The organism is Kitasatospora sp. NPDC101157 (assembly GCF_044768255.1).
GTDB lineage: Bacteria > Actinomycetota > Actinomycetes > Streptomycetales > Streptomycetaceae > Kitasatospora.
Map to the genome: position 1 here is coordinate 562,434 of NZ_JBIWPL010000002.1, position 57,671 is coordinate 620,104.

Consider the following 57,671-nt stretch of genomic DNA (forward strand, 5'->3'; position numbering starts at 1 on the left):
CCCGGCGGGCCAGGCCCGCGCTGCGGTCCCGCGCGTAGCACCCGCCCGGGCCGGACGGGACCACCCCGTCCGGCCCGGCCTCCGGGACCGTCCGGTTCACCCGCCCCGCGCCGCGCCGCACCGCCCCGCACCGCACCGCCCCTTCCCGGCCCGTACCGACGGCCGCGCCGGCGCCCCGCGCGCCCGTCACCAGTCATCAGCAGCTCGGGCCGACGCCCCGGCAACATCAGGAGCAGCCACTCATGATTCCTCTGTCCTCAGCCCAGCGGCGCCTGTGGTTCCTCAACCGGATCGACCCGGACAGCGGCAGCTACAACGGTCCGAGCGCCTGGCGGGTCCGCGGCCCGCTGGACGTCGCGGCGCTGCGGGCCGCGCTGGCGGACGTGGTGGGGCGCCACGAGGCGCTGCGCACCGTCTTCCCGGAGACCGACGGCGTCCCGTACCAGCAGGTGGTGGGGGCGGGGCAGGTGCGGATCGACCTGGCCGTCCTGCCCTGCGCGGAGCCCGACGTCACCGCGGCCGTCGACCGGGAGGTCCGGCGCGGCTTCGACCTCGCGGTCGACCTGCCGGTGCGGGCCTCGCTCTTCGAGCTGGGGCCGGAGGACCACGTCCTGCTGCTGGTGGTGCACCACATCACCGTGGACGGCTGGTCGCTGGGCCTGCTGCTGCGCGACGTCGCGACGGCGTACGGGGCGCGCCTGGCCGGCCGGGAGCCGGACTGGGAGCCGTTGCCGGTGCAGTACTCCGACTACGCGCTCTGGCAGCACGAGCTGATGGGCTCCGAGGACGACCCGGACAGCCTGGTGTCGCGCCAACTTGCCTTCTGGAGCCAAACCTTGGCCGACCTGCCGGAGGAGCTCCCGCTCCCGGCGGACCGGCCGCGCCCCGCCGAGCCGTCCCACCGGGGCGGGATCGTCGACCTGGCGCTGGACGCAGAGGTGCACGCACGGCTGCTGGCGCTGGCCCGGGAGCGCGGGGCGACCCTGTTCATGCTGCTCCAGGCCGCGTTCGCGGCGACCCTCGCCCGGCTGGGCGCCGGCACCGACATCCCGGTCGGCACGCCGGTGGCGGGCCGCACCGACGAGGCGCTGGACGAGCTGGTCGGCTTCTTCGTGAACACCCTGGTGCTGCGCACCGACGTCTCCGGCGACCCGCGGTTCGACGAGCTGCTGGACCGGGTCCGGGACGCGGACCTCGCCGCCTTCGACCACCAGGACGTCTCCCTGGACCGGCTGGTGGAGCTGGTCAACCCGGTGCGCTCGCCCGCCCGCAACCCGCTCTTCCAGGTGATGCTCGTCCTCCAGGACGTATCCGAGAACACCCTCGGCCTGGCCGGCACCGCCACCGAACAGCACCTCTTCTCCTTCGACTTCGCCAAGTTCGACCTGAGCGTCGTCATCGCCGAGCACCATACCCCGGAGGGTGCACCGGCCGGTTTCACCGGCTCCCTGGAGTACGCGGCCGACCTCTTCGACCGGGCCACCGGGGAGCGGATCGTGCACGCCCTGCGCAGCGTGCTGGTGGCCGCGGCGGCCGACCCGCAGGTCCGGGTCTCGGGCGTGGAGCTGCTCTCCGCAGCGGACCGCCGGGCGATCGAAGGGTGGAACGACACCGGCCGCGAGGTCTCGACGGACACGCTGGCCGCGCTGTTCGAGGCCCAGGTGGAGCGCTCGCCGGAGGCCGTCGCGGTGGTCTTCGAGGACGAGGAGTTGTCGTACCGGGAGCTCAACGCCCGGGCGAACCGGCTGGCCCGCCACCTGGTGGCGCACGGCGCCGGCCCGGAGCGGCTGGTGGCGCTCGCACTGCCCCGCTCCGTCGAACTGCTGACGGCCGTCCTCGCGGTGGGGAAGGCGGGCGCGGCGTACCTGCCGGTCGACCCCGACTACCCGGCGGACCGGATCTCCTTCATGCTGCGGGACGCCGCGCCGGTGCTGCTGGTCACCGACTCCCCGGTGCTGGCCGGCCTGCCCGCGCTGCCCGACGCCCCGGTGATCCGGCTGGACGCGGCGGCCCCCGAGCTGGCCGCCCTGGCCTCCCACGACCTGGCGGACGGTGACCGGCTCGCCCCGGTGGATCCGCGGCACGCCGCGTACGTGATCTACACCTCCGGCTCCACCGGCCGCCCCAAGGGCGTCGTGGTCCCCCACACCGGCCTCGCCGCCTTGGCCGGCTCGCACATCGAGCACCTCGCGGTGGACGGCGACAGCCGGGTGCTGCAGTTCGCCACGATGAGCTTCGACACCGCGGTCTCCGAACTGGTCACCGCCCTGCCCGCGGGCGCGGCCCTGGTCATGGCCCCGCGCGACGCGATCCAGCCCGGGGAGCGGCTGGCCACCCTGCTGGCCCGCGAGCGGATCACCCACGTCACCCTGCCCCCGGCGGCGCTCGCCCAGCAGCCGGCCGTCGGCGGACTTCCGGACGGCACGACGCTGATCGTGGCGGGCGACGCCGTCCGGCCGGACGTGGTCGAACGCTGGTCGGCCGGCCGCCGGATGATCAACGCGTACGGGCCGACCGAGGCGACGGTCTGCACCAACCTCAGCGCTCCGCTGACCGGCGCCGAGAAGCCCCCGATCGGCGGGCCGCTGTGGAACACCCGGGCGTACGTGCTGGACGCCCACCTCAATCAGGTGCCGGTCGGCGTCGCGGGGGAGCTGTACCTGGCCGGGCCGGGCCTGGCCCGCGGCTACCTGGGCCGGCCGGGCCTGACCGCGGAGCGCTTCGTGGCCTGCCCGTTCGCCCCCGGCGAGCGCATGTACCGCACCGGCGACGTGGTGCGCTGGCGGGCCGACGGGCAGCTGGAGTTCGTCGGCCGGGCCGACCACCAGGTCAAGCTGCGCGGCTTCCGGATCGAGCCCGGCGAGATCGAGGCGGTGCTGGGCCGCCATCCGTCGGTGGCCCAGTCCGTGGTGGTGCTGCGCGAGGACCGGCCGGGCGACAAGCGGCTGGTGGCCTACGTGGCCATCGCCGAGGGCGCGCAGGCGGACGGCCGGGAGCTGCGGCGCCACGTCGGGGAGAGCCTGCCGGAGTTCATGGTCCCCGCCGTGGTGGTGGTGCTGGACGCGCTGCCGCTGACCCCCAACCGCAAGGTCGACCGCAAGGCCCTCCCGGCCCCCGACTACACCGGCTCGGCCACCGGCTCGGCCACCGGCCGGGCGCCGCGCACGGCGCGCGAGGAGATCCTCTGCGGCCTGTTCGCCGAGGTGCTCGGGGCCGGGTCGGTCGGCGTCGACGACAGCTTCTTCGACCTCGGCGGCCACTCCCTGCTCGCCGTCCAGCTCATCAGCCGCGTCCGCACCGCCCTCGGGGCCGACCTGGCCATCCGCGACCTGTTCGACGCGCCCACCGTGGCGGGCGTCGCCGAGGCCCTCACGGACGGTGCGACGGCCCGGGCGCCGCTGGCACCGATGCCACGCGACGGCGACATCCCGCTGTCCTTCGCCCAGCTGCGGCTCTGGTTCCTGGCGCAGGTCGACCGGGCCGGCGAGGCCTACAACAGTCCGCTGGCGCTGCGCCTGCGCGGCCGGGCGGACGTCCCCGCCCTGACGGCCGCGCTGGCGGACGTGGTGGAGCGGCACGAGGCGCTGCGCACGGTGTTCCCGTCCGTGAACGGCGCGCCGTACCAGCAGGTGCTCGACCCGGACGCGCCGCAGCTGCGACTCGCCCACCGGCTGTGCGAGTCCGCGGAGGCGCTGCGCTCGGCCGTCGAGGCGGAGGCCGGGTACGTCTTCGACCTGGAGTCCGAACCGCCGCTGCGCGCCACGCTGTTCTCCGCGTCCGACGAGGAACACGTGCTGCTGCTGACGCTGCACCACATCGCCGTGGACGGCTGGTCGGCCGGCCCGCTGCTGCGCGACCTCGCCGAGGCCTACGGGGCGCGCCGCGCCGGCCGCGCGCCCGAGTGGCGGCCGCTGCCGGTGCAGTACGCCGACTACGCCCTCTGGCAGCGCCGGCTGCTCGGATCCGAGGAGGACCCGGACAGCCTGGTCTCCCGCCAACTCGACCACTGGCGGAAGGAGTTGGCCGGTGTTCCGGAGGAGCTGGCGCTGCCGGCCGACCGCCCCCGCCCGACCGAGCCCTCCTACCGCGGCGGTCTGGTCGACCTGGACCTCGACCCGCACCTGCACCGGGAGTTGCTGGCTCTCGCCCAGGAGCGCGGCGTGACCCTGTTCATGCTGCTGCAGGCCGCCTTCGCGGTGACCCTCGCCCGCCTCGGCGGAGCCACCGACCTCCCGATCGGCACACCGGTGGCCGGCCGCACCGACGAGGCGCTGGACGACCTGGTCGGCTTCTTCGTCAACACCCTGGTGCTGCGCACCGACCTCTCCGGCGACCCGCGCTTCACCGAGTTGCTGGAGCGGATCCGCGACGTCGACCTCGCGGCCTTCGAGCACCAGGAGATCCCGCTGGACCGGCTGGTGGAGCTGGTCAACCCGGTCCGCTCGCCCGCCCGCAACCCGCTCTTCCAGGTCACGCTGGCCCTCCAGGGCGGAGGCCAGGGAAGCCCCGAACTGCCCGGCTTCGAAGCCCAGTTCGAGGACCTCGGCTGGCACTCCGCCAAGTTCGACCTGGCCCTCGTGGTGGTCGACCGGCGCGCCGCGGACGGCGCGGCCGACGGGCTCGGCTGCTCGCTGGAGTACGCCGCCGACCTCTTCGACCGGGAGACCGCCGAGCGGCTGCTCGGCTGCGTCGCCCGAGTGCTGGCCGCCGCCGCGGACGACCCCGGGGTGCGGGTCTCGGCGGTGGACCTGCTCTCCGCCGAGGACCGCGGCGCGATCGAGGCGTGGAGTGCCACCCTCCGTCCGGTGCCCCGGGACGCCCTGGCCGAGGGCGAGCCGGCGACCGGCCGGGCGTACGTGCTGGACGCCTGGCTGAACCCGGTACCGGTCGGGGTCGCGGGCGAGCTCTACCTCGCCCGGCCCGCCACGGCGCCGGACGCCGACCGGCTCACGGTCAGCCCGTTCGTCCCGGGAGCGCTGCTACGCCGCACCGGCTCGCTCGCCCGCTGGCGGGCCGACGGCGAGCTGGAGCCGGTCGAGCGCGCACCCCAGCAGGCCGGGCCCGAGGACGGACCCGCCGCACCCCTGGGCGCGCTGCCGCGCACCGCCCGCGAGGAGATCCTCTGCGGCCTGTTCGCCGAGGTGCTCGGCGCGGCTTCGGTCGGCCGCGACGACAACTTCTTCGCCCTGGGCGGCCACTCGCTGGTCGCCGTCCAGCTGATCAGCCGGGTCCGTGCCGTGCTCGGCGCCGAACTGGGCATCCGTGCCCTGTTCCGGGCGCCGACCCCGCGCGGGGTCGCCCAGCTCCTGGACGCGCAGCGCAGCGCCGCGCGGCCCCCGGTGCGCCCGCTGGCCAGGGGCGGGTCCGTCCCGCTCTCCTTCGCGCAGCGGCGGCTCTGGTACGTCTCCCAGGTCGACCGGGCCGGCGCGGCCTACAACAGCCCACTGGCGCTGCGGCTGCGCGGGAGCGTGGACGTCGCCGCGCTGCGGGCCGCGCTGGCGGACGTGGTGGGGCGGCACGAGGCGCTGCGCACCGTCTTCCCGGCGGTCGACGGCGAGCCCCACCAGCACGTGGTGGACCGGGTGCGGGCCGGCACCGGACTGCTCACCGTGGCGCGCTGCACCCGCTCAGGGCTGCGCCGGGCGGTGGCGGAGGCCGCCGAGTACGTCTTCGACCTGGAGCAGGAGACCCCGCTGCGGGCCTCGCTGCTCTCGGTCTCCGACGAGGACCACGTCCTGGTGCTGACCCTGCACCACATCGCCTCCGACGGCTGGTCGCTGGGCCTGCTGCTGCGCGACGTGTCGACGGCGTACGGGGCGCGCCGGGCGGGCCGCACGCCGGACTGGCAGCCGCTGCCGGTGCAGTACGGCGACTACGCGCTGTGGCAGCGCGCGCTGATGGGCTCGGAGGACGACCCGGAGAGCCTGGTGTCGAGCCAGCTCGCCTACTGGCGGGAGGCGCTGGCCGACCTCCCGGAGGAGCTGGAGCTGCCCGTGGACCGGCCGCGCCCGGCCGAGCCGTCGTACCGGGGCGGGGTCGTCGGCCTGGAGGTGGCGGCCGAGGTGCACGACCGGTTGGTGGCGGTCGCCCGCGAGCGCGGCGTGACCCTGTTCATGCTGCTGCAGGCCGCGTTCGCGGTCACCCTCGCCCGGCTCGGTGCCGGCGCCGACATCCCGATCGGCACCTCGCTCGCCGGCCGCTCCGACGAGGCGCTGGACGATCTGGTCGGCGTCTTCGTGAACACCCTGGTGCTGCGTACCGACGTCTCCGGCGACCCGGCCTTCGGTGAGCTGCTGGACCGGGTCCGGGAAGCGGACCTCGCGGCCTACGAGCACCAGGACATCGCCCTGGACCGGCTGGTGGAGCTGGTGAACCCGGTCCGCTCGCCCGCCCGCAACCCGCTCTTCCAGGTGCTGCTCCAGTTCCAGAACAACGCCGAGGGAACGCTCGAATTCCCGGGCGTCGAGGCGGAGTTCGAGAACATCGGGTGGAACGCCTCCAAATTCGACCTGGCCCTGGTCGTCGCCGAACGGCGGGACGACCGGGACGCCCCGGGCGGCCTGGGCTGCTCGCTGGAGTACGCGGCCGACCTCTTCGACCGGAGCACCGCCGAGCGGCTGCTCGGCTGCGTCGCCCAGGTGCTGGCCTCGGTGGCCGCCGACCCGGAGGTCCGGGTCTCGGGCGTGGAGCTGCTCTCCGCAGCGGACCGGCGCGAGCTCGCGGCCTGGAACGAGACCGACCACCCGGTGGTGACGGACACGCTGGCCGCGCTGTTCGAGGCCCAGGTGGAGCGCTCGCCGGAGGCCGTCGCGGTGGTCTTCGAGGACGAGGAGCTGTCGTACCGGGAGCTCAACGCCCGGGCGAACCGGCTGGCCCGCCACCTGGTGGCGCACGGCGCCGGCCCGGAGCGGCTGGTGGCGCTCGCACTGCCCCGCTCCGTCGAGCAGCTGACCGCCCTGCTCGCCGTCGCCAAGTCCGGCGCCGCCTACCTGCCGATCGACACCGAGTACCCGCAGGAACGCAAGGCCTACGTCCTCCAGGACGCGGCCCCCGTGCTCGTCCTGACCGACGCCGTCGGCGCCGAGGCCCTGCCCGCGCCGGCCGACACGCCCGTGATCCGGCTGGACGAGGCGGCCGCCGAACTGGCCGGCCTGACCGGGCACGACCTGACGGACGGTGACCGGCTCGCCCCGGTGGACCCGCGCCAGGCCGCGTACGTGATCTACACCTCCGGCTCCACCGGCCGCCCCAAGGGCGTCGTGGTCACTCACACCGGGATCGCCAACCTGGCCGGGACGCAGGCGGACCGGTTCGGCGTCGAGCCCGGCGGCCGGGTGCTGCAGTTCGCCTCGCCGAGCTTCGACGCGGCCGTCTCCGAACTGGTCACCGCCCTGCTCACCGGCGCCACCCTGGTGCTCGCCGCGCAGGCCGACCTGACACCGGGCGAACCACTGGCCCGGCTGCTGGCCCGTCAGAAGGTCAGCCTGGTCACCCTGCCGCCGGCCGCGCTCGCCCAGCAGCCGGAGGCCGACGGGCTCGCCGACGCCAGCCTGGTGGTGGCCGGCGAGGCCGCCTCCGGCGAGGTGCTCGGCCGCTGGACGCTCGGCGGCCGACGGGTGGTCAACGCGTACGGGCCGACCGAGGCGACGGTCTGCGCGACCATGAGCCTGCCGCTCACCGGAGCCGGGAAGCCGCCGATCGGCGGACCGGCCTGGAACACCCGGGTCCACGTGCTGGACCAGTACCTCAACCAGGTGCCGGTCGGCGTGCCGGGTGAGCTCTACCTGAGCGGCCCCGGTCTGGCCCGCGGCTACCTGGGCCGCCCCGGCCTGACCGCCGAGCGGTTCACGGCCAGCCCGTTCACCCCCGGCGGCCGGATGTACCGCACCGGCGACGTGGTGCGCTGGCGGGCCGACGGCCAGCTGGAGTTCGTCGGCCGCGCCGACCACCAGGTCAAGCTGCGCGGCTTCCGGATCGAGCCCGGCGAGATCGAGGCCGCCCTCGGCCGTCACCCCTCCGTGGCCCAGGCCGTGGTGGTGCTGCGCGAGGACCGCCCGGGCGACAAGCGGCTGGTGGCCTACGTCACCACCGCCGAGGACACCGACGCGGACGCCGCCGAGCTGCGCCGGTCCGTCGCCGAGAGCCTGCCCGAGTACATGGTCCCCGCCGCCGTCGTGCTGCTCGACGCGCTGCCGCTGACGCCCAACGGCAAGGTGGACCGCAAGGCGCTGCCCGCACCGGAGTCCGCCGGTGCGCCCACCGGCCGCGGTCCGCGCACCGCCCGCGAGGAGATCCTCTGCGGCCTGTTCGCCGAGGTGCTCGGCGTGGAGTCGGTCGGTGTCGACGACAACTTCTTCGACCTCGGCGGCCACTCCCTGCTCGCGGCCCGGCTGATCAGCCGGATCCGGTCCGCCCTGAAGGCCGACATGACCATCCGCGACATGTTCGCCACCCCGACCGTCGCGGGCGTCGGCCGGGCGCTCAGCGAGGTCGACGCCGCGCGGCCCGTCCTGGCCCCGGTCCCGCGCGAGGGGGGCGTCCCGCTCTCGTTCGCCCAGCAGCGCCTCTGGTTCCTCAACGCGTACGAGGAGACCGGCAGCGTCTACAACAGCCCGGTCGCCCTGCGGGTGCGCGCCCGGGTCGACGTCCCCGCGCTGCGGGCCGCACTCGCCGACCTGGTCGAGCGGCACGAGTCCCTGCGCACGGTCTACCCGTCCGTGGACGGCACGCCGTACCAGCGGGTGCTGGAGACGGCCGAGGCCGCACCCGAACTGCGCCACCGCGCGTGCGGATCCGAGGAGGAGCTGCGCGCGGCGGTCGAGGCGGAGGCCGGACACGTCTTCGACCTGGAGGCCGAACTTCCGCTGCGGATGTCGCTGTTCTCGCTGTCGGACGAGGAGCACGCACTCGTCCTCGCCATGCACCACATCGCCGTCGACGGCGAGTCGGTGGGCCCGCTGCTCCGGGACCTCTCCGATGCCTACGAGGCGCGCCGCGCCGGACAGGAGCCGGGCTGGCAGCCGCTGCCGGTGCAGTACGCCGACTACGCCCTCTGGCAGCGCGCGCTGATGGGCTCGGAGGACGACCCGGAGAGCGTGGTCTCGCGCCAGCTCGCCTTCTGGCGGGAGGCACTGGCCGGCCTCCCGGAGGAACTGGCGCTGCCCACCGACCGTCCGCGTCCGGCCGAGCCCTCCTACCGGGCCGGGGTGGCGGGCCTGGACCTGGACGCCGAGGCGCACCGCCGGCTGCTGGCCGTCGCCCGCGAGCACGGCGTCACCCTGTTCATGCTGCTCCAGGCCGCACTGGCGGTCACCCTCTCCCGCCTCGGCGCCGGAACGGACGTCCCGATCGGCACCCCGGTGGCGGGCCGGACCGACGGCGCGCTGGACGACCTGGTCGGCTTCTTCGTCAACACCCTGGTGCTGCGCACCGACGTCTCCGGCGACCCGGCCTTCGGCGACCTGCTGGACCGCGTCCGCGAGGCGGACCTGGCGGCCTACGAGCACCAGGACATCCCGTTCGAGCGCGTGGTTGAACTCGTCAACCCGGTCCGCCGGACCGGCCGCCACCCACTGTTCCAGACCATGTTGTCGCTCCAGGGCGCGGGGGAGGGCGGCCCCGGCCCGCTGACGCGGCTCGGCGCCGAGCCCCTCGCCTCCGGCGCCCCCGGCGCGAAGTTCGACCTGTCCCTCGACCTGACCGAACGCTTCTCCAACGGCGCGCCGTCCGGCATCGGCTGCGCGGTGGAGTTCGCCGCCGACCTCTTCGACCAGGAGTCCGCGCAGGACCTGCTGCACCGCTACGTCCGGGTGCTGGAACAGGTGAGCCGCGATACGGAACTGACGGTCGGCCGGATCGACGTCCTGGCCGACCGGGAGCGCGAGGCGCTCCTGGACGCCTGGAACCGGAACCCGGCCGAAGCGCCGCACCGGAGCGCCGTCGAGGTCTTCGAGGCGCAGGCCGCGCGCACCCCGCAGGAGACCGCTGTCGTCCTCGGCGGCACCGCGCTGACCTTCCGGGAGCTGAACACCCGGGCGAACCGCCTGGCCCGGGAACTGCTGGCCCGCGGCATCCGCCCGGAGGACCGGGTGGCGGTGCTGCTGCCGCGCTCCACCGAGTCGGTCGTCGCCCTGCTGGCGATCCTCAAGGCCGGAGCCGTCTACGTCCCCCTGGACGCGGCGGCGCCGTCGGAACGGATCGCCGGGATGCTCGCCGACTGCGCGCCCGTCCTGGTGCTGTCCTGCTCGGAGGTCACCTCCCCGGACACCCCGGCCGCGGTCCTGCTCCTCGACCGGCACGCCGCGCTGACCGACGCCCACAGCGGCGAGGACCCCACGGACGAGGACCGGCCGGTGTGCCCGACCGGCGCGAACGCGGCGTACGTCCTGTTCACCTCCGGCTCCACCGGGCGCCCCAAGGGCGTCGTGGTCGAGCGGTCCAGTCTGGACAACCTCCTCCACCACTACCGGCGCACCATGTACGCCGACCACCTGGCCGCCACCGGCGCCACCCAGGTGCGGGTGGCCACCACCGCACCGCTGACCTTCGACTCGTCCTGGGTCGCCGTCCTGGCGGTGTTCGCGGGCCACCGGCTGCACCTGCTGGACGACGACCTGCGCCGGGACCCGGCCGCACTGGCCGACCACCTGCGGCGGGCCGGGGTCGACCTGCTGGACACCACGCCCAGCTACGCGACCGAACTGGTGGCCCACGGACTGCTGGCCGAGGACCCGGCCACCGGCCGCCCGGTGCTGCGCACCCTGAACGTCGGCGGAGAGGCCGTCACCGACGCCCTCTGGCAGGACATCCGCTCCCGCCCCGGCGTGGCCGGACTCAACACCTACGGGCCGACCGAGAACACCGTCGACGCCCTGATGGCCTCGTTCGCCGACGCGGACGCACCCGTGCTGGGCGAGGTCGTCACCAACGTGCGGGCGTACGTCCTGGACGGCACGCTGAACCCCGCCCCGGCGGGCGTGGCCGGCGAACTCTACCTGGCCGGCCCGCAGGTCGCCCGCGGCTACCTGGGCCGGCCCGGACTGACAGCGGAACGGTTCACCGCCTGTCCGTTCGCCCCGGGCGAGCGGATGTACCGCACCGGCGACGTGGTGCGCCGGCGCCGCGACGGACACCTGGAGTTCCTCGGCCGGGCCGACGACCAGGTCAAGATCCGCGGCTTCCGGATCGAGCTCGGCGAGGTGGCGGCCGCCCTGAGCCGGCACCCGTCGGTGGGCCGGGCGGTGGCGGTGGTCCGGGAGGACCGGCCGGGCGACAAGCGGCTGGTGGCCTACGTCGTCCCCGCCGAGGGCGCGGACGCCGATGCCGCCGAACTGCGGCGGTTCGCGGCCGAGAGCCTGCCCGAGTACATGGTCCCCGCGGCGGTCCAGCCGCTGGCCGCCCTGCCGCTGACCCGGCAGGGCAAGCTCGACCGCAGGGCGCTGCCGGTCCCGGTGGCCACCGGCGCACCGGCCGGCCGGCCGCCGCGCGACCAGCGGGAGGAACTCCTCTGCGGGCTGTTCGCCGAGGTGCTCGGCGTGGAGTCGGTGGGCATCGACGACAACTTCTTCTCCCTCGGCGGGCACTCCCTGCTCGCCGCGCGGCTGATCAGCCGGATCCGGGTCGGCCTGCGGGCCGACTACACCATGCGCGACCTGTTCACCGCCCCGACCGTGGCCGGCACGGCCGAGCGGATCGGCTCCGCCGAGACCGGGGTCGACCCGCTCGCGGTCCTGCTGCCGCTGCGCACCGAGGGCACCGAGCCGCCGCTGTTCTGTATCCACCCGGCCGCCGGGATCAGCTGGGTCTACTCCGGGCTGCTGCGGAGGATCGACGCCCGGCGACCGGTCTACGGCCTCCAGGCGCGCGGCCTGACCGAACCGGGCCACCGCCCGGCGGGGATCGAGGAGATCGCCGCCGACTACCTGGCCGAGATCCGGTCCGTCCAGCCGAGCGGCCCCTACCACCTGATGGGCTGGTCCTTCGGCGGAGTGGTGGCGCACGCCATCGCCGTCCGGCTCCAGGCCGAGGGCGAGCGGGTCGAACTGCTGGCCATGCTCGACAGCTACCCGCACGCCCCCGGCGAGCCGGGCGAGCCGGGCGAGCGGGCGGAGCCCGAGGCGCCGGAGACGCTGGCGGCGCTGCTCGACTCCCTCGGACAGCCGGCCGACGGCCCGCTGGACCCGGCGGCCTTCCGACGGGTGCTGCTCGCCGACGGCAGCCCGCTGGCCGGCCTGCCCGCGGCCCAACTGTCCGCGCTGCCGGCCGTCTTCGCGGACTGCTCGTACCTCGGCGACCGGGGCCCGGCCGGGCGGTTCGACGGCTCCGTCCTGCACTTCACCGCCACCGAGGGCCGGTCCGCGGACGCCCCGGTGGCCGAGGACTGGCTCCCGTACCTCACCGGGGCGATCGAGGTCCACGAGATCGCCTGCACCCACGGGGCGATGACCCGCCCCGAACCGATCGCCGCCATCGGCGCGGTCCTCGACGACCGGCTGTCCCGAACCACCGGCAAGGAGTAGCGATGTCCCTGGAAACCGCCCACCGCATCTACGAGTTGATCGACACCGGCGACACGGCCGGACTGGCCGCGCTGTTCACCGAGGACAGCGTGTACCACCGGCCCGGCTACCCGCCCCTGGTCGGCCGGGGCCGCATCGAGCACTTCTACAACCACGAGCGGGTGATCCGCGACGGCCACCACACCCTCGACCGGGTGCTGGTCACCGAGGACGGCCTCGCCGTCCACGGCGGCTTCCGCGGCACCCTGCGCGACGGCAGCCAGGCCGCCCACCGCTTCGCCGAGTTCTTCGAACTCACGGCGGACGGCCTGATCAGCCGGCGCGACACCTTCTTCTTCGTCCCCCTGGTCTGAACCGACCCACTGTCAGAGCCCAGCCACCGTCAGAAGGGCAGTACCAGCCATGACCTCCGTGATCCCCAACCCGACCGCCGTCGACCCCGCCCGCGTCATCGCCGACCCCGGCTACGGCGAGGCCTTCACCGACCACATGGTCACCGCCGACTGGTCGCCCGAGAAGGGCTGGCACAACGTCGGCCTGCGCACCCTGGAGAACCTGACCCTGCACCCGGGCACGCTCGGCCTCCACTACGGCCAGGTGATCTTCGAGGGCCTCAAGGCCCACCGCCTCGCCGACGGCACGGTCCAGGCCTTCCGCCCCCTCGACCACGCCCGCCGCTTCCAGCGCTCCGCCCGCCGGCTCGCCATGCCCGAGCTGCCCGAGGAGCTCTTCGTCGAGGCGATCGACCGCCTGGTCGAGGCCGACGGCGCCATGCTGTCCGACGACCCGACCCACAGCCTCTACCTGCGCCCGCTGATGTTCGCCACCGACGTCACCCTGATGCTGCGGCCCTCGACCACCTTCCGCTTCCTGCTGATGGCCTTCTGCGCGGCCGGCTTCTTCGGCGACGACGTCGAGTCGGTGTCGGCCTGGGTGAGCCGCGACTACGTCCGCGCCTTCCCCGGCGGCACCGGGGACGTCAAGGTCGCCGGGAACTACGCGGGCTCCTTCGCCGCCCAGAAGCTCGCCCAGGACGCCGGCTGCCAGCAGGTGCTCTGGCTGGACGCCACCGAGCGCCGCTACATCGAGGAGATGGGCGGGATGAACCTGTTCTTCGTCCGCGGCACCGGCGAGGGGGCAGAGATCGTCACCCCCCGGCTCACCGGCACCCTGCTGCCCGGCGTGACCCGTGACACCGTCCTGCGGCTGACCGCCGAGCGCGGCTACCGTCCCCGCGAGGAGCGGATCGAGCTGGAGCAGTGGCTCGCCCAGTGCGCGGACGGCACCGTCAGCGAGGTCTTCGCCTGCGGAACGGCGGCGGTGATCACCCCGGTCGGCGCGATCCGCGACGGCGAGCGCACCTGGACCATCGGCACCGGCCGACCCGGCTCCGTCACCCTCGACATGCACCGCGCCCTCGTCGACCACCAGCAGGGGCGCCGGTGAAGCTCGACACCCTGAACCCCGACGACCCGGGCTGGCGGCTCCTGGCCGCCGGCCTCCGGGAGGCCGGCTACCGCACCGGGACCGTCCGCGAACTGCTCGGCGTGGACGAGCCGGTCGAGCGGATCCTCGGAGACTCCGGCCGGTTCTCCTACTTCTACCTGGAGGAACTGGCCGGACACCGGGACGCCGTCGCCGTGCTGGCCCGGCTCTTCCTCTTCGCCGGCGAGGTCGCGGCGGAGGAACTGGACCCGCTGCCACGACCGCTGCTGGACCTGCTGTGGGAACGGGAGCTGATCCGCGCCGACCCCGCCGACCCCTCGGCGGTGCACGCCACGGTCTGCCTGGTCGAGTACCGCGGCCGGTACGTGCTGTCGGACCTGCTCTTCGAGAACCGCTCCACCGGCTTCACCGTCCACGACGACAGCAGCCTCTGCATGCCGCTGCACTCGTCCTCGCTGGAACTGGTGGAGGCCCTGCGCGCCCCCGCGGACGCCCGGTCCTTCCTGGACGTCGGCTGCGGATCCGGCTGTCAGTCCCTGCTCCTCGGTGAGGGGTACGGCCGCCGGACCGGCTTCGACCCCAACCCGCGGGCGGTGGGCTTCGCCCGGCTCAACGCCGCCGTGAACGGCGTCGAGGCCTGCTTCGAGGTGGCCGGCTGGGAGACCTTCAGGGACGCCCCGTACGACCACATCGCCTTCAACGCGCCCGACACCGCAGCGGCGTTCGACTACATCAACGACCTCGGCCAGGGACTGGACACCATGCTGTCCGCGACCGGGCACGCCCAGATCCGGATCGTCTCCGAGGTGACGGCGCAGGAGGGCGACTGGGCGGGCGCGCTGGCCGCCCGCATCCCCGAGATGGGGCGCTGGGAGGTCGACATGCTGATGCACGCCGACTCCCCGTTCGGGCTCGCGCCGGAGGCCGTCCGCTCCGGGAAGCTCCCGTACGGAAGCCTGGTCGTCGACCACCCGTCGAAGACCGAGGAGTTCTGGGCGGGGATCGCCGAGCGGCAGGTCGTCGAGATCGTGGTCTCCACGCTGACGATGCGGCGCCGGCCCTGACGACGCGCCGGCGGCCCCGAACGGGCCGCGGACACTCCGAGATTGGACACTCACCTTGGACCTCGGAAACCCCGACCTCTACACCTCCACCGATCGCTTCGCCCTCTGGGAGGCGCGCCTCGCCGAGGGCGGCGCGGTGTGGAGCGAGCCGGGCAGCTCCCCGGGCGGATTCTGGTCCTTCTTCTCGCACGAGGACTGCAACACCGTGCTCTCCCCGGTCGCACCGTTCACCTCCGAGTACGGCATGATGATCGGCTTCGACAAGGAGCACCCGGACCGCTCCGGCGGCCACATGCTGGTGGTCTCCGAGGGGAGCAAGCACCAGCAACTGCGGCGCCACATCGGACCGTTGATGTCCCGGACGGCGGCCCAGTCGCTCACCTCCTTCATCGAGCAGGAGGTGAGCGAGCTGCTGGAGCGGCTCCGCGAGCGCGGTGGCGGTGACGTCGCCGCCACCTTCGGGCCGTACCTCCCGGCCGCCGTGGTCTGCGAGATCCTCGGCGTCCCGCAGCGGGACCGGGCCGAACTGATCGACCTCACCAACCACGCCTTCGGCGGCGAGGACCAGGTCTTCAACGGCATGACCCCGCGCCAGGCGCACACCGCGATCCTGGTCTACTTCTACGACCTCATCGCCCAGAAGCGGCGCCGCCCCGGCGAGGACCTGGTGAGCGTGCTGCTCGCCGACCGGAGCCTCACCGAGGAGGAAGTGCTGCTCAACTGCGACAACGTCCTCATCGGCGGCAACGAGACCACCCGGCACGCCATCGCCGGCTGCTTCCACGCACTGGCCTCGGCCCCGGACACCCTCGCCCGGCTGACCGGGGACCGGGGCCTGGTCGACACCGCCGTCGAGGAGCTCATCCGCTGGACCTCACCGGCGATGCACGTGCTGCGGGTCGCCACCGAGGACACCGTGGTCGGCGGACAGCCGATCGCCCGGGACACCCCGGTGGTCGCCTGGCTGCCCGCCGCCAACCGCGACCCGAAGGTCTTCGACCGGCCCGGCCTCTTCCTGCCCGACCGCACCCCCAACCGGCACCTCGCCTTCGGCCACGGCGCCCACCACTGCCTGGGCGCGGCCCTCGCCCGGGTCGAACTCGGCGCCCTGCTGCGGGTGCTGGCCGAGCAGGTGCGCGGGGTCGGCCTGGCCAAGGACGTCGAATGGCTGCGCGCCCTGGTCGTCCAGGGCTACCGCGCCCTGCACGTCGAACTCGACTGGCACCGGTGACGCCGCCGCTGCCCCACCCCTCCCACCACCGACGGAAGTATCCCCGGATGCCTCAGGAGATCAGACAACCATGACCGTTCAGCGGCTGCAGGACACCACGGTGGTCCGGCCCCTGCCCCGGCCGGACGCCACCCGCACCATGCTCTGCCTGGGCTTCTGCGGCGGCGGGACCGGCCCGTTCCGACCCTGGCTCGACGTCCTCGGCGAGGACACCGAACTCGCCCTGCTCTGCTACCCGGGCCGGGAGGGCCGCTTCGCCGAGGACTTCGCCCCGGACTGGGACGCCCTCGCCGAGGACGCCACCGACGCCGTCGCCCTCGCCATGGCCGAAGCGCCCGACCGGGCCTTCCAGCTCTTCGGCCACAGCATGGGCGGCTGGATGGCCTTCGATGTCGCCGTCCGGCTCGCCGAGCGCGGCGCGCCGCTGCCCGAGGGCCTGATCGTCTCCGCCTGCAACGCCCCCGACCGCGGCGTCACCGAGCGGGACCGCTTCCCGCGCATCGAGGACACCGAGGGCCGGCTCCTGGAATGGATGCGGACCACCGGGCTGCTGCCGGCCCACGCCGCCGACGACCCCGACCTGCGGGAGATGGCCGTCGAACTGATGCGCGCCGACATCACCGTCCGTGACTCCTACCGGCCCCGGCCCGGCGTCACCACCACCGTGCCCGTGCACCTGCTCCACGGCGAGGACGACGAGGTCATCGAACCGTCCGTGGCCGAGGAGTGGGCCCGCTGCGCCACCGGCGGACTCACCGTGACCGCCCTGCCCGGCACCCACTTCTACACCCGGACGGTGTGGGCGGAACTGCCCCGCCACTTCGGCACCGGCACTGACGAGGAGGAGCACGCATGACCATCGACTGGATCGGGGAACCCGGAGCACCGCACACCGCCGTGATCGACGGCCTGCCCGACGCCGGAGCCGCCGCGCGGTGGCTCCGGGCCCACCGCGGCGAACTGCGCGCGGCGCTCGACCGGCACGGCGCGCTCCACCTGCGCGGCCTGCCCGTCCGGGACGTCGCCGACTTCACCCGGGTCCGCGACGCGCTGTTCGCCGAACGCGCCGCCTACCAGGAGAAGGCCACCCCGCGCAGCGACTTCGGCGACGACGTGTTCTCCTCCACCGACCTGCCGCCCGCGCAGGCCATCCGGATGCACAACGAGAACAGCTACACGCTGACCTTCCCCGGGCTGCTGCTGTTCGGCTGCCTGGTCGCGCCCGAGGAGGGCGGCGCCACGCCGGTCGCCGACGTCCGGCGCGTCCTGGCGCACCTGCCGGCCGAACTCGTCGAGCGCTACCGTCGGCACGGCTGGCGGCTGACCCGCAGCTACGGCGAACACCTCTCGCTCGGCTGGCGGACCACGTTCGGCACCGACTCGCGCGCCGAGGTGGAGCGCTACTGCGCCGACCACGCCATCGAGGCCGCCTGGGGCGAGGACGGCGTGCTGCGCACCAGCCAGCTGCGCTCGGCGACGATCCACCACCCCCGCACCGGCGAGGAGCTGTGGTTCAACCACCTGGCGTTCTGGAACGAGTGGTCGCTCGACCCCGCCATCCGGGACGTCATGGTCGACGAACTCGGCCCGGACGGCCTGCCGTTCAACACCGCGCTCGGCGACGGCACCCCGCTGACCCCCGAGGAGACGGCCGTCCTGAACGAGGCGTACGAGCGCGCCACCGTCCGCCGCCGGTGGCAGCCCGGCGACCTGCTGCTGGTCGACAACCTCCTCGCGGCGCACGGCCGGGACCCCTTCCGGGGCGACCGCCGGATCGTGGTCGCGATGGGGGAGGCCGTCGCCCTGGCGGACTGCGCGCCCACCCTGCCCGTCACCGGCTGACGCCCGCTCCCCGCCCGCACCCGCTCCCCGCCCGCACCCGTCCTCGCCCGCCCGGCCCCCAGAAGGAGCCCAGCCATGTCCGCAGCACCGACCCTCCGGCCCTCGTCGGCCGCCCCCGGCGAGCCCGTGCCGCCCGTCCGGGACCTCCTGGAGCGCTTCCGGGAGGCCGCCGCCCGCCACCCGGAACGGGACGCCGTCGTGGCGGCCGACGGCACAGTGCTCGGCTTCGGCGCGCTGGCGGGCCGGGTCCGGGAGCTGGCGGCGGTCCTCGGGGGCGCCGGGATCCGGGCCGGCGAGTACGTGGGCGTCGCCGCGGACCGCGGACCGGAGCTGGTGGTCGCCCTGCTGGCGGTATGGCAGGCCGGGGCGGCGTACGTCCCGCTCGACCCGGCCCACCCCCGGGCCCGCCTGGCGGCGGTGACCGAGGACACCGGACTGCGCGTGGTGATCGACCCGGACGCCGGACGGGCGGCCTCCTGGCCGGGCGGTGTCCGAGTGCTCACCCCGGGCACCGCCGGGCCGCTCGGCGCGGGGACCGACGCGAACGACGCGAACGATGCGACCGACGCCCCGCCGCCCGCCGGTGCCCCCGCGTACGTCATCCACACCTCGGGCTCCACCGGCCGCCCCAAGGGCGTGGTAGTGAGCCGGGACGCCGTCGCCCACCTGGTCGCCGCCCTGGAACGCAGCGGCGCCTACCCCGACCGTCCGGCCCGGGTGGCCTGGAACGCCAGCCTCTCCTTCGACGCCTCGGTCCAGCAGTGGGCCCGGATCTGCCGCGGCGACACCCTGCTGCTGCTCACCGAGTCCCTGCGCGCCGACCCGGCCGCCCTCGCCGCCCACCTGCTGCGGCTGCGCGCCACCGACCTCGACGCCACCCCGTCCCACTGGTCGCTGCTGGCCGAACCGGTCTCCGGGGCGGCCGGAGGGCTCCCGGACGGCCTGCGGCTGTTCCTCGGCGGCGAGGCCGTCCCCGCCCCGATGTGGCGCGACCTCGCCGACCTCGGCGCCCGCTCGGTCGTCCGGGCGCTCAACCTGTACGGCCCGACCGAGTGCACCGTCGACGCCACCGCCGGCCCGATCGACGGCACCGAACCGCACATCGGCCGGCCGCTGCCGGGCGTCGGCGCGCACGTCCTCGACGACCGGCTGGACCCGGCCGACGAGGGCGAGCTCTACCTGACCGGCCCCGGCCTCGCCCTCGGCTACCTGCGCCGCCCCGCGCTGACCGCCGAGCGGTTCTGCGCCTCGCCCTTCGGGCCGCCCGGAACCCGGATGTACCGCACCGGCGACCGGGTCCGGCGCCGCGCCGACGGCGCCCTGGACTATCTCGGCCGGGTCGACCAGCAGGTCAAGCTGAACGGCTTCCGGATCGAACTCGGCGAGATCGAGGCCGTGTTGACGGAACACCCGGCCGTCGCCGCGGCGGTCGTCGCCCTGCGCGAGCACCCGGCCGCCGGCCGCAGCCTGGCCGCGTACTGGGTGCCCGCCCCCGAAGCAGGCGCCGACCCCGAGCCGCTGCGCCGCCACCTGGCGGAGCGGCTGCCCGCCCACCTGACCCGGCTGTCGCTGACCGTCCTGGAGACGCTCCCGCTGGGGCCGAGCGGCAAGGTCGACCGGGCCGCGCTGCCCGCGCCCGCCGAGCAGGCTGCCGCCGAGCCGTCGGGCGAGGACGAGGACGCCGCCCCGACGGGCGAGCTGGAGACCCTGATCGCCGTGGCCTGGCAGGACGTCCTCGGCCGCGAACGGGTGCTGGCCACCGACGACTTCTTCGCCCTCGGCGGCCACTCGCTGGTCGCGCTGCGCGTCGTGGCCGACCTCAGGAAACAACGTGGGACGGTCATCCCGACCCGGCTGGTCTACCAGAACCCCCGGCTGCGCGACCTGGCCCGGGCCATCGCCGAGCGAACCGCCGCCTCCTGACCTCCCGGGTCGGTCGGAACGGCCGAGCGGCGCGCCCCCCGCCGGGGACGCGCCGCTCGGCCGTTCGGTCGGCGGATCAGTACTGGGTGCTGACGGTCACCCCGCTGAAGTCCGTGGTGGCGTAGAGGCTGACGTACCGGTAGCCCGCCGTGGTGTTGGTGACGGTGAGGGTCTGGGCGGTGCCCGGGTTGGTGGAGGCGGCGGTGTGGGCCGCCGGGGAGGCCCAGGTGTCGGGGTTGTAGTAGAGGGCCGCGTTGCCGGTGCCCCCGGAGGTGGAGACCTTCAGGGTCGTGGTGCCGGCCGGCAGGTAGAGGTAGAAGTAGTCGAGGTTCCCGGCGGTGCGCGCCTGGTTCGGGCGGGAGCAGTTCTGGCCGAGCGCGTCGGTGCGCGGGTCGGTGCAGGTCGGCAGGGTGGCGCTGCCGCCGGTGGTGACGGTGACCGAGGACGGGGTGCTGGCGGACTTGCCGGCGCTGTCGGTGACGGTCAGGGCGACGGTGTAGGTGCCGGGGGCGGCGTAGGTGTGGGCCGGGTTGCGCTCGTCGGAGCTGCTGCCGTCGCCGAAGGTCCAGTGCCAGGAGGCCAGCGTGGCCTTGGAGTTGGTCTCGACGGACTTGTCGGTCAGGGTGACGGTGGCGCCGTCGACGGACTGGCCGAAGAGCGCGGTCGGACCGTCGGCGTAGCAGGCGCCCGCGGCGCAGGCGGTCAGCCAGCTGTCGAAGTCGGCGTCGTACGAGGTGCCGAGGCCGTTGTAGACCGCGTAGCCGCCCTGGTAGTCGCCGGTGCGGAAGTGGCCGAGCATGTTCTGGACGTCGGCGGGGTGCTTCTCGACCATGTAGCGCACGGCGAGGTAGCCCCACGGGTAGGTGCGCACGGTGTCGGAGTTGTCGTAGGTGTTCTGGAAGATCGTGCTGAGCTTGTAGCGGTGCGCGGCGGCCTCGTCCATCGCCTGGGTGTCGGTGGTGCCGCGGTAGGCGTAGGACTCGTACTCGGCGACGCCCTCGATCCACCAGATGTCCGGGACGGAGATCTCGGTGGAGAAGTTGCCCTTCATGTCGTAGATGTTGTCGAGGTAGTGGGTGTACTCGTGGTTGAGGTTCCACACGTTGGCGGGGAAGCCGTCGTTCCACGACTTCTGGTACATCACCGACACGGGCTTGTTGTTGGGGTCGGTGACGTCCATGACGGTCTGGCCGCCGTTGTCGGTGGAGTTGTTGTAGATCGCCCAGGAGTAGGTGAGGTAGTCGTCCCGGTTGGAGAAGACGGCGAGGGTGATGGTCTTGCCGTACTGGTCCGGGACGGGCCCGTTGTCCTTGACGAGGTTGTGGAAGAAGGTGTCCTCGCCGCGCAGGCTCTCGCAGACGGTCGACAGCTCCTGGGGCGAGAGGCCCTCGGTGCGTATGGTGCGGTTGTCGCAGACCAGGGTGTTCGGCAGGACGGCGGCGGTGAGCTTGCCGGGCAGGTCACAGGTGCCGTAGTAGGAGCACTGCGCGTTGTCGTACCGGTTGGCGTTGTACGCGGTGTAGACGTACAGCTTGCCGACGGCGCCGGAGATCGGGGTGGTGTCCAGCACCTTCTTGACCAGCGGCTTGGCGACGGCCTCGATGCTGCCGCCGTCGCCGGCGGTGCGGGCGAGGTCGTTGCCGGCGTTGACGTCGAGGAAGGCGTTGGCCGTGGTGAGCAGGTCCTTGTGGTTCTGCGCGAAGTTCGCCAGCGTGGTGACCACACCCGGGTCGGCGGTGACGGCGCTGACGTAGTCGGGGTTCCAGTTCGCCCGCCACAGCGGCGCCCACAGCACGGAGTTGACGGCGCTGACCATCTTCGGGAACGCGTTGTACCCGTTGCCGTAGTCGTTCAGGACCTGCTGGTAGACCTTCAGGTAGTGGGCCTGGATGTCGGCGCTGTCGGTGAGGATCAGCACCTCGCTGAGCACGGCGCCGTTGGCGTCGCTGACGTCCTTGCGGTGGGCGGTCGCGAAGAAGGCGTCGAGGCCGGCCTGGACGGCGGAGGTGAGCGTGCCGTCGTACGGGCCGACGGCGCCGGCGTTGTTGGACTGGACGTAGTAGCCGGCCCGCAGGAAGAGCACGAGCTGCAGGAGGTTGGCGGAGTTGTCGCCGGTGTAGTTCGCCGCCTGGGTCTTGAAGGCGTTGGCGACGGCGAGCATCTGCGACTGCTTGAAGACCTTGCCCGCGTCGGTGCCGGTGACGTTGAAGAGCGTCTTGACGCAGTCCGTGGTCGCGCCCTGGACGAAGGAGACCAGGGCGGCGCCGCTGCGGCTGCCGAAGTCGGCGGCCGTGCAACTGGGCGCGGCCGGGGCCTGCGCGGCCTGCGCGCGCCCGGCAGCGGGGGCGGTGGCGTGGGGATCGGGGGCGGTCTGGACGGCCGTCCCGGTCGGCTGGAGCGCCTGGCCGAGCAGCTCCGGCGGGAGCGGCGCGGCCGTGCGCCCCAGGGCTTCGGAGGTGTCGGCGGCGGCGACCTCGGCGCCGAACGGCTTCGGCGCGGCAGTCCCGGCCCGGGCCGGAGCCTGGGCGGTGGGGTTCGCCTCCGCCACGGTCGTCGCGGAGGCGGCGAGGGCAGGGGTCGGTAGCAGGGTGGCGGGCCCGGCGAGGGCGGCGGCCACCAGGAGCGGAAGGGATTGGCGCAGACGCACTGCGGTGTCCTTGTCCTGAGGTGGGGGAGGTGACGCGGCGTCGGCCACGAGGCGAGGGGGGAGTTGACGTGTGACCTGTCACCGGAATCAGGGTCAGAACAATGTCACAGGTTATATGTCATCGCAAGGGTGTGCGCAGGAGCGGCTCCTGGCGGCCGTCGGCCGTGAGCGGGCCACCCGTGGGCGGGTGGAACGGGTCCGGCCCGGCTCCCCCGAGGTGGGGAGCCGGGCCGGCCGGAGGATACGAGGAGGGCGACCCTCGGGCAGCGCAAAACGGCCGGTGCGGTCGACGGGCACCGCGCCGGCGGCTCGGCGGCCCGGCTTCGTCAGGCCGCGGGCGACCAGCCGAGGGCCGGTCCGAGCCGGGTGGCGAGGTCGGTGAGGATCTGGACGTAGTCCTCGTGCCCGAAGGTGAACGGCAGGGCGAAGGCGACCTCGTCGACCTCCCGGTAACCGGCGTGGGCGTGCAGGCGTTCGGCGAGCTCCGCGGAGGTGCCGACCAGGTCGGGGGCGAAGAGCAGCCGGGCCGGGCCCTGCGGGGCGAGGGTGCGCGGAGTGCGGGCGAGGGCGTACGCCTCGTACCTGGCGCGCTGCTCGGGGGTGGCGCTGTCGGTGGGGATGACCACCAGGCCCTGGGAGACCCGGGCGCGCTCGCCCTCGGGGTGCAGGGCCCGGAAGGCGCGGATCAGCTCGGCCTGGATCTCGGCGAAGTCCCGTGCGGCGTCGTCCGGTCCGGGCTTGACCACGCTACTGGTCAGCAGGTTGAGCCCGTGCTCGCCGGCCCAGCGGGCCGAGCGCAGGCTGCCCGCGCCGTACCAGAGCCGGTCGGCCAGGCCTGGTGAGTGCGGCTGGACCCGGCGCGAGTACACCTCGATGCCCTCGGTGCCGGCGAAGTCGGAGGCGTCCTCGCCGCGGACCAGGGCGAGCAGCCGTTCGGCGCGGCGGTGACCGAAGTCCTCGTGGTCGCCGGTGTCGGGGTAGAGGGCGCCGCGCACCTGCTCGTAGTGGGTGGGCAGGCCGACGCTGAAGCCGGGGTTGAGCCGGCCGCCGGAGAGCAGGTCGACGGTCGCGAGGTCCTCGGCGAGCCGCAGCGGGTTCTCCCAGCCGAGCGGGGTGACGGCGGTGCCGAGTTCGATGCGGCTGGTGCGCTGGGTGGCGGCGGCGAGGACGGCGACGGGCGAGGAGATCCCGAACTGGAGGTGGCGGTGGCGCAGCCAGGCGCTGTCGAAGCCGAGCCGCTCGCCCAGGGCGATCAGGTCGAGAGTGGACTCGTGGCCCCGGCGAGGGTCGGCCTCGTCGAAGAGCCCGATGGTGAGGAAGCCGAGTTTCCGCAGCGGGCGGGGGGAGGAGTGCGGCATGGTGGCGGCTCCGCGTGGGATCTTGCGGCCCGGGGAGGGCCGGACGGCTGGTGCCCGTCGACCGTACGCAGGCCGTCCGCGGGCCGACAAGATCGGCGCGCGATCCGGACAGCCGATCGCAACGGGCCGCAACGCGGTGCAACACCGGGGAACCCGCGCCGGGTGCCCACCCTTCGGGGGCGGGCACCCGGCGCTGCCGTGCCTGCGGGTCAGCAGCTGCGCAGCTCCGGGCTCTGGTTGCGGATCTGGTTGTGCAGCGAGGTGAACTCGCGGTAGGCCTCGCTGTCCTCGGAACCGGGCCGGAAGGCGCCGACGCGGTGGCAGTTGACGAAGGCGAGCTTCACGCCGAAGTGGTCCTCCAGGCTGCCGCGGATGGCGTTGCCGGCCAGTGCGCGCAGCAGCTGGGCGCGCTCCTCGTCGCTGGGCGTGGTGTTGTCGGTGGTGAACTCGGCGTCGGTGGCCGCGAGTTCGGCGCTGAGTCCGGCGACGACCTGGTAGGCGTACGGGAGCGAGCCGCGCACGGTGTCGAGGAAGTCGGCCTTGTCCACGCGGCCGTTGCGGGCCTGGTCGAGCAGGGCGGGGGAGACGTCGAGCGACATGGGGGTCCTCTTTCGCGGGGCGCGCCCAGGGGCGCGCCGGGGGATGGTTAGCGAAGATGAAAACCATTTGCGAGAAGGACTCTCCTGGAACCCCCGACGGCCTGTCAAGTACCGCCCCTCGGAGGGCTGACGCCCGGCGCTCCCGTCGAAGGGACGGCGCCCGGAGCCTGCGGCGGCCGTGGCACCTTGATGACGAACACCGCGATCAGCACCGCGAGCGCGGCGAACACCAGTCCCACCCGGAAGGCGGCTTCGATGCCGTGCACCAGCACCTGCGAGGAGTACGGGGCCGGCAGCTTCCCGCTCGCCCGGAACTGGAGGGCCTGCTGCGGGGTGGCCTGGCCGAGGAACTTCCCGACCTGCTGCCGGGCCTCGTTGCGGCTCGCCGTGCCGAACACCGTGACCAGGATCGACAGGCCGAGCGAACCGCCGACCTGCTGGGTGGTGTTGAGCATGCCGGTGGCCGCCCCGGTCTCGTGCGGGGCGACGTGCGAGACGGCGGTGAGCATCACCGGGACGAAGATCGAGCCCATCCCGAAGCCGAACAGCAGCGTCGGCCCGAGGATGCCGCCCGCGAAGGTGCTGCCGATGTCGATCCTGGTCGCCCAGAACACCCCGCACAGCACCAGGACCGAGCCGGTGACCAGGAAGGGTTTGGGGCCCCAGCGCAGCTGGTTGCGCGCGGCGAACTGGGCGGCCGCGACGATCGCGGCGCTGATCGGCAGGAAGGCGAAACCGGCCCGCAGCGGGCTGTAGTCGAGGATCTCCTGCACGAACAGGGTGATGAAGAAGAAGATGCTGAACATCGTCGCCGCCACGCACAGCATCAGCCCGTACGCGCCGGAGCGGTTGCGTTCGCGGAACAGGTGCAGCGGGGTGATCGGCTGGGGCACCCGCCGCTCGTTCACCAGGAAGGCCGCCAGCAGCACGACCGCCAGGCAGAACGCGGTGAGCGTGACGGCGTCCGTCCAGCCGTGGTCGGAGGCCCGGATGAAGCCGTACACCAGCGACACCATGCCCGCCGTGGCGGTGAACGCGCCGGTCAGGTCGAAGCGCCCGGGGTGCCGCTCGGACTCGTTGATGTACAGCGGCGCCAGCACGGCGATCGCGATGGCGATCGGCACGTTGACGAACAGCACCCACCGCCAGGACAGCCAGGAGGTCAGCATGCCGCCGAGCAGCAGGCCCACCGCCCCTCCCGCACCGGCCACGGCGGAGTACACCCCGAACGCGCGGTTGCGATCCGGGCCCTCCTTGAAGTTGGTGGCGATCAGTGCCAGCGCGGTCGGTGAGGCGATCGCCCCGCCCACCCCCTGGAGCGCCCGGGCCGCCAGCAGCCAGGCCGAGGACTGGGCGACCCCGCCGAGCAGTGAGGCCAGGCCGAACACCAGCACGCCGACGATGAACACCCGCCGGCGCCCGAGGATGTCGCCGGTGCGCCCGCCGAGCAGCAGCAGCCCGCCGAAGGTGAGGGTGTAGGCGTTGATCACCCAGGACAGGTCGGTGGTGGAGAACTTCAGCGCCTGCTGGATGTGCGGCAGGGCGATGTTCACGATCGTGATGTCGAGAACCACCATCAGCTGGGTGGCCGCGATGACGGTGAGGGCTATCCCTGGGTGCTGGCCCCGACGTGCGGTCGCGGGCGGAGCCGTGGCCAGGGCACGCGAGGTGGCCATGGCAGGTTCCCCAATGGCTCGGGGGCGAACGAGGGGCAGGAGACGGATTCGTTCACCACCAACGACAGTAGACCCGGCCGATAGGGAACTCAACCGTTCATTACGGACATGCGGTGAGTTCCGGACAATCGCTGATCAGAGGTGTGAAAGCGGCTCGGCCCGGCTCGGCGGGGGTGCGGCCGGGCGCCGGGGACCGCTACGCCCGGGACGCGGCCTGCTTGACGGTCCGGATCACCGGCGCCGTCTCGACCTGGAGGACGCCCGGGAGCGCGCCGACCCTGGTGGTCAGGTAGCGGTACAGCGCCCGCTGGTCCGCGCAGACCACGGTGGCGTACAGATTGGTCGGGCCGGTGGTGGCGGCGGCGAAGGCGACCTCGGGGTGGCCCGCCAGCGCCCGGCCGGCCGGTTCCAGGTGCGGGGGAGCGACGGAGAGCCACAGCAGCGTCCGGGTGCCGACGCCCAGCAGGCGCTTGTCGCAGTCGATGTCCAGATAGAGCACCCCGCGTTCCCGCAGCTCCGTCATCCGGCGCCGGACCGTGCTGGGTGACCAGCCGGTCAGCTCGGCCAGTTGCTCGAAACCGGCGCGGCCGTCGGCGGCGAGGGCGGCGAGCAGCCTGCGGTCGCCGTCGTCGAGCCGTACGGGCCCTGGCCGGTCCGGCAGCGGGCGGCGGGGCGACGGCTCGGGGCGCAGCGCCTCGACGGCCCGCGCGTCCAGCGGGCCCAGCTTGGCGATGACGCTGTCCGGGCCGCCGTAGAAGGTGTGCAGCACGGAGTGGGCGCTCACCCCCTCCACCCGCGGGGTACGGGGGAGCCGGGCCAGGAGCAAGGCCTCGCTGTCGGCCTCGCTCTCGGTGCGGACCGTGCAGGTGATCTCGGTGCCGCCGGAGGACAGGCTCACCCAGGAGGTCTCCGGGCGCCGGGCCAGGGCCTCGGCGACCGCGACCGCCGCGGAGGGTGCGCACCGCACCCGCAGCAGCCACAGCACCGCGCCCAGCGCCGTCGGGTCGATCCCCCCGAGCACCCGCACCGCACCGGCCGAGCGCAGCCTCGCGTACCGGCGGGCGACGGTGCGGTCCGACACCCCGAGAACCGCGGCGATCGTGCTGAACGGGGCCCGGCCGTCGACCTGCAGGGCGTGGACGAGGCGGCGGTCCAGGTCGTCGTAGTCGGATTCCACCGCGCCGAGCGTAGCCGGTGTCGGATCCCGCCGCCATCGCCCCGGTCACTCGTCCAACCGCCCCGGCAGGGGCGAGCGTTGGTCCCGTCACGAGAACCACTGTTCGACGGAGACCAGGGAGAGAACCATGGACACCGACGTACTCGTCGTCGGCGCCGGCCCGACCGGACTGACGGCGGCCAACGAACTGCTGCTGGCGGGCGCATCGACCGTACTGGCCGACCGGCTGCCGCAGCGCAGCGCCCTGTCCCGGGCCGGCGGCATGCAGTCCCGCACGGTCGAGGCGCTCGACCAGCGCGGCCTGCTGGAACCGCTGCTGGCCACGGGGGACCACCCGGTCGGCACCAGCCACTTCGCCGGCATTCCGCTGCCCGCCGACAGCACCGCCCGCCCCCGGCTGCCGTGGCGCTCCGTCCCGCAGGTTGACCTGGAGGGCTTCTTCGAGGAACACCTCGCCGCGCAGGGCCTGCGCGTCCGGCGCGACCACGAACTGGTCCAGCTCGCCCAGGACGAGGAAGGCGTCACCGCGAGCTTCGCCAACGGCCGTACCGTCCGGGCCCGTTACCTGATCGCCGCGGACGGCGGCCACAGCACGGCGCGCTCCCTGCTGAAGGCCGAGTTCCCCGGCCGGGCGGGCACGGCGACCACGATCGCCGCCGACGTCCGGCTCAGCGGCACCGAGGAGCTGGGGACGCACCACCGCGCCGAGGACGGCACCTGGGCGGCGGTGTTCCCGCTCGGCACCGACGACCGGGGCAGGCCGCTGCGCCGCCTCGCCCTGGGCGGGCCGGGCCGCTCGGTGCCCAGGGACGTCCCGATCACCGAGGAGGAGATCCGCACCGGACTGCTGGCCGTGTTCGGCGAACGGGTGCGGCTGCTCGAACTCCGCCACGCCCGGCGGATCACCAACGCGGCCCGGCAGGTCGCGCGGTACCGCCACGGGCGGATCTTCCTGGCCGGCGACGCCGCGCACGTGCACCTCCCGCTCGGCGCCCAGGGCATGAACACCGGCATGCAGGACGCCTTCAACCTGGGCTGGAAGCTCGGCGCCGCCGTGCGCGGCTGGGCGCCGGAGGGCCTGCTCGACAGCTACCACACCGAACGCCACCTGGCCGGCGCCCTGGTGCTGCGCAACGTCCAGGCGCAGAGCCTGCTGATGGACTGGGAGGGCACCGGCGACCCGGAGGTGACGGCCACCCGGGAGCTCTTCACCGAGCTGGCCGAGCTGCCGGAGGTGCGGCGCCGCCTCGGCGACGTGATGGCCGGGATGGCCACCCGCTACCCGATGCCGGACGCCGCTCCCCACCCGCTCCTCGGTGGTCCCGCCCCGGACGTCGACCTCGGCCCGGCGCGGCTGCACGAACTGCTGCGCTCCGGACGCGGGGTGCTGGTCGACCCCCTGGGCACCCTGGCCGGGACCCTCGCCCCCTGGACCGACCGGGTGGACCGGGTCGGCTGCGTCGGCCGGGGCGCTGCGGCGGTCGAGCCGATGCTGGTGCGACCGGACGGCTACGTCTGCTGGACCGGCACCCCGGAGGCCCTGCGACCGTCCCTCACCCGCTGGTTCGGCGCCCCGGCGTCCAGCTGATCCGCCCCGCGGCGGGCGTTCCGGCGGCCGGTCCGCTGCTCACCACCCCGGTCGGCCTCCCCGGCGAGCCACTGCCCGGGGGGCCGGCCTCCGCCGTCCTGCTCGCCGGCGTGCTCACCCCTCGGCAGGCGCTCAGCTACGAGATGCTCCAGGTGTACGGCACCACCCTCAAGGCCCTGGTCCACGAGCAGTTCGGCGACGGCATCATCTCCGCGATCAACTTCAAGCTCGACGTGAAGAAGGTCGCCGACCCCGAGGGCGGCGAGCGCGCCGTCATCACCCTGGACGGCAAGTACCTGCCGACCAAGCCCTTCTGACCCGGCCCTCGGGCGGGGCGGGTCGACCGCCCGCCCCGCCCGGCCCACCGACTCCGAGGCCCTTCGACACCGTCGACATCTTCGACACTGCGCGCACCGCGTTCGGCGCGGCGGCTCGCCTCAGGTGCGGGTGTGCCCGGGCAGCGGGCCGTACTCGGCGCAGAAGTCGCAGTCGCAGCTGGTCAGGGAGTTGGCCTGGCAGTGGGCCGTCTCCCAGGACCGCGAAGCACACGGCCCCGGATCGACGGGGGAGCCGTCCTCGGGCAGGCTGCGCCGGCACCAGTCGCAGCGGACGGCGGTCGGCACCCCCGCCTGGCGCAGGACCTGTAACGCACGGGAGGCGACCTCGAACGGGACGTCGGTCACGAGGGCGGCCGCCCCGGTGTCCAGCACCTGGCCACTGCGCCACAGGCTCAGACCGGTCACCGTGCGGACCGCCTTGAGCGCGGCCGCACCGCGGGGCGAGGCACCGGCCAACTCCACGGTGAACTGCGGGTCCTCCACAGCTCCCCCTCCCCGCCCGGCGACACGTCGACCCGCCCAGTCAACCGCCAGGCCGGTCCGCCGGTCCACCGGTTTCCGGCGGCGGGGTCGGGGGCGCGGAGGGGCCCTGCCAGCCCGGCTGGCAAGCTGGACCGGTCGGGGCGCCGCCGGGTGCCCCACGGGCAGGGGGTGCTGTGATGGATGAGGTGTCGGCCCGACGGGTGCCGCCGTTGGATCCGCAGGTGGGCGCGGCGGTGGCGGCCGCCGGTGAGCGGGCGCGCGGGGTGCTCACCCCGGAGGACCTGGCGGCCTGGCAGGAGCGCGACGCCGCCAGCCGGCCCCGGCCGACGCTCGACCGGCTGCGCGACGGCGGCCGCTTCGAGGTGGCGGAGCTGCGCGCACCCCGGGCCGACGGCGGGGGAGAGGTCACGCTCCTCTCCGGGCGGCCCGCGGGAGCCGGCGGCACGCTGCCGGTGCTGTACTACCTGCACGGTGGCGGAATGGTGACGGGCAACGCGTGGTCCGTCCTGCCCCGGCTGCTGCGCTCATGGGCGCTGCCGCTGGGACTGGCCGTGGTGTCCGTCGAGTACCGGCTCGCGCCGCGCACCCGCTTCCCGGGGGCCGTCGACGACTGCTGGGCCGGGCTCACCTGGGTCGTCGAGCACGCCGACGCGCTGGGTCTGGACGCGCGGCGCCTGGTGATCGGCGGCAAGAGCGCCGGCGGCGGACTCGCCGCGGCCCTCGCCCTGCTGACCCGCGACCGCGGCGGCCCGGCCCCGGTCGGCCAGCTGCTGCTGAGCCCGATGCTCGACGACCGCGGCGACACCTTCTCCAGCCACCAGATGGTCGGCCACGACACCTGGGACCGCGCCTCCAACGCCACCGCCTGGCAGGCCGTCCTCGGCGACCGCTACGGCGCCGCCGACCTCTCGCCCTACGCCGCCCCGGCCCGCGCCACCGACCTCTCACGGCTCCCCGCCACCTACGTCGAGGTGGGCTCCGCCGAAACCTTCCGCGACGAGGCCGTCGCCTACGCCGACGCCATCTGGCGAGCAGGCGGCGACGCCGAACTGCACGTCTGGCCCGGCGCCTGCCACGGTTTCGACACCCTCGCCCCCCACGCGGCGGTCTCCCAGGACGCCCTCGCCGCCCGCACCCGCTGGCTGCGCCGCATCCTCCCGTCGGAATGAGCCTCCGACCCGGCCGGTTCGTCAGCCGGCTCGCCGGGCACCGGCCGGGCCGCGGCCGAAGCGCGGCGCGCTCCCTTCGTCGAGCTTCTCCAGGAAGCCGTTCAAGGTGTCGGCGACCTCGTGGAGGCAGCGGGCACTGAAGAGGACCGGCTGGTAGCCGGAGATCTCGTACGGGGTGGCGAGCACGGCCTCGACGTCCAGGGCCTGTACGCGGGCCAGCCCCAGGCGTCGGATCTCCCCGTAGGAGGACAGCAGGGCCGCCCCGTAGGCCTTCGGCCTGCCGCCTTCGTCGAGGACGCCGTACTCCAGGGTGAACCAGTAGACATCGCTGATCATCTGCAGGACGTCCGCGTCGTCGATGCGCCTGGCGGCACGGCCGATCGCCCGGTAGATGTCGGCGAACGCCGGGCAGGACAGGTGGGTCCCGTGGCCGAGGACGTCGTGGATGACATCGGGCTCGGGGGTGAACAGCGGTACGGCGGGGTGCCGGACGAACTGCACGGCGTGGAAGTAGCCGTCGGCCATCGCGCCGAGGAACCGCTTGTTGGCGACGACGCCTCCCGCGAGGGTGAACTCGAATCCCGTCCTGCGCCGCAGTTCCGGTCCGACCTCCGCATGCTGCGGGATGCGGTCGGCGGGGATCGGCGCCTGCTCCCTGGCGTCGAGGACGGCGTGGCAGGCGTGTTCGCCCTGGGCCGCCCACAGCGCCCGGTGGACGATCCGCCACGTCCGTTCCTCGCCCTCGCTGTACTCGACCCTTGGCGCGGGATCGCCGACCCGGTGCCCGCGCGCCACGGCGGCGAGGGACCGGCGCCGTCGCAGATAGTGCGGATCGCTCAGTCCGGGGTGCTCGGCCGGCACGCCCAGCCGCCCGTCGGCCGCCACGGGCGTGCGCCCTGGTGTTTCGCCCACACGGTGCTTGTTCCCCACGCCCACGGACCCATGCACCTGGCCCGGGCGCTACAGGGCCGCCTCGGCCAACAGCCGGTCCATGTGCTCGACGGGCAGGTGCGGCGAGGCGCCCGCGGCCTCCGCGACGCGCTCGGACGGGTCGGCGAGGAGTCGGAGCAGGGACGCGAGCGGGAGGTTGCGGTGGCCGGCCACGGCGCGGCGGACGCGCTCCTCGGGGTCGGCGGCCAGTTTCTCGGCGAGTGCCGGGGGCAGATCGGGATCGCGGGGCGCGAGGGAGCGGAGCCGGGGCTCGGGGTCGCCGGCGAACCGGCGCAGGGTCGCCGGCGGGAACGGAAGGACCTGCGCCCGGTCCCACCAGAACGTGAACTTGTCGCGCCGGGGGCGGTAGCGGCGTTCGATGTCCTCGGCCGTCGCGGGATCGACCAGGTGCGGGGCGGTGTGGGCCATGGTGAGGCGGACGATCTCCTCCTCGTCGCCGAGCAGCCGGACCACCGCGTCGGTGGGCAGGGCCTCGCTCGCGGCCGCCGAGGCCCGGAAGCAGACATAGGGCGAGTCGATGTGCGGCAACGGATCGGCCGTGACCCACGGCAGGACCATGGTCCGCAGCTCCGTGGGTGCGCCGGCGTCCAGGTACCACTGCAGTTCCGCCTCCTCGTCGGCGTCGGGTCCCGGTTCGACCCGCGAACGCGAGAGCTCGTGGACCGAGGCGTGGATCCGGGCCCGCACCTGCTCCGGTGTGTCAGCCCGGGCGAAGACCCTCACCCGGACCCTCAGGGCCGGATCGACGGCGAGGTCGTCGCGGACCTCCGGTGGCAGGGCGGGATGCCGGGCGAGCTCCGCGCGCACGTCGGCGTCCGGGTCCCGGGCGAGCCGCTGGAGGGTGTCGGGGTGGAGAACGGCGTGTACCACCGCGCCCGCCCGGGTCACCGGGTCGGCCAACAGCGCCGGCACCAGGTCCGGGGGCGGTACCGGATGCGGCAGACGGGCGAAGAAGGTCGAGCAGGCCGCGGCGCGGACCTGTGCCTCGGGATCGGTCAGCAGGATCCGGCGGACCGCTTCCGGCGCCCGGGTCCAGTGCTTCGCCAACGCGGCGCGGACCGCCGGGTCGGGGTCGCCCGCGAGGCGGGCCCGCAGGTCGGACGGTGTGTGATCGCCCTGGGCCAGGTACTCACGGACCTCGGACTCCGGGTCGTCGATGAGCCGCTCCAGCAGCTCCCTCGGCGCGTTCGCGGTGTCGACGACGAGCGCGGACCGCACCGCGACGTCCGGATGGGCGGCCAGGCGGATCCGGACCCGGTCGGCCAGTTGCTTGTTGAGCGCCAGGCTGTGCAGGAGCCAGCGGTCGTCCGTGGCGATGATCTCGTCGGCCATGGCCTCGGTGACGTCCGGTCGCCCGGCCACCTTCCCCCAGCCCTGCCGCCAGGCGAACAGTCGCCGGATCATCGGGGCCGGCAGTGCGGGATTCACCGCCAACCCGTCCAGCACCGTGGCGAGGTGGACCGGAGTCGTGCCGTCAGCGTTCATCCGGCCAGGATGCCAGCCGGGCCGTCAGGCGACGGCGCCGGGCCGCCACGCGGCGACGCCGGGCGGCTCATCGAAGCGCGCTCCGGCGACACCTGTCATGTCTCCGCGCAAATCCCTTGAAAGAAGGGCGAGTTGGTGAGAACTGGGTAAAACCGAACATCTCGCCGCACGGCGGTCCGGTGCTGTTCATGTGCCGGCCGCCGACGGTACACCGAGGGCTCCCAGCCTAGGGGCCGCAGCACCGCCACGTCCCCCTCACCCTTCCCCAGGAGCCCCTCGTGACCCGTCGTTACCTCCGGCTGGCCGCCACCCTCGGCGCCGCCGGTGTGCTGGCCGGATCCACCGTCGCCCAGGCCGCCGCCGCCGAGGAGGGCCGCGGTGCCCGTGCCCAGCACGTGCTGCTGGTCTCGGTCGACGGCCTGCACCAGTCGGACCTGGCCCGGTTCACGGCCGCGCACCCGCAGTCGGCCCTGGCCCGGCTGGTCCGTGGCGGTGTCGAGTACACCCACGCCAGCACCACCAATCCCTCCGACTCCTTCCCCGGCATGGTCGCGCAGCTGACCGGCGGCGGCCCCGGCACCACCGGCGTCTACTACGACGACACCTACAACGCCGCGCTGCTCCCGGCCGGCACCACCGACTGCAAGGGCGCCAGGCCCGGCGCCGAGGTCGACCTCACCGAGGACCTCGACCGGAACCAGGACTCGATCGACGCCGGCCAGGGCCTGGCCGGGCTGCCCGGCTCCATCCTGCGGATGACCGGCCGGCCGCAAACCCTGATCGACCCCGCCAAGCTGCCGGTCGACCCGCGGACCTGCCGGCCCGTTCAGCCGCACTCCTACCTCCAGGTGAACACGGTCTTCGAGGTGGCCCGCCAGGCCGGGCTGCGCACCGCGTGGTCGGACAAGCACGCCGCCTACGACATCCTCAACGGCCCCTCCGGCGAGGGCATCCAGGACCTCTTCACCCCGGAGATCAACAGCAAGGCGCCCGGCTACGACGGGGACTGGACCAAGGACAACCAGGCCACCGAGCAGTACGACGCGTACAAGGTGCAGGCCGTCCTCAACGAGATCGACGGCTACGACCACAGCCGCTCGCAGCAGGTCGGCACCCCGGCGGTCTTCGGCCTGAACTTCCAGTCCGTCTCCACCGCGCAGAAGCTCAGGAGCTCCGATGGCCTCCGGGGCGGATACATCGGCAAGGGCGTGCCCGGCCCGCTGGTCGAGAAGAACCTGGAGTTCGTCGACCAGCAGATCGGCGCGCTCACCGACGAGCTGCGCAAGCAGCACCTGGACGGCTCCACCACCGTCATCCTGTCGGCCAAGCACGGTCAGTCGCCGATCGACCCCGCCGCCCTCAACCGGATCGACGACGGCCCCCTGCTGGCCGGCCTCAACGCGGCCTGGAAGGCCGCCCACCCCGGCGCCGGCGACCTGGTCGCCCACGCCGTCGACGACGACGGTGTGCTGCTCTGGCTGAACGACCGCTCCGCGGCCGCCACCGGGTTCGCCGAGGACTACCTGCTGGCGCAGAACGGCAGCGGTGTGGACATCGACGGCAAGGCCCGCCCCTTCACGAGGAGCGGCATCCAGAAGGCGTACGCCGGCAAGGCGGCCGCCGACCACTTCCACGTCGAGCCGGGCGACCCCCGGGTCCCGGACGTCTTCGGCGTCGCCCAGTACGGCGTCGTCTACACCGGCGGCAGCAAGATCGCGGAGCACGGCGGCGATCACGCCGACGACCTGGACGTCCCGCTGGTCGTCTCCGGCGCCGCCACCCCGAACGGCGTCCGCCACGACGGGAAGGTCGAGACCAAGCAGATCGCCCCGACCGTCCTGAAGCTCCTCGGCCTCCAGCCCGACGCCCTCCAGGCCGTCCGCGCGGAGCACACCCGGGTGCTGCCGGTCCGCTGACGACCGGGGCCACCGGTCGATCGGAGCGCCGGAAGCCCCGACGGCCTGGCCCCGGCCTGGGCGGCCGTACGCCATCCGCGTACGGCCGCCCGGCACGTTCGGGTGATCTTCCGTCGGTCCGGGTCGTAGCCGGCCGTCGGCCTCGTTGGAGCCGGTGATCCAGTCACGACGAGTCGCGAGCGCAGCGACCGCATCGAGCAGGGAGACCGGATGGACGACCAGACCGCCTTCGGCGACGGGCGGGGCCGGGGCAAGGCCCGTTTCGACGACATCTACGACCAGCCCGATCCCCGGGCCTACTTCGCCCGGCTGGCTCCTCTCGACTACCAGATCCCGCACCACGCGCAGGCGGAGTTCCGCCGAACCCTCGCCGAGCGCCTTCGGGCGGCCAACCGCTCGGACCGGGTCGCCGTCCTCGACCTGTGCTGCTCGTACGGCATCAACGCCGCTCTGCTGAACCACGACCTGACGCTCGCGGATCTCTACGCCCACTACACCGGCCCCGCGTCGGATCGTCTGACGACGGAGGAACTGGTCGAGCGGGACAAGCAGTTCTACGCCGCCCGACGCCACCGCGACGCCGTACCGGTCGTCGGCCTCGACATCGCCGGGAACGCGCTCTCCTACGCCCTGGCCGTGGGTCTCCTGGACGACGCCTGTTCGGTCAACCTGGAGCGGGAGGAACCGGACGCCTCGGTGCGTCGTGCGATGGCGCACACCGGCCTGATCCTCTCCACGGGTGCCGGGAGCTACGTCACCGACCGCACCGTCTCCGCCCTGCTGGGCCAGGCCCGCCACCCCGTGTGGATCAGCGCCTTCATCCTGCGCACGGTCGACTACCAGCCGGTCATCGACTGTCTGAGCTCCTACGGACTGGTCACCCGGTCCGACCCGGCCGACCTCCACCCCCAACGGTTGTTCGTGACCCCGGACGAACAGCGCCAGGCCGTTGCGGCGGTGCTGCGAAGTGGTCAGGCGCCTCACGGGCTGGAGAGCGCGGGGCGGTACTACGCGCGGCTGTACCGTTCCCGTCCCGCGGGCGCGTGGGCCGACCGACCGGCGTGACCTCCGCGCGCCGCGAGGCCGTGCGCACGCCGGTCCCGGCCAGGGCTACGACGGACGCCCGCCGAAGGTCCACCTGTGCACCTCGATGTCGGCGTACCGCTCCGGGGTCAGTACGGCGCGGGCCGCCTTCTCGTCCGGCGCCCGGAGCAGTACGGCCGTGCCCAGCCAGGTGACGCCGTCGTCGGACAGGAGCGGCCCGTAGGCGATCAGTTCGTCCCGGTCGGGCGGCGGGGTGAGGTCGGCGGGCTGCCCGGTGCCGAGGCCGAGCACCAGGTAGTGGTTGCGGGCGGTCTCGCCGCCCGGGAACTCCCACATGGTGCGCCCGAGCAGGTTGCGCCAGCGCCGCAGCAGTACGTCGCGGTAGACGCCGGCCTGGTAGTTGGGCTCGTCGAAGGCGAACGCCCGGGCGGCGGCGGGATCCGGCAGGTCGACGATGTGGACGCTTCCCGTGGGGATGTCGTCGTCGAAGGTCGGGCCGCGGGCGATCAGCTCTTCCGCGTACCGGTCCATGTAGGACCAGTGTTCTTCGACCAGCTGGTGGCGCAGTGCGACGGAGTCGGGCCGGTCGCGGTGGTAGCAGAGGAACTCCATGGGTGCAGCCTCTCCCCAAGTAACCCACGGGGTCCAGCGGTTAAGAGCGCACGGGCGTCGCGTCGGGAGGTTCACGCCCTGTCAGGCGTCGTGGAAGACGAGTCCGAGCGCGTGCCGCCGCCCCGAGCGCACGGTGCTCACCCCGTGCCGTACCGGGGCGGCCGAGAAGCCCCGGGCCGAGCGGACGGGCCGGTCGCGGGTGGTGAAGACCAGGCCGTGGCCCCGCGGGAGGACGGTGCTGGTGCCCCGGGACTGCGCGCGGGGGCGCTGTTCGACCAGGAGGAACTCGCCGCCGGTGTAGTCGGTGCCCGGCTCGTCGAGGCCGATGACCACCTGGAGCGGGAAGACGAGGTCGCCGAAGAGGTCGCGGTGCAGCGCGTTCCAGTCGCCGGCCTCGTAGCGCAGCAGGATCTGCGAGGACTTGCCCTGGCCGGCGGCGTGGCACCGCTCCAGCCACTCGTCCAGGCTGTCGGGCCAGGGCGCGGGCCGGCCGAGCTGCTCCGCCCAGCCGCGGGCGATGGTGAGCAGGTGCGGGTAGAGGGCCCGGCGCAGCGCCTGGACGGGCTCGGGCAGGTCGTGGGTGAAGTAGCGGTACCGGCCGGAGCCGAAGCGGTGGCGGGCCATGTCGACGGTGGAGCGGAACAGCTCGTCGCGGTCGTAGAGCGCGGCCAGGTCGCGGCACTCCCGGGGGGTGAGGAGCTGTGGGGTGAGCGCGCAGCCGTGGGCGTCGAGTTCCTCGGCGAGGGCGGGCCAGTCGGCCGGGCCGACGCGCTCCTGGGCGGGGAAGGGCGCGGACGGGCGGGTGGTTCGGGTGGTTCGGGTGGTCACGCCGTCCAGTCTCCGGCTCGCCCTCGCCCGCCGCCGGCGGTTTTCGGACCGGGCGTTCGGCGTCCCCCACCGGGGGTGCCCTCCCCGTTCGGTGAATTCCGGGGGAGGGCAACCGGTGCCGGATCAGCCGACGTTGACGGCCGTGTCGTCGAGGACGAAGGAGGTCTGCTTGGTGTAGTCCTCCGTACCGCTGAACTTCAGGGTCACGGTCTGGCCCGCGTAGCCGGACAGGTTGAAGCTGTGCTGCTGGTAGCCGGCGGCCGCGTTCGTGTTGGAGTAGGTCGCCAGGGTGGTGCCGTTCGCCGTCACCGTGAGCTTGTCGTACGCGCTGGTGGTGGGCTCGGCGGTGTCGACGTGCAGCCAGAAGCTGAAGCTGTAGGTGCTGCAGCCGGTCGGCAGGGTCACCGTCTGGGCGAGGGTGTCGGTGTTGGTGCTGCCGTAGCCGTCCAGCCAGACGTCGTAGGTGCCGGAGTGCGGCGGCTCGCCGGAGCTGCTGTTGATGGTGCTGCTGCCGCCGGAGTTGGTCTCCGTCCAGCCGGCCGTCGATCCGGCCTCGAAGCCGGGGTTGGTGAGCAACTGCCTCGCCGTGCAACCGCCGCCGCTGCCGCTGGACTGGACGGTCCAGGTGAAGGTGACGGAGGAGGACGGGCCGGTGGAGTCGGTCGCGGTGGCGGTCACCGAGTAGGTCCCGGCGGTGGTCGGGGTGCCGCTGATCAGGCCGGTCGTGGCGTTGACGCTCAGGCCGGCGGGCAGGCCGGAGGCGGCGTAGCTCAGGGTGCCGCCGGCCGTGTCGGTGGCGGAGAGCTGGAGGCTGGTGGCGGTGCCGGCGGTGGCGGTGCGGGCGCCCGGGTTGGTGAGGGTGACGCTGCCGGTGGTACCGCTGCCGCTGCCCGAGGCGAGCCAGGCGGTGGCGTTGAGGCCGAGGGCGGCGTCGGTGCCGGCCGGGTCGTTCCAGCCGTTGTAGAGGGTCTTGCCGGACTCGCCGGTGCCGTCGTCGATGGTCGAGCTGTCGCCCCAGAGGGCGACGCGGCCCTTGCCGAAGGTGCTGGTGGCGAAGAAGGCGCCGGTGGTGCCGGAGTAGCCGGTGCGGTAGACGATGCCCTTGACGCTGGGGTTGTCGGCGGGCTTGAGGGTGAAGGTGGTGCCGTTGCGGATGATGCTGCCGGTGACGGTGCCGAACGGGCCGTGCAGGACGGGGTCGTTGGCGTCGTTGACGGCGGTCGGGTTGTCGGTCTGGATGTTGAGCAGGTCGACCGAGAGCCCGAACGGGTCGTTGCTGTTGACCGAGTTGGTGGTCATCAGGTCGTTGATGATGGCGGGGGAGTCCCAGCCGTCGTTGTTGCGGTCGCTCTGGGTGTGGTCCGAGATCAGGAACAGCCCGCCGCCGTTCTGGACGAACTTCATGACGGCGGTCTTCTCTGCGTCGCTGAGCCGGATGTTGGGCTCGGGCAGGACGAACTCGTCGAAGTTGGCGAGGTCCAGCGCTCCGCCGGTGCCGTAGGTGATGCTGGAGCCGCTCGGCAGGGTCTTGAGGCTGTACTGGCCGGTCTTCTGGAGGGCGACGCCCCAGCTGGAGATGGCGCCGGTCCAGTCCGTCTCGGACTGCGGGTTGGGGTTCTCGGCGAGCGGGTCCGGCTGGCTGGTGGAGATGATCCAGTCGGCGTTGCCCGCGGTCTCCGCCTTGGTGGCGTCGAACAGCACGCGGTGCTGGGCGGTCGTGGCGGCGGGGGCGGCGGTGGCCGTGGGCGCGGCCACCGCCCGGTGGGGGAGGGCGCCGGCGGCGGTCAGCACGGCCAGGGCGACGGCGCCCAGGGCGAGCGGGCGGGTGGCTGCTGTGCGTCTGAGCATGGGTCAGACTCCTTGTGTCGTGGGGGTGCAGGGGAGTGCTACGCGCGTAGGCGCGATGGCACCGTCCCATGATGGGGTAAGCGGCGCTTGAACGGAACGCGACGAAACGGGTCATCACCGCGCCGCTCGCCCACATCCGGGAAAGCCTGCACAGCTACCACACCGTCGGCTCACCGGATCTCCCCACCTCCGACCGGCAGGGCGGCCGCCGGGCACGGATCCACCCAGGCAGGGTCCGCCGGCCGGCCCTACCCCCGGGCCAGCCGTCCCAGGGCCAGACCGGCCAGGAGCGCGGCGCCGTCGGCGAGGACGTTGTCCTCGAACTCGGCCTCCGGGGAGTGGTTGTAGGCCGCGGTGAAGGGATCGCGGCCGTCGGTCGGGGCGGCGCCCAGCATCAGGAACGCCGAGGGGACGAGGGCGGCCAGCACGCCGAAGTCCTCGGAGCCCGCGATCGGCTGGGGCATCGGGACGAACCGCTCAGGACCGACCAGTCGGGTCGCCAGGCCGGTCGCGAAGTCCGCCTCCACGGGGTCGTTGACGGTCACCGGGTACCCGGCCTCCACCTCGGCCACCGCCTCCAGCCCGTGGGCCGCCGCGATCCCGCGCACCACCCGCAGCGCCTCGCTGCCCACCAGCTCGCGCGAGCGCGGGGAGAAGGAGCGGACGGTCGCCTCGAACCGGGCCTCGTCGGGGATCACATTGGCGGCCGTGCCGGCGCTGAGCCTGCCGACGGTGAGCACCACCGGGTCGAAGGCGTCGATCCGCCGGGTCACCATCGACTGGAGGGCCAGCACCGCCTCGCACATGGCCGGCACCGGGTCCAGCGCCGAGTGCGGGCTGGACCCGTGGCCGCCGCGCCCGCGCAGGGTGACGCGCAGGGTGTCGGAGGCCGCCAGCATCGGCCCCGGGCGGGCGGTGACCAGTCCGTTGGGCAGCAGGGCGGCCGCCACGTGCAGGGCGTACGCGGCCACCACCCGTTCACCGGCCGCGTCCAGCACGCCCTCGTCCACCATCAGTCGGGCGCCGCCCGCCCCCTCCTCGCCGGGCTGGAACATCAGGACCACGTCGCCCGCCAGCTCGGCGCGCCGTTCGACCAGCAGCCGGGTGGCGCCGACCAGCGCGGCCATGTGCAGGTCGTGACCGCAGGCGTGCATCGCGCCGGGGATCGTCGAGGCGTACGGCAGCCGGACGTTCTCCTGCACCGGCAGGGCGTCCATGTCGGCACGCAGCAGTACCTTCGGTCCGGGGCGGCCGCCGCGCAGCACGGCCGTGATCGAGCTCAGCCCCTTGCCCAGAGTGAGTTCCAACGGCAGCCCGTCGAGGGCCGCGAGCAGCCGGGCCTGGGTCCTGGGCAGGTCGAGCCCGATCTCCGGCTGCTGGTGCAACTCCCTCCGCAGTTCCACCAGTTCGGGCTGCAGCAGGGCGGCGGAGCGGGTCAGTTCGGGCAGTGCCAGCCGGTCGAGCAGGGCGGCGGACGAGGGAAGGTCGGACACGGTGCCTCCAGGCGGGGGTCGGGTCTGGCTGGCTCCATGATCCGTGTTCATCCCGTCCGTCCGGCCGGTTTGACGGATCCGTGACGCGCCGCCGCGCGGAAGGCCCGGGTCGGTGACGCGCCGCCGCGCGGGGGCCCAGAACGCGGCGCGCTGCCGCGCGGGGGGCCCGGAACGCGGCGCGCCGCCGCTCCGGAACCCCGGTGCGGCGGCGCGCTCATGGCCTCGGGTCAGGCCTGTGCGGCCAGCGCGGGGACCAGCCTCACCTCCTCGGGCGCGTTGGCGTTGTGCCGTTCCGTCCAGGTGGTCAGCGCGGCCTGGCAGGCGTGGTCGAGGTGGCGCAGGCCGCTGAGGTCCAGCTCCACGGCGCGGTCGGCCGGCAGCGCCTCCAGGGTGTCGAGGAGCTTGGGCAGTCGCAGGAAGGTGGCGTTGCCCGTGAGCCGGACCCGGATGGGCCCGTCGGGCTGTTCCTCGGTGTCCACGTGCAGGCGGGAGGTCTCCCAGGCCGTCTTGACGATCGACAGGCCCAGACCGATCAGCACGCCCTCGAACATGTTGACCGTGACGATGGCCACGGCGGTGGCCAGCAGCACGAGCGCCTCCGCGCGGTGCTCGCGCCACAGCGGGCCGAACTGTTGGAAGGGCAGGAGCCTGAACCCGGCGTGGACCAGGACGCCGGCGAGGGCCGCGACGGGGATGACGCCGAGCGCCGCCGGGAGCAGGGCGGCGAACAGCAGCAGCCATGCGCCGTGCAGCACGCGGGAGGCCTTGGTCCGGGCGCCGGCCTGGACGTTGGTGGCGCTGCGGACGATGACGGCGGTCATCGGCAGGGCGCCGAGGGCCCCGCAGAGGGCGTTGCCCGCGCCCTGGGCCATGAGTTCCTTGTCGTAGTCGGTGCGGGGCCCGTTGTGGAGGCGGTCGACGGCGGCCGCGCTGAACAGGCTCTCGGCGGAGGCGACGAGGGTGAAGGCGACGACGGTGACGATGAGGGCGGGGGTGAACTGCTCGAACGCCCCGGCGCCGGGCGGCTGGATGGCGTCCAGCAGGCCCTTGACCTCGACCTTCTTCATCGGAAGGGCCAGCAGCCAGGTCACGGCCGTGGCGAGCACGACGGCCACCAGCGCGCCCGGGACGACCCGCGCCTTGGCGGGCAGCCGCTGCCACAGCACGATCACCGCGATGGTGCCGGCGCCGATCGTGAAGGAGACGCCGGCGCCGGGGGAGGCGACCAGCTTGACGAGGAGAGCGGGCAGGCCGAGGAGCTTGTCGATCCCGCTGGAGGGCGCGGGCCGGTCGGCCATCGCGTAGAGCTGGCCGGCGATGATGACCAGACCGATGCCGGCGAGCATGCCCTCGACGACGGCGACGGATATCGCGCGGAACCAGCGGCCCCAGCGCAGTGCGCCGAGCAGCAGTTGGAGCAGGCCGGCGGCGCCGACCACCAGGCCGAGCGCGGGCAGCCCGAACCGTTGCACGGTCTCGGCGACCAGGACGGTCAACCCGGCCGCGGGGCCGCTGACCTGCAGGCTGCTGCCGGGGAGCAGGCCGGTGACCAGGCCACCGACGATGCCGGTGATCAGGCCGAGTTCGGCGGGTACGCCCGAGGCGACGGCGACGCCGACGCACAACGGGAGGGCGACCAGGAAGACGACGAGCGAGGCGGTCAGGTCGTACTTGAGGGCGGGAAGCCTGGGAGTGGGAAAGCGCATGGGAGCCTTCATCGGTGGGAGTCCGGAGGTGGTGGGCCGCGGTGTCACAGCGGCAGGAAGCTGTCGGTGCCGGGGCGGTACGTGAACACCGCGCCGGTGTGCACCTCGTAGAACCAGCCGTGCAGTCCGAGCAGGCCCTCGCCGATCCGGCGGGCGACGCTCGGGTGGGTGCGCAGCCTCTCCAACTGGTCGAGGACGTGGCGTTGGACGGGGGCGGCCAGGTCGTGGCCGGGTTCGCGGTCAGGCGTCAGTGCGGTGCCGTCGGCGAGCCAGTCGCGCACGGCGGGGACGCCGGTGAGGTCGTCGCCGCGGACGACGGCGCCCACGGCGCCGCAGTGGGAGTGGCCGCACACCACGATGTCGGCGACGCCCAGGACCTCGACCGCGTACTCGATGGTCGCGGCCTCGGCGGAGGGGAGGGACGGCTGGTAGGGCGGGACGATGTTGCCCGCGGTCCGCAGCTCGAAGAGGTCGCCCGGCCGGGCGCCGGTGAGCGCGGCGGGGATGATGCGGGAGTCCGAGCAGGTGATGAACAGTGCCTGGGGCTGCTGGCCGGCGGCCAGTCGCCCGAAGGCGTCGGCGTCCTGCGCGGCGTGCTGGCGGAAGGTGCGGGCGTGGTCGATGAATCCTTGCATGTCGGTGCCTCGGGCCCTTCGGAAGTCTCGTGAGTGCAGGGGGACTTCGGGACCGTGCCCGCTCACCCGGTACGAGGGCAGCGCTGAGCGCGGCGGCACCGGCAGCTGGGAATCGCTGCCGTGGCCGTCGTGAACTGCCGGTAGGTGGTGCGGTGGGAGAGCCCCTGCGGGGGCCTCGTCACCGGTGAGCGTGCGGGCGCGGTCGGCGCCGATCAGCAGCGGAACACCTGGAGGACCGCGGGTCTGTCCTGTTCGGCCGTCGGGTGGGGCGGTTCGGGCACCGCTTCCGGCGACGGGTTCTCGACGGCCGGAGCCTCGTGGTCGAGGGCCGGTCGTGGCTCGGGCCGGTGCTCAGGGGTGCGGATGTTCCGGGGCCGGGGCCAGACGGGACCTGGCGCGCACTTGGGCGTCACGGCTTCCTCGGCGAGCTTCGCCGCCGTGGCCGGCCGGGGGCGGTTGGGGTCCCGGGTGTAGGCGGATCCCGACGGGGAGAGCAGCAGCAGGCCCATCACGGCCAGGAGCGCCACGGCGACGGCGCCGACCACTCTCCTGGCCATCAGCATTGACCGTTCCTTTCCCTGGCTTTGGCTCGGTTTTGAACTCTCACGCACTCTGACGACCTGGCGCGGGGACGAGTTCCTGCCTTCCGGTGAACGGTGCGTGAATCAGTTCTGGTGAAACGTGATGACGTGCTCCACGCGGCTTCGCATGTGGACGGTCGGTGCACCGCATCCTGGACGCCGGCTACGTCCCCGGTCGCCGTCGACGAACACCGGAGCGGCGGCCGAAACCACGTGAGGGTCACCACGCGGCGTCGGTCCTGCTGATCCGCGACCAGCCGGAGCCGCTGCTGCTCGTCCACGTGCGCCGGCCCCAGCAGCCGGCGGTGTCGGTCGCGACCCACCTCGCGAGGACCCGGGCCGGGGCGGCCGGGCCGGAACGCCGCGAGCCCGAGGGCACCTGACCGCAACCCGGGCGCCCCGGGTCGTGCGTACGGGCCGGGCCCCGCAGTGCGGAGTCCGGCCCGTACGGGTTGTCACTGGTCGGAGTAGCTGAGGTCTCCCACTGTCCAGCTGCTGACGTCGGAGATGGCGATGCGGTACATCCCCCCGGTGTGGGGCAGGCCGAAGCTGCCCTGGAGGATGCGGGCGACGTGCAGGTGCAGGTGGGTGGGCCGGGAGGCGGCCGGAGCCGTGTCGGCGGCGGACGTCTCGAAGAGTGTGGCGAAGGACTTCAAGTGGTCCGAAGCGGCGAGGACTTCGGCCACCCGTTCGTGCCACAGGCGTTCCGGCGCCAAACGGCCGGTGATGACCGCCCCCGGGACGACCACGGTCAGGGGCATCTGGTTGCTGCGCTCGGACTCCACCATTGCGGCGATGTCGACGAGCAGCGCATCAGGGTTCGACATGGACCTGAGAATAGTGCCCGCGGCGGCCGTCCGGACCAGGGAGGGTCGAGACAGCTGCCGCTGGCGTTCAAACTTCGAACAGCTGAGAATTTCTTCATTTCGGACCGGACGCTCCGGGAAGCGCGGAGACGGGACTTTTCGGCGGCTCCCAGCGCGACGGGCCGTGGCCTGCTACAGTCGACTCAGTTGCAGTAGTGGTTCCCATGAACTTTGTGTGCGCCTGCTGATGTATCGCAGGCGCATTTTTTGTTCCCCGGTCCTTTCCCGGTGGGCGCTCCATGCGGTGACTCGCAGCCCGCACCGTGCGTGCTTCGGACGGTCCCTTGAAGGAGATTCAAATGGCTAATGGCACTGTGAAGTGGTTCAACTCGGAGAAGGGCTTCGGCTTCATCGAGCAGGAGGGTGGCGGCCCGGACGTCTTCGCCCACTACTCGAACATCAACGCCAACGGCTTCCGTGAGCTGCTTGAGGGCCAGAAGGTCGAGTTCGACGTCACGCAGGGCCAGAAGGGCCCGCAGGCCGAGAACATCCGCCCGCTGTAGTTCTTCGGCGTAGTTCTGCCACGGCACCCGCCCGGCAGTGAGGGGCCCGCACCGCGCAAGCGTGGTGCGGGCCCCTCGGCGCTGCGGGGCCCCTCGGGCCTCTCAGCGCGGCGGGCCCGGTGGGGGCGGCAGGGTGTCGGCCCCCGGCGGCGGCTCCGGCCAGACCAGCAGGACGGGGCAGGGGGCGTGGTCGACGACGAAGCGGGTGGCCGGGCCCATGCTGTGCGGCCCGAGACGGCTGCGGTCGCCGTCGCGGGCCAGGACCAGCAGCTCGGCGCCCTCCGCCGCCGCGACCACCTGGCGTTCGGTGCGGCCGGAGCGCTCCAGCCGGGTGCAGGGCCGTGCGAGCCGGTCGGCGGCGGCGTCGAGGAGGCGGCGTGCGGAGGCGTCGGCGAGGCGTTCCACCCGGTCTCCGGGGTCGCGCTCGCGGTGGCCGCGCCCGAGCAGCCCGGCGAACGCGCCGTGCGCGAGGCCGGGGACGTCCGGACCGCTGACGTGGAGCAGCACGACCTCCGCGTCCTGCGGTGCGTGGGCGCGGGCGGCGTCGACGCAGGCGGGCCAGGTGCCCTCGGTGATCCAGACGACGACCGTCACGGTTGCCACCGTCCTCACGCTCCGATGACTTGCAGGGACCCCCACAGTGCCACCACGGCCAGCACCAGCGCAGCGGGCACGACGAGAAGCCCGAGCCGGGTGAACTCACCGAGGCCCACCTCGCCGTCGTGTTCGCGCACGATGCGCCGCCACAGCAGGGTGGCCAGCGACCCGGCGTAGGTCAGGTTGGGGCCGATGTTCACCCCGAGCAGCACCGCCAGCACGGCACCCGCGCCGGAGGGGAGGGCCAGCGGAAGCAGGACCAGGGTGGCCGGCAGGTTGTTGATCACGTTCGCCAGGACGGCCGCCAGCGCCGCGACCCCGAGCAGCGCGGGCAGCGAGGTGCCGTGCGGCAGGAGGTGCCCGAGCGCGGAGGCCAGCCCGTTGTCGACCACCGCCCGCACCACCACGCCGAGCGCCAGGACGAAGGCCAGGAACGGCACGGCGGCCGAGCGCACGATCGCCGCCGGGGTGGTGCGGCGCCGCACCAGCGCCCGCACGGCGAGCGTCAGGGCCCCCGCCAGCGCCGCCCACGCCGGATCGACCCCGACCGCCGAGGCCAGCACGAACCCGGCCAGCGTGCCCGCCACCGTGAACAGTGCGAACAGCGGCATCTGCGGCGTCTCCGCCCCGGCCGGAGCCGGGACACCCGCCTCCAGGTCGGTGGCGAAGAACCGGCGCAGCACCACGTACTCCACGCCGATGGCCACCAGCCACGGCAGCACCATCAGTGCGCCGAACCGGATGAAGCTCAGCCCGCTGGCGGTGAAGGCCAGCAGATTCGTCAGATTGGAGACCGGCAGCAGCAGCGAGGCCGTGTTCGACAGGTGCGTGCAGGCGTACAGATGCGGCTTCGGCCGGGCCCCCAGCCGGGCCGCCGTCGCGAACACCACCGGCGTCAACAGCACCACCGTGGCGTCCAGACTCAGCACCGCCGTGACCACCGACGCCACCACGAACACCTGCGCCAGCAGCCGCCGCGAACTCCCCGCCGACGCCCGGGCCATCCACGCCCCGCACGCCCGGAACAGCCCCTCGTCGTCGCACAGCTGCGCCAGCACCAGGACGGCTGCCAGGAACCCGATCACCGGCCCCAGCCGCTCGGCCTCGGCCAGCGCGTGGGCGGGCGGAATCGCGCCCGTGGCGACCACCAGTCCCGCCGCCGGGACGGCGACCACCGCCTCCGGCCAGCCCCACGGCCGCACCACCGCGCAGACCAGCACCAGCACCAGCAATCCGACGGACAGCGCCTCGGCGAACGACGTACTCAGGGCCTTGCTCCTTGCGGCTGGGGGTGGCGGCGGCCCCTATCGAACCAGACAGTCCCGTCCGGCGCCCGGCCGCCTCCCCGGGCTCACCCGTGTGCCCGGATGTCTCCCGGGCACACCCGTGTCACCCGTGTGCCCGGATGTCTCCCGCGCTCACCCCCCTCAGGGGTGACTCGCTGCGCGCCCCGGGAGGGACTTCCCTGGAAGGCAGAGGGCCGGAGGATCGCACCCCCGGCCCCGAGATGCGAAGGAACCCCCACTCATGCGCGGAACAATGATCCACGGCCCCGGCGACATCCGTCTGGAGACCCTGGAAGACCCGAAGATCCTCCACCCCACCGACGCGATCATCCGCACCGCGGTCACCTGTGTGTGCGGCTCCGACCTGTGGCCGTACCGCGGCCTGGACACCGTCGGCGGACCGAGCCCGATGGGGCACGAGTACGTCGGCTTCGTGGAGGAGGTCGGCAGCGAGGTCACCGGGCTGCGCCCCGGCCAGTTCGTCGTCGGCTCGTTCGCCACCTCGGACAACACCTGCCCGAACTGCCGTAACGGCTTCACGTCGAACTGCCTGCACCGGGAGTTCATGAGCACCTGCCAGGCCGAGTACGTCCGCATCCCCAACGCCCAGGGCACCCTGGTCGCCACCGAGGAGGTGCCCGGCGAGGAGTTCTGGCCGGGCCTGCTGGCCGTCTCCGACGTGATGGGCACCGGCTGGTGGGCCGCCGACGCCGCCGAGGTCAAGCCCGGCTCGACCGCCGTGGTGGTCGGCGACGGCGCGGTCGGCCTGTGCGCGGTGATCGCCGCCAAGGTGATGGGCGCGGAGCGGATCATCGCGATGAGCCGTCACGGGTCCCGCCGACGGCTGGCCCGGGAGTTCGGCGCGACCGACCTCGTCACCGAGCGCGGCGAGGAGGGCGTGGCCCGGATCAAGGAGCTGACCGGCGGCATCGGCGCCGACAGCGTGCTGGAGTGCGTGGGCACCGCCGAGGCCGTGCAGCAGGCCCTGCGCTCCGCGCGGCCCGGCGGCAACGTCGGCTTCGTCGGCGTTCCGCACGGGGTCGCCGTCGACGGGCAGGAGCTGTTCTTCTCCCACGTCGGCCTCCGCGGCGGCCCGGCTCCCGTCCGCCGCTACCTGCCCGACCTGATCGACCACGTGCTCACGAGGCGGATCGACCCGGGCAGGGTCTTCGACCTCACCCTGCCCCTGGAGCAGGTCGCCGAGGGCTACCGGGCGATGGACGAGCGCCGCGCGATCAAGACCCTCCTCAAGCCCTGAAGCCGGTCCCACCGGAAGGAGGTCCCGCCGACCGCAGGCACGGCCGAAGCCGGTGAGCAGGCAGTGGCACTGGCGGGGCAGGACCTCTCGGTGACGTCCGTTGATCGCGGCCTTCATGGCCGGACGCACTCCGCTTCCGGTGGACCGCCTCACTGCGACGCAGCGGGAGGCGGTCGGTCTGCTGAGGGCGGAGCGCCTGATGTACGGTCTCGGCGGGGTTCCTGTCGACCCAGCCCACCCACATGCGCCGCTGGCCCGTCCCGCTCGGCGCGGTGTGAGCCGAAGGTCCACCGGCCTTGAGGAGGTGGGCTGTTGAGGGGCCGTTGAGGGGCCGTTGAGGGTAGGTCCGGGTCGGTTCTGCGATGATCAGTCGTAGTAGCATCTGGCCCCATGGAACGTGTCACGTTGATCACCGGCGGTTCGAGCGGCATCGGTGCGGCCACGGCCCGGGCGCTGCTCAAGCAGGGTGACCGGGTGGCGGTCACCGGTCGCGACACCGGCCGCCTGGCTGCCTTCGCCGCCTCCGTCGACGCCGGGGAGCAGCTGCTGACGATCGCCGGTGACGCCGCCGACGAGAAGGACGTCGCGTCGGCCGTGCGTCGGGTCGTCGACCGGTGGGGTCGGCTGGACACGGTGGTCGCCAACGCGGGCTACTCGCTGCCCGGCACCCTGGAGGACCACGACCCCCAGGCGATGCGTGCCATGGTCCTGACGAACGTGCTCGGCCCGGCGCTGCTGGTGCGCGAGACGCTGCCGCACCTGCGCGAGTCCAAGGGCCGGATCGTGGTCGTCGGTTCGGTCGCGGGTATCAGGAACACGCCCGGGAACCTGTACTCCGTCACCAAGTGGGCCGCGCACGCGCTGGTCGAGAACGTCCGGCAACTGGTGGCCGAGGACCGCATCGGCGTCACGCTGGTCGCGCCGGGCGTGGTGGACACCCCGTTCTGGAACGAGCGCGGCGGCACGCCTGAGGCCTCGCCGGCGCTGACCGCCGAGCAGATCGCCAACGTGATCGTGTTCGCCGTCAACCAGCCCGAGGGCGTGGACGTGAACCAGCTCGTCGTGCGGCCCTCCGGCCAGCTCGGCTGACAGGAGCGGCACACCGACGGCCCACCGCCCGGAACGCGGTGGGCCGTTGGGGGGCGGTCGTCGGCTGACACAAGCGGAGTGGGAAGTCGGACAGGCCGACCCACTCCCGTCATCCCGCTGGACACACAGTCTCAGAGGTTGGCCGATGTGAGAGATCCCGCGAGCCGTTTGTCGTGGTCAGGGCGGCGGCCGTGGACTGGCCGGCGAACCTGATCTCGCGTGCGAGGCTCAGGCCGGGTGCGGCGGTGCGCGGTGCTCGCCCCGAAAGATCACCCACAGAGGTAAGGAGAGGTGCCGGATGTTCGCCGGGGGGTCGGCGCGGTTGCTGGTCACGAACGACGGTGAAGTACCGCTGGAGCTGACCGTGGAGCCCTGGGCGGACACCTACCAGATCCAGCGGCAGCAGACCTGCGTCGTTGTCACCCACTCACCGGCGGACAGGTCCTGGTCCGGGACGCAGCGTGGGGATGAGCCCTTCCAGATCGTGCATCGGCGGGATTCGGTGACCGTGTGGGCCAACGGCCAGTGCTTCCACCTCACTGATACGGCGGGCCACGTGATCGACGCGGCCGACCGGCAGTGCCCGGCTCAGGATGCGGTCTCCTGAAGGTGCCTCCGGGCGGTGACCGATCATGTGCCGACACCTTTGAAGTCATCGGACCTCGCGAGTCGATGCTGACGACGCTCGGGTTCGAGCACGAAGACCGGGATCACCCGGTCGGTCTTCTCCTGGTACTCGGCGTACGGGGGATACGCGACGACCGCGCGCCGCCACCACTGGGCGCGCTCCTCCCCGGTGACCTCACGGGCCGTCATGGACAGTCGCCGCGGGCCGTCCTGGAGGTCCACCCGAGGGTCGGCCTTGAGGTTGTGGTACCAGACCGGGTGGCGCGGGAAGCCTCCCTTGGAGGCCACCACCGCGTACCGCCCCTCGTGCTCCACGCGCATCACCGGAACCTTGCGGATCTTGCCGCTCTTCGCGCCGCGCATCGTGACGATGACGACCGGCAGGCCGGTGTCCCGGAGCGTGGTCCCCCGGGTGCCGCCCGAACTCTCGTACAGCTCGACCTGTTCGCGGATCCACTGCGCCGGACTCGGCTCGTACTCGCCTTCAAGAGGCATCGGATTCATCCCGTCGCCGTGGGTGGAGGGTATCGGGACAGTCCAGCACAAACCTCGCGCGAAGGGGGAGACCGCCGCTCTCCCTCCCCCGAGGGTCGAGCCGAAGCGCGGCCGACGGGGGACCCGTCCCGGGGGCGAGCGCGTTGTCAGCCCGTGGTCTCGGCGCCCGTGAGGGTGTCGTCCATGCGCTCGTCGTAGCCGGTGGCGGGGTTGACGACGCGGCCGGCGGCCCACCAGTTCTCCCGGGCCGTCTCGTTGATCGTCATCAGGATGTCCTCCTCCGGGACGTCGGCGAACAGCCGGAGGCTGTCGACGATCGCCCGGAACAGCTCGGCCTTCTGCTCGGCGGTGCGATGGTTGATGGAGATCTGGATGAACATGGCGCGCTCACTGCGGCGCAGGCCGAACACGACCGGCTGCATCTGGAAGTTCTCGGGCCCGACCTCGTGGATGACGTGGAACTGGTCGTCCTGGGGGACCTTCAGCACGTCGACCATGGCCCGGTGGATGCCCAGGGAGACGTTCCGGCGGTACTCGGCGGTGGTGCCCTGGCGCAGGTAGACATTGATCAGAGGCATGTTCTGTGGCCTTCCTTTCCGTTGCGTGCCTTCACGCTAGAAAGCCGAAGGGGCATTCCGCCAACGAATGTCCGGCATGGTGGATATGCTGATCGCTCATGGAGATGACACTGGTCGGGCTGCGGGTGCTGCGCGAGGTGGCGGAGCGGGGCACCTTCACCGCCGCGGCGGAAGCGCTCGGATACACGCAGTCGGCCGTCTCCCGGCAGATCGCCGGTCTGGAACAGGCGACCGGCGCCCGGCTCTTCGACCGCTACCCCGGCGGAGTCCGGCTGACCGGCCCGGGCCGCGCCCTGCTGCGGAACGCCGTCGTCGCCCTGGACGCCCTGGAGGCCGCCGAACGGGAGCTGCGCGGAGCGGAGGAGGCCGAGCGGGGCAGCGTACGGCTCGGCTTCTTCCCCGCCGCCGGAGCGGTGATCGTGCCCCGGGCGCTGGCGACGCTGCGCCAGGAACACCCGCACATCCAGGTCACGACGCGTGAGGGGACCACCCCTTCGCTGGTGCGCGCCCTGCGGGCCGGCACCCTGGACCTCGCCGTGCTCTCCTCCCGGCCGCCGCACCGCTCGCCCGACACGGACGATCCGCCGCTGAACGTCGAGCCGCTGCTGGAGGTGCACCTGGCCGTGGCGGTGCCGGCGGACGGGCGGTTCGCCGAACGGGGCAGCATCGGCGTCGAGGAGCTCGCGGGCGCGCCGTGGATCGCCGGTCCCGGTACGGCGGACGAGCCGCTGCTCGGTGTCTGGCCCGGCCTGCCGGGGCGCCCCAAGGTCCGGCACACCGCCCGCGACTGGCTGACCAAGTTCCATCTGGTCGCGGGCGGGGCCGGAATCACCACCGCCACGCCGGCGCTGCTGCCCGTCGTCCCACCCGGCGTCCGCTTCGTGTCGGTCGAAGGTGTCGCGGAGGAGGTTCGCCACATCAACCTGGTGCGTCTGCCGGGTCCTTCCACGGCACCCGCGCAGGCCCTGGCACGCGCCCTGCGCCGGCAGGCCGCCGACCTCGCCGACCTCGCCGAGCTCGTGGACTGACCGTGCCGGAGACCGGGCGCGTCGGCGATGAGTCCGGGCTCTTGCACGGTTCCTCGACCGCATACGCTCCCTATTCGAGGATGAGCAGGACTCCCACCGTGTTGCCCTCGGTGTCCAGGCACTCGGTCGTGTTGGAGCCGTCCGGGTCGGCCAGGATGCCCAGCACGGTGCCGGTACCGTCCTCGTTCGGGATCATCAGCCAGTCGTTCGCGAAGTCGCCGTCGACAGGCTCCACCGGCCAGTCGGCCGGGTCCACCGAGTCACGCTGGAGCATCTCGCGGAGGTTGTCCAGCCTCCAGCTGCAGCCCTCGGCAGCGCGCGCGTGCAGGGCGGCCCAGGCACGCTGGAAGGCCCGCCACCGGGGCTCCAGCGGCTGGCCGGTCTGGAGCGAACGGGCGACCCCGCGGATGGTCTGCTCGGTGACCCGCCTGACGTCGTGTCGGAGCTGCTCGGCGGGCAGTCGCCGGTAGACCGGCTGCTCCGCCATGCGGCGTGCGGTGATGTCGGCCTTGAGGCGCGGCAGTTCGGCCAGCATCCGCTGCGCCATGGCGTGCCCGACCGCGAGGTCGTCCGTGCTGTCAGCGGTCACAACGACGTCCTCCGGTGGTGGCGGCCGTTCCGGTCGTCGGCTCGGCGCGCACCAGGACAGGCGGGCCGCTCATCACGCGACCGCGCGCGGGTGAGCGGCACGGCGGGCCGTGACGGGTGCCGGCCGGACGGCGCTCCGTTGTGACCGGTCACAGTTTCCGGCCCGGGAACTTTGGGCGTCGTCCCGAGTACATCCGGGCCCCGGGCCCTGAGGATGGTGGGCACGGCGTACCGGCCGGTAACCCGCCCGCCCCACCCGGGCCCCCACCGGACCGCCGGTACGCCGTTCACGCATGCCGTTGACGTGCGCCGCTCGCGTACGCCGCTTCGCGTACGCCGCTTCGCGTACGCCGCTTCGCGTACGCCGCTTCGCGTACGCCGCTTCGCGTACGCCGCTTCGCGTACGCCGCTTCGCGTACGCCGCTCGGGCATGCCGTTCAAGGGCGTGCCCCCGGGTGCCTGCCGGACTCGACCCACGGGACGACGGGACGCGCGGGGCCGTCCGGGCGAATATGGAGGGAGGCTCCAACTGCTCGCCGGCCCGAACGAGGTTCTGTGATGACCATGCCGTGGAAGTCGCCGTCGAGCCCCGGCCGAGGGGCGGCCGGGGCGGTGGCCGGGCGCGGCATCGAGGCGCTGGCCCGGATCATGCGGTCGGTGCCGGACCGGCTCGACGCGCACATGGGTGGGCTCTACCTCCTGTCGGAGGACGGGCAGGTGCTCGAACTGGCCGTGACGCTGGGGGCCGCCCGGCAGTTCACCCGGCCCTGGCGGCACATCGGACTGGCTGCGCCGATCCCGGTCGCCGAGGCCGCGCGCACCGGCCGCATCGTCTGGGTGGGTGGCGGGGACGACATGGCACGCCGGTACCCGAGGGTCGCGGTCGCCATGCCGTACGTGTTCTGCCTCGGGGCCGTTCCGCTGATCGCGCGCGGGGTCACGTACGGCGTGCTCTTCATCCTCTGGCCCGCCTCGCATCCCCGCGAGCTGTCGGTCGCCGAACGCAACGGGCTCGGTGAGCTGGCGGGCCGCCTGGCCGCGGTGGCGGCGGAGGCGAGCGGGGCGGGCAGTCCGATCCGGGCCGGTCCCCGGCCCGTGCTGGCGGAGGAGCGGGTCGCCGACCTCCTCGCGTCGGCGATATCGCGGCTGCCGGAAGGTCTCTGCGACATCGATCTGGACGGCCGGGTGGCCGCGGTCACGCCCGCCGCCGTGGAACTCCTCGGCGAGCCGGCGGAACGGCTGATCGGCGCGTACCCGTGGGCGGTGCTGCCCTGGCTGCGGGACCCGGTGTACGAGTACCACTACCGGGGTGCGGTGATCAGCGGGGAGTCCACCTCCTTCGTCGCGCTGCGGCCGCCGGACCGCTGGCTGTCGTTCCAGCTCTTCCCGGACGCCACCGGACTCACCGCGCGGATCGCCGCCGCCGATCCCGGCACCGTCGTCGACGTCGTCGCCGGTCCCGGCACCGTCGTCGAAGGCGCCGGGATCGGCGGCGCCGATCCCACCCGGCACGCCCGGCACGCCGGGTTCTCCACCGAGCGGGCCGTGCACACCCGGCCCGGTGCGCTCTACCACGTCCTCCACCTCGCGAGCGCGCTGACCGAGGCCATCGGCGTCCAGGACGTGGTGCGCATGGTGTCCGAACAGATCGTGCCCGCCTTTGGAGGTCAGGCGTTCGCGGTCCTGATGGCCGAGGGCGGCCGGCTGCGCATCGTCGGCCACCGCGGCTACCCGCCCGGTCAGATCGACCGCTTCGACGGCACGCCGCTGACGGAGTCGACGCCCGGCGTCCAGGCGTCGACCAACGCCGTGCCGGCCTTCTTCGAGAACCGGGCGGAGCTGGAACTGCTCTACCCGAACCGCCGCGAGACCCAGGACGGGATGGCCGCCTGGGCCTACCTGCCGCTGGTGACCTCGCGGAGGCTGATCGGCACCTGCGTGCTCGCCTTCGCCGAGCCGCACCACTTCGACGTGGAGGAGCGTGCCGTCCTCACCTCACTGGGCGGACTGATCGCCCAGGCCCTGGACCGTGCCCGGCTGTACGACACCAAACTCGGCCTCGCCCAGGGCCTCCAGGAGAGCCTGCTGCCCCATGCGCTGCCCGTGGTCCCCGGCCTGGAGGTCAGCGCCCGCTACCTGCCCTGCACCGAGGGCATGGACGTCGGGGGCGACTTCTACGACCTCATGCGGGTGGGGCCCGAGAGCGTGGCCATCGTCATCGGCGACGTCCAGGGCCACAACGTCAACGCCGCCGCGCTGATGGGCCAGGTGCGCACCGCCGTGCGCGCCTTCGCCGCCGCCGACGCCGATCCGGGCACCGTGCTGGCCCGCACCAACCGCCTGCTGGTCGACCTGGACACGACGCTCCTGGCCAGCTGCACCTACCTCTGTGTCGACCTCGCCGCCCGCGAGGCCAGCCTGGCCACCGCCGGCCATCCCGTACCCCTGCTGTACCGCCCGGACGGCCGGGCGGAGGTCGTGGAGCCGCCCATCGGCCTGGTCCTGAACGTGGACCCGGCCGCCGAGTACCCGCAGTTGCGCCTCCCGCTGCCGGTCGGCACCACCCTGGCGCTGTACACCGACGGCCTCATCGACACTCCCGGTGCCGACCTCGACCAGGCGCTGACCGACCTCACGGCCACCCTCGCCCGCCACGGCGCCCAACCCCTTGCCGGACTGGCCGACGCCCTCCTCGGCCGCGCCGGCCACACGGAACACCGCACGGACGACATCGCGCTCCTGCTGGTCCGCTCCGTCGCGCGCTGAACCCCGACCGCGGAGGAACCGTGACATCCCACTCGGACGTCAGCCCGGCCGCCCGGGTGGGCGTCCCGCGCCCTCGCGGCGGACCGGTCCACCGCGAGGGCGCGGGGCGGCGGGAGGCGGCGTCGGTGCTAGGGCGCGGCCAGCTCGCGCAACTGCCGGTCGTAGTCGGCCAGCAGGTGGGTGAGCTGGTCCAGCGCCTCCTGGGGGACGTCGGCGGGGGCGGTCTCCACCACGAACCGGGCGGCCGCGACCAGCGCGGCGAGCTCGTAGGCGTGGAAGGTTCCGCGCAGCACCAGCGGCCGGATCCGTTCGAGCTCCATCAGGCGGCCTTGGCGCGAACGTAGTCCGCGACCTGGGCGAGCTCGGCGGCGAACTGGTCGTAGTCCTCCTGCATCCCGTTGATGTACGCGCTCCAGCCCAGACTGGCCTTCGCGTAGTGGACGGCCTCCTGGATCTCCTCGTCCGTCGCGCCGAAGAGCTTCGCGGCCTCGGTGTGGAACAGGCTGCAGTAGCGGCACTTGGTCTCGGCGTGCAGCCCGACGCCGATCAGTTCCTTGTACTTGTTGGGGATGAGGGTCTCGCCCAGCTCGATCCTCTTGAAGATCTCCCACTCCGGCCCGAGGAGTTCGGTCGGGATGCTCTGGAAGAAGTGCGGCACGAGGCCCAGGGTTTCCTTGATGTCGGCCTCGATCTCGCCGCGGTTGGCCGTGGTGCTCATGACGGCCTCCTCGCCCGGGCCCCGCCTGCCCGGCCCCGTCCGCGCCGACCGCGGGCTGCCCGGACCGGCGCTCGGCTGGCCCTGTGACCAGCGTAGGCCGCCGGGGGCCGCTCGCGGAACGAGTGCCGGGGCCCTGGTTTTCCCATGGGCGGGCCCCGATCCGGCGCCGGCCCCGGGCCCGTACCGGTCGAGGCCGTCACGGCCCGGCCGTACGGGGGACTCGTGGCACCCGGGGCGACGCAGTCCCGGCTCCACCGGGCCCGCCGTTCGGTCTCCGTCACGTGGGCGTCGGCCACCGCCGCGCCGCGCGGGTCCCCGGTCGGTCGGCGACGATCCCGGTGGCCCGGTCCGGAAGGGTGGCGAGCGGGATCCGTGGTTCCCGAGGTCTTGACGGCTGCATGTGCATGTCGTTTCCTGTGATCCATTGATGTTTGGTTGTGGTGATATCTGATCCCTTGTGTTGCTGTCGGTCGAGCCGCCCAGCCCTACAGGAGTCCACATGCGCACCTTCCGCAACCGTCTGGCCCCGGCCGCCGCCCTCGGCCTCGTCACCGTCCTCGGCCTGAGCGCCTGTTCGACCGGACAGGAGTCGTCCGGCTCGGCCGGCGACGTGAAGAAGGTGGAGGGGAAGATCGCCCTGACCTACCTCCAGAAGCAGGGCGACCAGCAGTACTTCGTGGACGAGGCCGCCGGAGCCAGGGCGAAGGCGGCCGAGCTCGGCGTCGACCTCAAGGTGGTCGACCTCGGCAACGACGCCAACCGGACCGTCAGTGAGGTGCAGTCGGCGATCGCCCAGAAGAGCAACGGCCTGATCGTCGTCGTCCCCGACCCGGCCGTCGGGCCGCAGGTGGCGCAGTCCGCGAAGGACGCGAAGATCGCGCTGCTCACCTCGGACGACCAGATCTGCACCACGGGACCGGACCCGGCCTCCTGCGCCAAGTCCGGCCTGGTGCCGCGGATCGGCTTCAGCGGGGAGCAGATGGGCGGTGAGGTCGGCAAGCGGGCGGCGGAGGAGTTCAGGAAGGCCGGCTGGAACGCGGCCGACACCCGGACCGTATCCGCCTGGAAGCAGGACGTCACCGTGTGCGGCGACCGGGTCAAGGCGGCGAAGGCG

Annotated in this window: 44 protein-coding genes and 1 pseudogene (2 of these 45 cut by a window edge); 22 read left to right on the forward strand and 23 right to left on the reverse strand. The window is 73.5% G+C overall.

Going from position 1 to position 57,671, the window contains the following annotated elements; translation table 11 throughout:
• The 9 genes from ACIRVF_RS05885 to ACIRVF_RS05925 all read left to right on the forward strand — a co-directional run.
• Nucleotides 1-38, forward strand: partial view of an amino acid adenylation domain-containing protein gene (locus ACIRVF_RS05885; RefSeq protein ID WP_402814246.1) — the 3' end only. It extends 3,124 nt beyond the left edge of the window; only the last 38 of its 3,162 coding nucleotides appear in the window; the start codon falls outside the window, past its left edge; its stop codon occupies nucleotides 36-38.
• A gap of 204 nt (nucleotides 39-242) precedes the next feature.
• The gene (locus tag ACIRVF_RS05890; protein WP_402814248.1) at nucleotides 243-12,518 is read left to right on the forward strand and encodes an amino acid adenylation domain-containing protein; all 12,276 of its coding nucleotides are present in this window, start codon (nucleotides 243-245) and stop codon (nucleotides 12,516-12,518) included.
• 2 nt (nucleotides 12,519-12,520) lie between these two features.
• Complete coding sequence (locus tag ACIRVF_RS05895) at nucleotides 12,521-12,871, forward strand: nuclear transport factor 2 family protein (RefSeq protein WP_402814251.1); 351 nt, start codon at nucleotides 12,521-12,523, stop codon at nucleotides 12,869-12,871.
• Between the two features lie 49 nt (nucleotides 12,872-12,920).
• A complete protein-coding gene (locus tag ACIRVF_RS05900; RefSeq protein ID WP_402814254.1) occupies nucleotides 12,921-13,964 on the forward strand; it encodes a branched-chain amino acid aminotransferase in 1,044 nt (347 codons plus the stop codon).
• Nucleotides 13,961-15,028 (forward strand): class I SAM-dependent methyltransferase, encoded by a 1,068-nt coding sequence (locus tag ACIRVF_RS05905; protein ID WP_402814256.1) that lies wholly within the window; start codon nucleotides 13,961-13,963, stop codon nucleotides 15,026-15,028. Before ACIRVF_RS05900 ends, ACIRVF_RS05905 begins: the two co-directional genes overlap by 4 nt.
• A 55-nt stretch (nucleotides 15,029-15,083) precedes the next feature.
• Entirely contained in the window at nucleotides 15,084-16,259 is a 1,176-nt protein-coding gene (locus tag ACIRVF_RS05910; RefSeq protein WP_402814259.1) for a cytochrome P450, read from the forward strand.
• A 70-nt stretch (nucleotides 16,260-16,329) separates the two neighbouring features.
• Nucleotides 16,330-17,115, forward strand: a complete 786-nt coding sequence (locus ACIRVF_RS05915; RefSeq protein ID WP_402814263.1) for a thioesterase II family protein — start codon at nucleotides 16,330-16,332, stop codon at nucleotides 17,113-17,115.
• Nucleotides 17,112-18,101, forward strand: coding sequence for a TauD/TfdA family dioxygenase (locus ACIRVF_RS05920; protein ID WP_402814266.1), 990 nt, complete (start codon nucleotides 17,112-17,114; stop codon nucleotides 18,099-18,101). Before ACIRVF_RS05915 ends, ACIRVF_RS05920 begins: the two co-directional genes overlap by 4 nt.
• A gap of 75 nt (nucleotides 18,102-18,176) precedes the next feature.
• The gene (locus tag ACIRVF_RS05925; protein ID WP_402814269.1) at nucleotides 18,177-20,024 is read left to right on the forward strand and encodes an amino acid adenylation domain-containing protein; all 1,848 of its coding nucleotides are present in this window, start codon (nucleotides 18,177-18,179) and stop codon (nucleotides 20,022-20,024) included.
• Nucleotides 20,025-20,100: 76 nt separating this feature from the next.
• On the opposite strand, the gene ACIRVF_RS05930 is transcribed toward ACIRVF_RS05925, so the two are convergent.
• From ACIRVF_RS05930 to ACIRVF_RS05950, 5 genes are all read right to left on the reverse strand, one after another.
• The gene (locus tag ACIRVF_RS05930) at nucleotides 20,101-22,671 is read right to left on the reverse strand and encodes a collagenase (protein ID WP_402814271.1); all 2,571 of its coding nucleotides are present in this window, start codon (nucleotides 22,669-22,671) and stop codon (nucleotides 20,101-20,103) included.
• A 326-nt stretch (nucleotides 22,672-22,997) separates the two neighbouring features.
• On the reverse strand, nucleotides 22,998-24,029 hold the full coding sequence (locus ACIRVF_RS05935) for an LLM class flavin-dependent oxidoreductase (protein ID WP_402814274.1): 1,032 nt from the start codon (nucleotides 24,027-24,029) through the stop codon (nucleotides 22,998-23,000).
• A 209-nt stretch (nucleotides 24,030-24,238) separates the two neighbouring features.
• Entirely contained in the window at nucleotides 24,239-24,628 is a 390-nt protein-coding gene (locus ACIRVF_RS05940) for an SCO5389 family protein (RefSeq protein WP_402814277.1), read from the reverse strand.
• Between the two features lie 104 nt (nucleotides 24,629-24,732).
• A complete protein-coding gene (locus ACIRVF_RS05945) occupies nucleotides 24,733-26,304 on the reverse strand; it encodes an MFS transporter (RefSeq protein ID WP_402814280.1) in 1,572 nt (523 codons plus the stop codon).
• 196 nt (nucleotides 26,305-26,500) lie between these two features.
• Complete coding sequence (locus ACIRVF_RS05950; RefSeq protein WP_402814283.1) at nucleotides 26,501-27,481, reverse strand: Lrp/AsnC family transcriptional regulator; 981 nt, start codon at nucleotides 27,479-27,481, stop codon at nucleotides 26,501-26,503.
• Between the two features lie 127 nt (nucleotides 27,482-27,608).
• On the opposite strand from ACIRVF_RS05950, the gene ACIRVF_RS05955 reads away from it, so the two are divergent.
• A complete protein-coding gene (locus ACIRVF_RS05955) occupies nucleotides 27,609-29,069 on the forward strand; it encodes an FAD-dependent monooxygenase (protein WP_402814286.1) in 1,461 nt (486 codons plus the stop codon).
• 137 nt (nucleotides 29,070-29,206) lie between these two features.
• A pseudogene (locus tag ACIRVF_RS05960) lies at nucleotides 29,207-29,386 on the forward strand (cyanate hydratase); the annotation flags it as partial.
• 120 nt (nucleotides 29,387-29,506) lie between these two features.
• Here ACIRVF_RS05960 and ACIRVF_RS05965 read toward each other — a convergent pair.
• Complete coding sequence (locus ACIRVF_RS05965) at nucleotides 29,507-29,890, reverse strand: hypothetical protein (RefSeq protein WP_402814289.1); 384 nt, start codon at nucleotides 29,888-29,890, stop codon at nucleotides 29,507-29,509.
• A 176-nt stretch (nucleotides 29,891-30,066) separates the two neighbouring features.
• Between ACIRVF_RS05965 and ACIRVF_RS05970 the strand changes: the two genes are divergently transcribed.
• On the forward strand, nucleotides 30,067-31,059 hold the full coding sequence (locus ACIRVF_RS05970) for an alpha/beta hydrolase (protein ID WP_402814292.1): 993 nt from the start codon (nucleotides 30,067-30,069) through the stop codon (nucleotides 31,057-31,059).
• A 21-nt stretch (nucleotides 31,060-31,080) separates the two neighbouring features.
• On the opposite strand, the gene ACIRVF_RS05975 is transcribed toward ACIRVF_RS05970, so the two are convergent.
• Both ACIRVF_RS05975 and ACIRVF_RS05980 read right to left on the reverse strand, forming a co-directional pair.
• Nucleotides 31,081-31,944: a phenylalanine 4-monooxygenase gene (locus tag ACIRVF_RS05975; RefSeq protein WP_402814294.1), complete on the reverse strand. Its 864-nt coding sequence runs from the start codon at nucleotides 31,942-31,944 to the stop codon at nucleotides 31,081-31,083.
• 75 nt (nucleotides 31,945-32,019) lie between these two features.
• Nucleotides 32,020-33,495 carry a hypothetical protein gene (locus ACIRVF_RS05980; protein WP_402814297.1) on the reverse strand — a complete coding sequence of 492 codons (1,476 nt, stop codon included), beginning with the start codon at nucleotides 33,493-33,495 and terminating at the stop codon, nucleotides 32,020-32,022.
• Between the two features lie 278 nt (nucleotides 33,496-33,773).
• Between ACIRVF_RS05980 and ACIRVF_RS05985 the strand changes: the two genes are divergently transcribed.
• Together ACIRVF_RS05985 and ACIRVF_RS05990 are read left to right on the forward strand one after the other, a co-directional pair.
• A complete protein-coding gene (locus ACIRVF_RS05985; protein ID WP_402814299.1) occupies nucleotides 33,774-35,411 on the forward strand; it encodes an alkaline phosphatase family protein in 1,638 nt (545 codons plus the stop codon).
• A gap of 210 nt (nucleotides 35,412-35,621) precedes the next feature.
• Nucleotides 35,622-36,476: a hypothetical protein gene (locus ACIRVF_RS05990; RefSeq protein WP_402814301.1), complete on the forward strand. Its 855-nt coding sequence runs from the start codon at nucleotides 35,622-35,624 to the stop codon at nucleotides 36,474-36,476.
• 45 nt (nucleotides 36,477-36,521) lie between these two features.
• On the opposite strand, the gene ACIRVF_RS05995 is transcribed toward ACIRVF_RS05990, so the two are convergent.
• The 7 genes from ACIRVF_RS05995 to ACIRVF_RS06025 form a co-directional block, all read right to left on the reverse strand.
• The gene (locus ACIRVF_RS05995; RefSeq protein ID WP_402814303.1) at nucleotides 36,522-37,067 is read right to left on the reverse strand and encodes a YciI family protein; all 546 of its coding nucleotides are present in this window, start codon (nucleotides 37,065-37,067) and stop codon (nucleotides 36,522-36,524) included.
• Between the two features lie 81 nt (nucleotides 37,068-37,148).
• On the reverse strand, nucleotides 37,149-37,895 hold the full coding sequence (locus tag ACIRVF_RS06000; RefSeq protein ID WP_402814306.1) for a 2OG-Fe(II) oxygenase: 747 nt from the start codon (nucleotides 37,893-37,895) through the stop codon (nucleotides 37,149-37,151).
• A gap of 123 nt (nucleotides 37,896-38,018) precedes the next feature.
• Nucleotides 38,019-39,743, reverse strand: coding sequence for a putative Ig domain-containing protein (locus ACIRVF_RS06005; protein WP_402814309.1), 1,725 nt, complete (start codon nucleotides 39,741-39,743; stop codon nucleotides 38,019-38,021).
• A 248-nt stretch (nucleotides 39,744-39,991) separates the two neighbouring features.
• Nucleotides 39,992-41,182 (reverse strand): M20 family metallopeptidase, encoded by a 1,191-nt coding sequence (locus tag ACIRVF_RS06010; RefSeq protein ID WP_402814631.1) that lies wholly within the window; start codon nucleotides 41,180-41,182, stop codon nucleotides 39,992-39,994.
• Nucleotides 41,183-41,463: 281 nt separating this feature from the next.
• A complete protein-coding gene (locus tag ACIRVF_RS06015; RefSeq protein ID WP_402814311.1) occupies nucleotides 41,464-42,942 on the reverse strand; it encodes a SulP family inorganic anion transporter in 1,479 nt (492 codons plus the stop codon).
• A gap of 44 nt (nucleotides 42,943-42,986) precedes the next feature.
• Nucleotides 42,987-43,577 (reverse strand): carbonic anhydrase, encoded by a 591-nt coding sequence (locus ACIRVF_RS06020; protein WP_402814313.1) that lies wholly within the window; start codon nucleotides 43,575-43,577, stop codon nucleotides 42,987-42,989.
• 212 nt (nucleotides 43,578-43,789) lie between these two features.
• Nucleotides 43,790-44,134 carry a hypothetical protein gene (locus ACIRVF_RS06025; protein ID WP_402814315.1) on the reverse strand — a complete coding sequence of 115 codons (345 nt, stop codon included), beginning with the start codon at nucleotides 44,132-44,134 and terminating at the stop codon, nucleotides 43,790-43,792.
• A 164-nt stretch (nucleotides 44,135-44,298) separates the two neighbouring features.
• On the opposite strand from ACIRVF_RS06025, the gene ACIRVF_RS06030 reads away from it, so the two are divergent.
• Nucleotides 44,299-44,541 (forward strand): hypothetical protein, encoded by a 243-nt coding sequence (locus tag ACIRVF_RS06030; protein ID WP_402814317.1) that lies wholly within the window; start codon nucleotides 44,299-44,301, stop codon nucleotides 44,539-44,541.
• A 72-nt stretch (nucleotides 44,542-44,613) separates the two neighbouring features.
• Here the strand turns inward: ACIRVF_RS06030 and ACIRVF_RS06035 are convergent, their stop codons facing one another.
• The gene (locus tag ACIRVF_RS06035; RefSeq protein ID WP_402814318.1) at nucleotides 44,614-44,985 is read right to left on the reverse strand and encodes a hypothetical protein; all 372 of its coding nucleotides are present in this window, start codon (nucleotides 44,983-44,985) and stop codon (nucleotides 44,614-44,616) included.
• Nucleotides 44,986-45,323: 338 nt separating this feature from the next.
• Between ACIRVF_RS06035 and ACIRVF_RS06040 the strand changes: the two genes are divergently transcribed.
• Nucleotides 45,324-45,527, forward strand: coding sequence for a cold-shock protein (locus ACIRVF_RS06040; protein WP_045694210.1), 204 nt, complete (start codon nucleotides 45,324-45,326; stop codon nucleotides 45,525-45,527).
• A 102-nt stretch (nucleotides 45,528-45,629) separates the two neighbouring features.
• On the opposite strand, the gene ACIRVF_RS06045 is transcribed toward ACIRVF_RS06040, so the two are convergent.
• Entirely contained in the window at nucleotides 45,630-46,121 is a 492-nt protein-coding gene (locus ACIRVF_RS06045; protein WP_402814633.1) for a universal stress protein, read from the reverse strand.
• Nucleotides 46,122-46,135: 14 nt separating this feature from the next.
• The gene (locus tag ACIRVF_RS06050) at nucleotides 46,136-47,392 is read right to left on the reverse strand and encodes an SLC13 family permease (protein WP_402814635.1); all 1,257 of its coding nucleotides are present in this window, start codon (nucleotides 47,390-47,392) and stop codon (nucleotides 46,136-46,138) included.
• Between the two features lie 259 nt (nucleotides 47,393-47,651).
• Here ACIRVF_RS06050 and ACIRVF_RS06055 point away from each other — a divergent pair, with 259 nt between their 5' ends.
• The 3 genes from ACIRVF_RS06055 (at nucleotide 47,652) to ACIRVF_RS06065 (ending at nucleotide 50,364) form a co-directional block, all read left to right on the forward strand.
• Complete coding sequence (locus ACIRVF_RS06055) at nucleotides 47,652-48,668, forward strand: zinc-dependent alcohol dehydrogenase family protein (RefSeq protein WP_402814321.1); 1,017 nt, start codon at nucleotides 47,652-47,654, stop codon at nucleotides 48,666-48,668.
• Between the two features lie 390 nt (nucleotides 48,669-49,058).
• Nucleotides 49,059-49,757 carry an SDR family oxidoreductase gene (locus tag ACIRVF_RS06060; protein ID WP_402814322.1) on the forward strand — a complete coding sequence of 233 codons (699 nt, stop codon included), beginning with the start codon at nucleotides 49,059-49,061 and terminating at the stop codon, nucleotides 49,755-49,757.
• Nucleotides 49,758-50,055: 298 nt separating this feature from the next.
• On the forward strand, nucleotides 50,056-50,364 hold the full coding sequence (locus ACIRVF_RS06065) for a hypothetical protein (protein WP_402814324.1): 309 nt from the start codon (nucleotides 50,056-50,058) through the stop codon (nucleotides 50,362-50,364).
• Between the two features lie 23 nt (nucleotides 50,365-50,387).
• Here ACIRVF_RS06065 and ACIRVF_RS06070 read toward each other — a convergent pair whose 3' ends face one another.
• Nucleotides 50,388-50,879, reverse strand: coding sequence for a nitroreductase family deazaflavin-dependent oxidoreductase (locus ACIRVF_RS06070; protein WP_402814327.1), 492 nt, complete (start codon nucleotides 50,877-50,879; stop codon nucleotides 50,388-50,390).
• 146 nt (nucleotides 50,880-51,025) lie between these two features.
• Complete coding sequence (locus ACIRVF_RS06075; protein WP_402814329.1) at nucleotides 51,026-51,457, reverse strand: tautomerase family protein; 432 nt, start codon at nucleotides 51,455-51,457, stop codon at nucleotides 51,026-51,028.
• Between the two features lie 98 nt (nucleotides 51,458-51,555).
• Between ACIRVF_RS06075 and ACIRVF_RS06080 the strand changes: the two genes are divergently transcribed.
• The gene (locus ACIRVF_RS06080; protein ID WP_402814332.1) at nucleotides 51,556-52,485 is read left to right on the forward strand and encodes a LysR family transcriptional regulator; all 930 of its coding nucleotides are present in this window, start codon (nucleotides 51,556-51,558) and stop codon (nucleotides 52,483-52,485) included.
• A gap of 70 nt (nucleotides 52,486-52,555) precedes the next feature.
• On the opposite strand, the gene ACIRVF_RS06085 is transcribed toward ACIRVF_RS06080, so the two are convergent.
• The gene (locus ACIRVF_RS06085; RefSeq protein WP_402814335.1) at nucleotides 52,556-53,074 is read right to left on the reverse strand and encodes a hypothetical protein; all 519 of its coding nucleotides are present in this window, start codon (nucleotides 53,072-53,074) and stop codon (nucleotides 52,556-52,558) included.
• 557 nt (nucleotides 53,075-53,631) lie between these two features.
• Between ACIRVF_RS06085 and ACIRVF_RS06090 the strand changes: the two genes are divergently transcribed.
• Nucleotides 53,632-55,839: a SpoIIE family protein phosphatase gene (locus ACIRVF_RS06090; protein ID WP_402814338.1), complete on the forward strand. Its 2,208-nt coding sequence runs from the start codon at nucleotides 53,632-53,634 to the stop codon at nucleotides 55,837-55,839.
• Between the two features lie 128 nt (nucleotides 55,840-55,967).
• Here ACIRVF_RS06090 and ACIRVF_RS06095 read toward each other — a convergent pair whose 3' ends face one another.
• Together ACIRVF_RS06095 and ACIRVF_RS06100 are read right to left on the reverse strand one after the other, a co-directional pair.
• Entirely contained in the window at nucleotides 55,968-56,159 is a 192-nt protein-coding gene (locus ACIRVF_RS06095) for a hypothetical protein (protein WP_402814341.1), read from the reverse strand.
• Nucleotides 56,159-56,557, reverse strand: a complete 399-nt coding sequence (locus ACIRVF_RS06100; protein ID WP_402814344.1) for a carboxymuconolactone decarboxylase family protein — start codon at nucleotides 56,555-56,557, stop codon at nucleotides 56,159-56,161. Before ACIRVF_RS06100 ends, ACIRVF_RS06095 begins: the two co-directional genes overlap by 1 nt.
• Before the next feature lie 499 nt (nucleotides 56,558-57,056).
• Here ACIRVF_RS06100 and ACIRVF_RS06105 point away from each other — a divergent pair, with 499 nt between their 5' ends.
• Nucleotides 57,057-57,671, forward strand: the 5' portion of a protein-coding gene (locus tag ACIRVF_RS06105) for a substrate-binding domain-containing protein (RefSeq protein WP_402814347.1). Its footprint extends 432 nt past the window's final position; the window shows 615 of its 1,047 coding nt (coding positions 1-615); its start codon is at nucleotides 57,057-57,059; the stop codon falls past the right edge of the window.

Coding starts and splice junctions, on each gene's coding strand:
- ACIRVF_RS05890 (WP_402814248.1), top strand. CDS start 243: ATGATTCCTCTGTCCTCAGCCCAGCGGCGCCTGTGGTTCCTCAACCGG.
- ACIRVF_RS05895 (WP_402814251.1), top strand. CDS start 12,521: ATGTCCCTGGAAACCGCCCACCGCATCTACGAGTTGATCGACACCGGC.
- ACIRVF_RS05900 (WP_402814254.1), top strand. CDS start 12,921: ATGACCTCCGTGATCCCCAACCCGACCGCCGTCGACCCCGCCCGCGTC.
- ACIRVF_RS05915 (WP_402814263.1), top strand. CDS start 16,330: ATGACCGTTCAGCGGCTGCAGGACACCACGGTGGTCCGGCCCCTGCCC.
- ACIRVF_RS05920 (WP_402814266.1), top strand. CDS start 17,112: ATGACCATCGACTGGATCGGGGAACCCGGAGCACCGCACACCGCCGTG.
- ACIRVF_RS05925 (WP_402814269.1), top strand. CDS start 18,177: ATGTCCGCAGCACCGACCCTCCGGCCCTCGTCGGCCGCCCCCGGCGAG.
- ACIRVF_RS05935 (WP_402814274.1), bottom strand. CDS start 24,029: ATGCCGCACTCCTCCCCCCGCCCGCTGCGGAAACTCGGCTTCCTCACC.
- ACIRVF_RS05940 (WP_402814277.1), bottom strand. CDS start 24,628: ATGTCGCTCGACGTCTCCCCCGCCCTGCTCGACCAGGCCCGCAACGGC.
- ACIRVF_RS05945 (WP_402814280.1), bottom strand. CDS start 26,304: ATGGCCACCTCGCGTGCCCTGGCCACGGCTCCGCCCGCGACCGCACGT.
- ACIRVF_RS05955 (WP_402814286.1), top strand. CDS start 27,609: ATGGACACCGACGTACTCGTCGTCGGCGCCGGCCCGACCGGACTGACG.
- ACIRVF_RS05970 (WP_402814292.1), top strand. CDS start 30,067: ATGGATGAGGTGTCGGCCCGACGGGTGCCGCCGTTGGATCCGCAGGTG.
- ACIRVF_RS05980 (WP_402814297.1), bottom strand. CDS start 33,495: ATGAACGCTGACGGCACGACTCCGGTCCACCTCGCCACGGTGCTGGAC.
- ACIRVF_RS05990 (WP_402814301.1), top strand. CDS start 35,622: ATGGACGACCAGACCGCCTTCGGCGACGGGCGGGGCCGGGGCAAGGCC.
- ACIRVF_RS05995 (WP_402814303.1), bottom strand. CDS start 37,067: ATGGAGTTCCTCTGCTACCACCGCGACCGGCCCGACTCCGTCGCACTG.
- ACIRVF_RS06005 (WP_402814309.1), bottom strand. CDS start 39,743: ATGCTCAGACGCACAGCAGCCACCCGCCCGCTCGCCCTGGGCGCCGTC.
- ACIRVF_RS06015 (WP_402814311.1), bottom strand. CDS start 42,942: ATGCGCTTTCCCACTCCCAGGCTTCCCGCCCTCAAGTACGACCTGACC.
- ACIRVF_RS06020 (WP_402814313.1), bottom strand. CDS start 43,577: ATGCAAGGATTCATCGACCACGCCCGCACCTTCCGCCAGCACGCCGCG.
- ACIRVF_RS06025 (WP_402814315.1), bottom strand. CDS start 44,134: ATGGCCAGGAGAGTGGTCGGCGCCGTCGCCGTGGCGCTCCTGGCCGTG.
- ACIRVF_RS06035 (WP_402814318.1), bottom strand. CDS start 44,985: ATGTCGAACCCTGATGCGCTGCTCGTCGACATCGCCGCAATGGTGGAG.
- ACIRVF_RS06040 (WP_045694210.1), top strand. CDS start 45,324: ATGGCTAATGGCACTGTGAAGTGGTTCAACTCGGAGAAGGGCTTCGGC.
- ACIRVF_RS06055 (WP_402814321.1), top strand. CDS start 47,652: ATGCGCGGAACAATGATCCACGGCCCCGGCGACATCCGTCTGGAGACC.
- ACIRVF_RS06060 (WP_402814322.1), top strand. CDS start 49,059: ATGGAACGTGTCACGTTGATCACCGGCGGTTCGAGCGGCATCGGTGCG.
- ACIRVF_RS06065 (WP_402814324.1), top strand. CDS start 50,056: ATGTTCGCCGGGGGGTCGGCGCGGTTGCTGGTCACGAACGACGGTGAA.
- ACIRVF_RS06070 (WP_402814327.1), bottom strand. CDS start 50,879: ATGCCTCTTGAAGGCGAGTACGAGCCGAGTCCGGCGCAGTGGATCCGC.
- ACIRVF_RS06075 (WP_402814329.1), bottom strand. CDS start 51,457: ATGCCTCTGATCAATGTCTACCTGCGCCAGGGCACCACCGCCGAGTAC.
- ACIRVF_RS06080 (WP_402814332.1), top strand. CDS start 51,556: ATGGAGATGACACTGGTCGGGCTGCGGGTGCTGCGCGAGGTGGCGGAG.
- ACIRVF_RS06090 (WP_402814338.1), top strand. CDS start 53,632: ATGACCATGCCGTGGAAGTCGCCGTCGAGCCCCGGCCGAGGGGCGGCC.
- ACIRVF_RS06095 (WP_402814341.1), bottom strand. CDS start 56,159: ATGGAGCTCGAACGGATCCGGCCGCTGGTGCTGCGCGGAACCTTCCAC.
- ACIRVF_RS06100 (WP_402814344.1), bottom strand. CDS start 56,557: ATGAGCACCACGGCCAACCGCGGCGAGATCGAGGCCGACATCAAGGAA.